Source organism: Bacillus sp. FSL M8-0166 (genome assembly GCF_038008825.1).
GTDB lineage: Bacteria > Bacillota > Bacilli > Bacillales > Bacillaceae > Bacillus > Bacillus safensis.
This window is the reverse complement of the sequence record NZ_JBBOZZ010000001.1, coordinates 3,105,533-3,162,984: the sequence shown is the minus strand read 5'-3', so window position 1 is coordinate 3,162,984 and position 57,452 is coordinate 3,105,533. Positions and strand designations below refer to the sequence as shown.

59 protein-coding genes (2 of these 59 running past the window's edge) are annotated in these 57,452 nt (G+C 42.8%); 15 read left to right on the top strand and 44 right to left on the bottom strand.

The features are described 5' to 3' along the window. The 14 genes from atpB to prfA all read right to left on the bottom strand — a co-directional run. Positions 1 to 666: the 5' portion of a F0F1 ATP synthase subunit A gene (atpB, locus tag NSS92_RS16325; protein ID WP_340869286.1), read on the bottom strand. The gene continues 69 nt to the left of window position 1, outside the view; 666 of the gene's 735 nt are visible here — the first part of the coding sequence; the start codon lies at positions 664 to 666; its stop codon lies beyond the left edge, outside the window. Positions 667 to 673: 7 nt separating this feature from the next. Continuing rightward, positions 674 to 1,057: an ATP synthase subunit I gene (locus NSS92_RS16320; protein ID WP_024423731.1), complete on the bottom strand. Its 384-nt coding sequence runs from the start codon at positions 1,055 to 1,057 to the stop codon at positions 674 to 676. A gap of 497 nt (positions 1,058 to 1,554) precedes the next feature. Continuing rightward, a complete protein-coding gene (upp, locus tag NSS92_RS16315; protein WP_003214553.1) occupies positions 1,555 to 2,184 on the bottom strand; it encodes a uracil phosphoribosyltransferase in 630 nt (209 codons plus the stop codon). A gap of 147 nt (positions 2,185 to 2,331) precedes the next feature. Next, on the bottom strand, positions 2,332 to 3,579 hold the full coding sequence (gene glyA / locus NSS92_RS16310; RefSeq protein WP_034281450.1) for a serine hydroxymethyltransferase: 1,248 nt from the start codon (positions 3,577 to 3,579) through the stop codon (positions 2,332 to 2,334). Between the two features lie 177 nt (positions 3,580 to 3,756). Continuing rightward, positions 3,757 to 4,296 carry a TIGR01440 family protein gene (locus NSS92_RS16305; protein ID WP_267586822.1) on the bottom strand — a complete coding sequence of 180 codons (540 nt, stop codon included), beginning with the start codon at positions 4,294 to 4,296 and terminating at the stop codon, positions 3,757 to 3,759. Positions 4,297 to 4,308: 12 nt separating this feature from the next. Then, positions 4,309 to 4,758, bottom strand: a complete 450-nt coding sequence (gene rpiB / locus NSS92_RS16300; protein ID WP_003214714.1) for a ribose 5-phosphate isomerase B — start codon at positions 4,756 to 4,758, stop codon at positions 4,309 to 4,311. Between the two features lie 133 nt (positions 4,759 to 4,891). After that, positions 4,892 to 5,350 (bottom strand): low molecular weight protein arginine phosphatase, encoded by a 459-nt coding sequence (locus NSS92_RS16295; RefSeq protein ID WP_340869282.1) that lies wholly within the window; start codon positions 5,348 to 5,350, stop codon positions 4,892 to 4,894. Between the two features lie 63 nt (positions 5,351 to 5,413). After that, the gene (locus tag NSS92_RS16290) at positions 5,414 to 5,968 is read right to left on the bottom strand and encodes a manganese efflux pump MntP (protein ID WP_267586824.1); all 555 of its coding nucleotides are present in this window, start codon (positions 5,966 to 5,968) and stop codon (positions 5,414 to 5,416) included. Positions 5,969 to 6,028: 60 nt separating this feature from the next. Continuing rightward, positions 6,029 to 7,081, bottom strand: a complete 1,053-nt coding sequence (locus NSS92_RS16285; RefSeq protein ID WP_267586825.1) for an L-threonylcarbamoyladenylate synthase — start codon at positions 7,079 to 7,081, stop codon at positions 6,029 to 6,031. 161 nt (positions 7,082 to 7,242) lie between these two features. After that, complete coding sequence (locus tag NSS92_RS16280; RefSeq protein WP_267586826.1) at positions 7,243 to 7,686, bottom strand: GNAT family N-acetyltransferase; 444 nt, start codon at positions 7,684 to 7,686, stop codon at positions 7,243 to 7,245. A gap of 63 nt (positions 7,687 to 7,749) precedes the next feature. Continuing rightward, positions 7,750 to 8,406, bottom strand: coding sequence for a stage II sporulation protein R (gene spoIIR / locus NSS92_RS16275; protein ID WP_267586827.1), 657 nt, complete (start codon positions 8,404 to 8,406; stop codon positions 7,750 to 7,752). A gap of 119 nt (positions 8,407 to 8,525) precedes the next feature. After that, positions 8,526 to 9,005, bottom strand: a complete 480-nt coding sequence (locus NSS92_RS16270) for a hypothetical protein (protein WP_324290873.1) — start codon at positions 9,003 to 9,005, stop codon at positions 8,526 to 8,528. 142 nt (positions 9,006 to 9,147) lie between these two features. Beyond that, positions 9,148 to 10,032: a peptide chain release factor N(5)-glutamine methyltransferase gene (prmC, locus tag NSS92_RS16265; RefSeq protein WP_340869278.1), complete on the bottom strand. Its 885-nt coding sequence runs from the start codon at positions 10,030 to 10,032 to the stop codon at positions 9,148 to 9,150. Then, the gene (gene prfA / locus NSS92_RS16260) at positions 10,022 to 11,089 is read right to left on the bottom strand and encodes a peptide chain release factor 1 (protein WP_034281226.1); all 1,068 of its coding nucleotides are present in this window, start codon (positions 11,087 to 11,089) and stop codon (positions 10,022 to 10,024) included. The genes prmC and prfA overlap by 11 nt, the downstream gene beginning before the upstream one ends. 210 nt (positions 11,090 to 11,299) lie before the next feature. Between prfA and racA the strand changes: the two genes are divergently transcribed. Then, positions 11,300 to 11,848 (top strand): chromosome-anchoring protein RacA, encoded by a 549-nt coding sequence (gene racA / locus NSS92_RS16255; protein WP_340869274.1) that lies wholly within the window; start codon positions 11,300 to 11,302, stop codon positions 11,846 to 11,848. Between the two features lie 232 nt (positions 11,849 to 12,080). Here racA and NSS92_RS16250 read toward each other — a convergent pair whose 3' ends face one another. The 10 genes from NSS92_RS16250 to NSS92_RS16205 form a co-directional block, all read right to left on the bottom strand. Continuing rightward, positions 12,081 to 13,037, bottom strand: coding sequence for an AEC family transporter (locus tag NSS92_RS16250; protein WP_251216071.1), 957 nt, complete (start codon positions 13,035 to 13,037; stop codon positions 12,081 to 12,083). Positions 13,038 to 13,127: 90 nt separating this feature from the next. After that, positions 13,128 to 14,828 (bottom strand): oxaloacetate-decarboxylating malate dehydrogenase, encoded by a 1,701-nt coding sequence (malS, locus tag NSS92_RS16245; RefSeq protein ID WP_144471919.1) that lies wholly within the window; start codon positions 14,826 to 14,828, stop codon positions 13,128 to 13,130. Positions 14,829 to 15,107: 279 nt separating this feature from the next. Beyond that, complete coding sequence (locus NSS92_RS16240) at positions 15,108 to 15,710, bottom strand: thymidine kinase (RefSeq protein ID WP_048237655.1); 603 nt, start codon at positions 15,708 to 15,710, stop codon at positions 15,108 to 15,110. Between the two features lie 87 nt (positions 15,711 to 15,797). After that, positions 15,798 to 15,998, bottom strand: a complete 201-nt coding sequence (gene rpmE, locus NSS92_RS16235) for a 50S ribosomal protein L31 (RefSeq protein ID WP_003215407.1) — start codon at positions 15,996 to 15,998, stop codon at positions 15,798 to 15,800. A 132-nt stretch (positions 15,999 to 16,130) separates the two neighbouring features. Next, positions 16,131 to 17,414, bottom strand: a complete 1,284-nt coding sequence (gene rho, locus NSS92_RS16230; protein ID WP_008354975.1) for a transcription termination factor Rho — start codon at positions 17,412 to 17,414, stop codon at positions 16,131 to 16,133. Positions 17,415 to 17,780: 366 nt separating this feature from the next. Further along, positions 17,781 to 18,746, bottom strand: a complete 966-nt coding sequence (gene glpX / locus NSS92_RS16225) for a class II fructose-bisphosphatase (RefSeq protein WP_048237657.1) — start codon at positions 18,744 to 18,746, stop codon at positions 17,781 to 17,783. Between the two features lie 32 nt (positions 18,747 to 18,778). Continuing rightward, complete coding sequence (locus tag NSS92_RS16220) at positions 18,779 to 20,068, bottom strand: UDP-N-acetylglucosamine 1-carboxyvinyltransferase (protein ID WP_024423746.1); 1,290 nt, start codon at positions 20,066 to 20,068, stop codon at positions 18,779 to 18,781. A 247-nt stretch (positions 20,069 to 20,315) separates the two neighbouring features. After that, the gene (gene fsa, locus NSS92_RS16215; protein ID WP_003215343.1) at positions 20,316 to 20,954 is read right to left on the bottom strand and encodes a fructose-6-phosphate aldolase; all 639 of its coding nucleotides are present in this window, start codon (positions 20,952 to 20,954) and stop codon (positions 20,316 to 20,318) included. 111 nt (positions 20,955 to 21,065) lie between these two features. After that, the gene (locus NSS92_RS16210; RefSeq protein ID WP_024423748.1) at positions 21,066 to 21,923 is read right to left on the bottom strand and encodes a class II fructose-bisphosphate aldolase; all 858 of its coding nucleotides are present in this window, start codon (positions 21,921 to 21,923) and stop codon (positions 21,066 to 21,068) included. A 178-nt stretch (positions 21,924 to 22,101) separates the two neighbouring features. Next, the gene (locus NSS92_RS16205) at positions 22,102 to 22,476 is read right to left on the bottom strand and encodes a response regulator (RefSeq protein WP_003214681.1); all 375 of its coding nucleotides are present in this window, start codon (positions 22,474 to 22,476) and stop codon (positions 22,102 to 22,104) included. A gap of 180 nt (positions 22,477 to 22,656) precedes the next feature. On the opposite strand from NSS92_RS16205, the gene NSS92_RS16200 reads away from it, so the two are divergent. Next, positions 22,657 to 23,187: a DUF2529 domain-containing protein gene (locus NSS92_RS16200; protein WP_340869260.1), complete on the top strand. Its 531-nt coding sequence runs from the start codon at positions 22,657 to 22,659 to the stop codon at positions 23,185 to 23,187. Positions 23,188 to 23,227: 40 nt separating this feature from the next. Here the strand turns inward: NSS92_RS16200 and pyrG are convergent, their stop codons facing one another. From pyrG to NSS92_RS16160, 8 genes are all read right to left on the bottom strand, one after another. Beyond that, positions 23,228 to 24,835, bottom strand: coding sequence for a glutamine hydrolyzing CTP synthase (pyrG, locus tag NSS92_RS16195; RefSeq protein ID WP_048237659.1), 1,608 nt, complete (start codon positions 24,833 to 24,835; stop codon positions 23,228 to 23,230). Between the two features lie 239 nt (positions 24,836 to 25,074). Continuing rightward, positions 25,075 to 25,623, bottom strand: a complete 549-nt coding sequence (gene rpoE, locus NSS92_RS16190) for a DNA-directed RNA polymerase subunit delta (RefSeq protein WP_340869257.1) — start codon at positions 25,621 to 25,623, stop codon at positions 25,075 to 25,077. 248 nt (positions 25,624 to 25,871) lie between these two features. Then, complete coding sequence (locus NSS92_RS16185) at positions 25,872 to 26,069, bottom strand: hypothetical protein (RefSeq protein ID WP_267586833.1); 198 nt, start codon at positions 26,067 to 26,069, stop codon at positions 25,872 to 25,874. Between the two features lie 146 nt (positions 26,070 to 26,215). After that, positions 26,216 to 27,358, bottom strand: a complete 1,143-nt coding sequence (locus NSS92_RS16180; RefSeq protein ID WP_340869254.1) for an acyl-CoA dehydrogenase — start codon at positions 27,356 to 27,358, stop codon at positions 26,216 to 26,218. A 16-nt stretch (positions 27,359 to 27,374) separates the two neighbouring features. Beyond that, on the bottom strand, positions 27,375 to 28,487 hold the full coding sequence (locus NSS92_RS16175; RefSeq protein ID WP_340869252.1) for an acyl-CoA dehydrogenase family protein: 1,113 nt from the start codon (positions 28,485 to 28,487) through the stop codon (positions 27,375 to 27,377). A gap of 11 nt (positions 28,488 to 28,498) precedes the next feature. Continuing rightward, on the bottom strand, positions 28,499 to 29,362 hold the full coding sequence (locus NSS92_RS16170; RefSeq protein ID WP_340869250.1) for a 3-hydroxybutyryl-CoA dehydrogenase: 864 nt from the start codon (positions 29,360 to 29,362) through the stop codon (positions 28,499 to 28,501). Positions 29,363 to 29,379: 17 nt separating this feature from the next. Next, positions 29,380 to 30,555 (bottom strand): acetyl-CoA C-acetyltransferase, encoded by a 1,176-nt coding sequence (locus NSS92_RS16165; RefSeq protein WP_340869248.1) that lies wholly within the window; start codon positions 30,553 to 30,555, stop codon positions 29,380 to 29,382. 103 nt (positions 30,556 to 30,658) lie between these two features. Next, positions 30,659 to 32,770: a heterodisulfide reductase-related iron-sulfur binding cluster gene (locus tag NSS92_RS16160; RefSeq protein ID WP_340869246.1), complete on the bottom strand. Its 2,112-nt coding sequence runs from the start codon at positions 32,768 to 32,770 to the stop codon at positions 30,659 to 30,661. A 142-nt stretch (positions 32,771 to 32,912) separates the two neighbouring features. Between NSS92_RS16160 and cls (NSS92_RS16155) the strand changes: the two genes are divergently transcribed. The 3 genes from cls (NSS92_RS16155) to NSS92_RS16145 all read left to right on the top strand — a co-directional run bounded on the left by cls (NSS92_RS16155) (position 32,913) and on the right by NSS92_RS16145 (position 35,412). Next, positions 32,913 to 34,109: a cardiolipin synthase gene (gene cls, locus NSS92_RS16155; RefSeq protein ID WP_267586839.1), complete on the top strand. Its 1,197-nt coding sequence runs from the start codon at positions 32,913 to 32,915 to the stop codon at positions 34,107 to 34,109. A gap of 12 nt (positions 34,110 to 34,121) precedes the next feature. Continuing rightward, a complete protein-coding gene (gene uvsE / locus NSS92_RS16150; protein ID WP_340869243.1) occupies positions 34,122 to 35,084 on the top strand; it encodes a UV DNA damage repair endonuclease UvsE in 963 nt (320 codons plus the stop codon). A 73-nt stretch (positions 35,085 to 35,157) separates the two neighbouring features. Then, a complete protein-coding gene (locus NSS92_RS16145; RefSeq protein ID WP_073207741.1) occupies positions 35,158 to 35,412 on the top strand; it encodes a general stress protein in 255 nt (84 codons plus the stop codon). A 29-nt stretch (positions 35,413 to 35,441) separates the two neighbouring features. Here the strand turns inward: NSS92_RS16145 and NSS92_RS16140 are convergent, their stop codons facing one another. The 3 genes from NSS92_RS16140 to cls (NSS92_RS16130) form a co-directional block, all read right to left on the bottom strand. After that, positions 35,442 to 36,440 carry a S66 family peptidase gene (locus NSS92_RS16140; protein ID WP_340869237.1) on the bottom strand — a complete coding sequence of 333 codons (999 nt, stop codon included), beginning with the start codon at positions 36,438 to 36,440 and terminating at the stop codon, positions 35,442 to 35,444. Positions 36,441 to 36,709: 269 nt separating this feature from the next. Further along, a complete protein-coding gene (locus tag NSS92_RS16135; protein WP_340869235.1) occupies positions 36,710 to 38,425 on the bottom strand; it encodes an ABC transporter ATP-binding protein in 1,716 nt (571 codons plus the stop codon). A gap of 105 nt (positions 38,426 to 38,530) precedes the next feature. Then, positions 38,531 to 40,048, bottom strand: coding sequence for a cardiolipin synthase (gene cls / locus NSS92_RS16130; protein WP_445661645.1), 1,518 nt, complete (start codon positions 40,046 to 40,048; stop codon positions 38,531 to 38,533). Between the two features lie 137 nt (positions 40,049 to 40,185). Here cls (NSS92_RS16130) and NSS92_RS16125 point away from each other — a divergent pair, with 137 nt between their 5' ends. After that, complete coding sequence (locus NSS92_RS16125; protein WP_340869231.1) at positions 40,186 to 41,157, top strand: S66 family peptidase; 972 nt, start codon at positions 40,186 to 40,188, stop codon at positions 41,155 to 41,157. 285 nt (positions 41,158 to 41,442) lie between these two features. On the opposite strand, the gene argS is transcribed toward NSS92_RS16125, so the two are convergent. From argS to speE, 5 genes are all read right to left on the bottom strand, one after another. Continuing rightward, the gene (gene argS, locus NSS92_RS16120) at positions 41,443 to 43,116 is read right to left on the bottom strand and encodes an arginine--tRNA ligase (RefSeq protein WP_267586846.1); all 1,674 of its coding nucleotides are present in this window, start codon (positions 43,114 to 43,116) and stop codon (positions 41,443 to 41,445) included. Further along, positions 43,113 to 43,535 carry a DUF1934 domain-containing protein gene (locus tag NSS92_RS16115; RefSeq protein WP_003215400.1) on the bottom strand — a complete coding sequence of 141 codons (423 nt, stop codon included), beginning with the start codon at positions 43,533 to 43,535 and terminating at the stop codon, positions 43,113 to 43,115. The genes argS and NSS92_RS16115 overlap by 4 nt, the downstream gene beginning before the upstream one ends. Before the next feature lie 124 nt (positions 43,536 to 43,659). Continuing rightward, positions 43,660 to 44,007: a hypothetical protein gene (locus NSS92_RS16110; protein WP_267586848.1), complete on the bottom strand. Its 348-nt coding sequence runs from the start codon at positions 44,005 to 44,007 to the stop codon at positions 43,660 to 43,662. Positions 44,008 to 44,085: 78 nt separating this feature from the next. After that, positions 44,086 to 44,958 carry an agmatinase gene (gene speB, locus NSS92_RS16105; protein ID WP_267586849.1) on the bottom strand — a complete coding sequence of 291 codons (873 nt, stop codon included), beginning with the start codon at positions 44,956 to 44,958 and terminating at the stop codon, positions 44,086 to 44,088. A gap of 69 nt (positions 44,959 to 45,027) precedes the next feature. Next, on the bottom strand, positions 45,028 to 45,858 hold the full coding sequence (gene speE / locus NSS92_RS16100; protein ID WP_025093862.1) for a spermidine synthase: 831 nt from the start codon (positions 45,856 to 45,858) through the stop codon (positions 45,028 to 45,030). 226 nt (positions 45,859 to 46,084) lie between these two features. Here speE and NSS92_RS16095 point away from each other — a divergent pair, with 226 nt between their 5' ends. Next, a complete protein-coding gene (locus tag NSS92_RS16095) occupies positions 46,085 to 48,154 on the top strand; it encodes a transglycosylase domain-containing protein (RefSeq protein WP_340869226.1) in 2,070 nt (689 codons plus the stop codon). A 124-nt stretch (positions 48,155 to 48,278) separates the two neighbouring features. On the opposite strand, the gene NSS92_RS16090 is transcribed toward NSS92_RS16095, so the two are convergent. Further along, the gene (locus NSS92_RS16090) at positions 48,279 to 48,797 is read right to left on the bottom strand and encodes a YwhD family protein (protein WP_039182196.1); all 519 of its coding nucleotides are present in this window, start codon (positions 48,795 to 48,797) and stop codon (positions 48,279 to 48,281) included. A gap of 12 nt (positions 48,798 to 48,809) precedes the next feature. Beyond that, a complete protein-coding gene (locus tag NSS92_RS16085; protein WP_340870057.1) occupies positions 48,810 to 49,466 on the bottom strand; it encodes a site-2 protease family protein in 657 nt (218 codons plus the stop codon). Positions 49,467 to 49,579: 113 nt separating this feature from the next. On the opposite strand from NSS92_RS16085, the gene NSS92_RS16080 reads away from it, so the two are divergent. Then, positions 49,580 to 49,765 (top strand): 2-hydroxymuconate tautomerase, encoded by a 186-nt coding sequence (locus tag NSS92_RS16080; protein ID WP_340869222.1) that lies wholly within the window; start codon positions 49,580 to 49,582, stop codon positions 49,763 to 49,765. Positions 49,766 to 49,817: 52 nt separating this feature from the next. On the opposite strand, the gene NSS92_RS16075 is transcribed toward NSS92_RS16080, so the two are convergent. Then, positions 49,818 to 50,630, bottom strand: a complete 813-nt coding sequence (locus NSS92_RS16075) for a zinc-dependent metalloprotease (protein WP_267586852.1) — start codon at positions 50,628 to 50,630, stop codon at positions 49,818 to 49,820. 373 nt (positions 50,631 to 51,003) lie between these two features. Here NSS92_RS16075 and NSS92_RS16070 point away from each other — a divergent pair, with 373 nt between their 5' ends. Next, complete coding sequence (locus NSS92_RS16070) at positions 51,004 to 52,332, top strand: LLM class flavin-dependent oxidoreductase (protein WP_267586853.1); 1,329 nt, start codon at positions 51,004 to 51,006, stop codon at positions 52,330 to 52,332. 39 nt (positions 52,333 to 52,371) lie between these two features. Here the strand turns inward: NSS92_RS16070 and NSS92_RS16065 are convergent, their stop codons facing one another. Next, on the bottom strand, positions 52,372 to 53,265 hold the full coding sequence (locus NSS92_RS16065; RefSeq protein ID WP_340869219.1) for a LysR family transcriptional regulator: 894 nt from the start codon (positions 53,263 to 53,265) through the stop codon (positions 52,372 to 52,374). A gap of 149 nt (positions 53,266 to 53,414) precedes the next feature. Here NSS92_RS16065 and ssuE point away from each other — a divergent pair, with 149 nt between their 5' ends. The 6 genes in view from ssuE to NSS92_RS16035 are tightly spaced (at most 26 nt apart) and all read left to right on the top strand, a layout consistent with a single transcriptional unit that may run on beyond the window. Beyond that, entirely contained in the window at positions 53,415 to 53,966 is a 552-nt protein-coding gene (gene ssuE / locus NSS92_RS16060) for an NADPH-dependent FMN reductase (RefSeq protein ID WP_340869217.1), read from the top strand. Next, a complete protein-coding gene (locus NSS92_RS16055) occupies positions 53,950 to 54,975 on the top strand; it encodes an LLM class flavin-dependent oxidoreductase (RefSeq protein ID WP_340869215.1) in 1,026 nt (341 codons plus the stop codon). The genes ssuE and NSS92_RS16055 overlap by 17 nt, the downstream gene beginning before the upstream one ends. After that, on the top strand, positions 54,975 to 55,229 hold the full coding sequence (locus NSS92_RS16050; protein WP_267586856.1) for a glutaredoxin family protein: 255 nt from the start codon (positions 54,975 to 54,977) through the stop codon (positions 55,227 to 55,229). Before NSS92_RS16055 ends, NSS92_RS16050 begins: the two co-directional genes overlap by 1 nt. 26 nt (positions 55,230 to 55,255) lie before the next feature. After that, complete coding sequence (locus NSS92_RS16045; protein WP_087977786.1) at positions 55,256 to 55,819, top strand: GNAT family N-acetyltransferase; 564 nt, start codon at positions 55,256 to 55,258, stop codon at positions 55,817 to 55,819. A 13-nt stretch (positions 55,820 to 55,832) separates the two neighbouring features. Then, positions 55,833 to 56,594: an amino acid ABC transporter permease gene (locus tag NSS92_RS16040; RefSeq protein WP_267586858.1), complete on the top strand. Its 762-nt coding sequence runs from the start codon at positions 55,833 to 55,835 to the stop codon at positions 56,592 to 56,594. Positions 56,595 to 56,611: 17 nt separating this feature from the next. Beyond that, positions 56,612 to 57,452: the 5' portion of a transporter substrate-binding domain-containing protein gene (locus tag NSS92_RS16035; protein WP_267586859.1), read on the top strand. It continues 2 nt past the right edge of the window; the window shows 841 of its 843 coding nt (coding positions 1-841); its start codon is at positions 56,612 to 56,614; only part of the stop codon is in view: it crosses the right edge, with 1 base visible at position 57,452.

Below are 57,452 nucleotides of genomic sequence, written 5' to 3'. Positions count from 1 at the left end.
TGTTCCGACAAACAAACTGAATGCCTGCCATACAATCATCGGCACGATGGCACCTAATGTACCAACGATACCTAGTGCAATGTTTTGCGTGTAGAAATTGGTCGCAAGTCCTGCAAGTAAACCAAGAAGAATCTCTCCAGCGAAAATATTTCCGTAAAGACGCAAACCAAGTGTTAGCGTGTTTGCAAATTCTTCAATAAGTTTCAATGGTACTAAAAGCGGAATTGGTCTAAAGTAGTCTTTCGTATATTCCTTGACTCCTTTTGCCTTGACGCCATAGTAGTGTGTGAGACCCATGACCATAATTGCTAGTGTCATTGTGATTGCAGGATCAGCAGTTGGTGATTTCCACCATAAGTTGTGATCGACTGTAATCGAGAATGGCAGTCCAAGCATGTTTGAAACAAATATGTACATGAGTAATGTAACGCCAAGCGCTAGAAATGGGGCTCCTGTTTTCATGTCCATCGAACTACCTATGATATTTCGAACAAAATCAACAATCCATTCCATGAAGTTCTGCGCCTTTGTCGGACGAATAGCCAGAACACGAGTAGTCAGCACCGCTATGAGAAGAACGATGATACTAGCAATCGTAATCATGAGAACGTTGGATAAGTTGAACGTTAACCCTAAAAATTCTGTAGTTTTTGAACTGTGACCCAAAGAGTATTCACCTCTCTTCCATAGTAGAACGTTTAAGTTGAATGAAGGAATCTATCATAATGACAGGATATATTGTCATTAATCCTATAACAACACCTGCCAGATGAACTTCATTAGGGTAACGCCAAGCAATCGCTACTGCGAGAATCGCGTTGGCCCACCTGGCTGTACTTCCCATTGAACGAATGGATTTTCCTTTTTTCACCGCTCGATCAAAAGCGTGCATTCTCCGTATAAGTAGGAATAAATTAAAGAAAGCAAAAATTGTGCCGATAATGAACCCAAGAAACAGTGGTTTAAAACCAGGCATGGCATAGCCAAACACAAAAATTGCCAATAGATAGAACATGTATTTACTCTGTCTGCGGAAAATCGCGTTTGGATCGTTCATTCATCTGACTCCCGATGAAAAGTATTGTAAAAAAGGTGATAAATGGTGATGAAAACTGCGTAGAAGACGCTTTTGATAAGCCGTCCTGTTCGAAAAAAATCAATCACCCATCGGTCTAATTACACAATCAGACTTGAAATCTTTAGATCTATGGGGTGCTGCTTCATTCGCTGATACAAACCCTGATTATTAAAGGGTTCACAATGAGGATTAGTAGAGTGCTATAGGCTATGAAAACCTTACCATAATACCCTCGTTTAGCATACAATAGCGTCTATGTTGTGTCAATCCGTTGAAAGTTAAAAAACTTTTCTATAGTGATAGAGCACACAAAATGTTCACAATTTCATCAAACTTTAGGAGAGATGTGACATTCATTGAAAAAAACAGCCAATGTTCAGTATACATTGATTTTTCTAAGAACGGTATCAACCGTTTGTCATATATTTCAAAAATCCCACATGCACGTTTGCATGTGGGATTTTATTAAGACTTTCTTATTTCGTTCCATACATACGGTCACCAGCATCACCAAGACCTGGGATGATGTAACCTTTTTCGTTTAGTTTCTCATCTAATGCTGCAATGTAGATATCAACATCTGGATGATGCTTTTGCATTTCCTCTACACCTTCAGGGGCAGCAATTAGACACATGAAGCGAATGTTTTTCGCACCGCGTTTTTTCAAGCTGTTTAACGCTTCGACTGCTGAGCCGCCAGTTGCAAGCATTGGGTCTACTACGATAAATTCACGCTCTTCCACATCAGATGGAAGCTTCACATAATATTCAACAGGCTTTAATGTTTTCGGATCGCGGTATAAACCGACATGTCCCACTTTAGCAGCTGGAATGAGTTTCAATATCCCGTCTACCATTCCAAGACCTGCTCTTAAAATTGGCACAACACCGAGTTTCTTCCCTGAGATCACGTTTGATTTCGCTACTTGTACAGGTGTTTCTACATCTACCTCTTCAAGCGGTAAATCTCTTGTGATTTCAAATGCCATTAATGTTGCGACTTCATCCACTAGCTCTCTAAATTCTTTTGTTCCTGTATGAACGTCACGAATATATGTAAGTTTGTGCTGAATAAGCGGGTGATCAAATACATAAACCTTTGCCATTGCTTGCTACAACTCCTTTTCTGTCATCTTCCGGTGAACTTTGCACACTTCCTACAATTCTACATAAAAAGACATCATCTTTCAATATGATTCGCAAATCCTACAAAAAAAACCCACATGCCAAAAATAGGCAAATGGGTCTGTTTTTTAATAATCTAATTCGTTATATAGAGGGAAACGGGCCGTAAGATCAGATACACGCTTTTTCGCCTCTTCTAATTTCGCTTCATCTTCATGATGTTTTAGCGCAAGCGCAATAATGGAACCGACTTCTTTCATGGCTTCTTGATCGAAACCGCGGCTTGTTACTGCTGCTGTACCTACACGTACACCACTTGTGACAAATGGTTTCTCTGGATCATAAGGAATTGCATTTTTGTTCACTGTAATACCAATTTCATCAAGAACGTTTTCTGCAATTTTTCCTGTGATGCCAAGAGAACGCAAGTCGATAAGAACAAGATGGTTATCTGTTCCCCCAGATACAAGCTGAATATCTTCAGATAAAAGAGTTTCAGCTAGTTGTTTTGCATTATCAATGACGTTTTGTGCATATGTTTTGAAATCTCCGTTCAATACTTCACCGAAAGAAACAGCTTTTGCAGAGATGACATGCATCAGTGGTCCACCTTGAATACCAGGGAAGATTGATTTGTCGATCTTTTTACCAAACTCTTCACGGCATAGGATCATTCCGCCGCGAGGTCCGCGTAATGTTTTGTGAGTTGTCGTTGTCACAAAATCTGCGTAAGGAACTGGATTTGGATGAAGACCTGCTGCAACAAGACCAGCAATGTGAGCCATGTCGACCATAAAGTAAGCACCGACTTCATCAGCAATCTCACGGAACTTTTTGAAATCAATTTGTCGCGGGTATGCACTTGCACCCGCAACGATAAGTTTCGGCTTATGTTCACGTGCTTTTTCAAGTACATCTTGATAGTCGATATGCTGAGTTTCTTTATCTACACCATATTCTACAAAGTTGTACTGTACACCACTAAAGTTTACAGGGCTTCCGTGTGTTAAATGCCCGCCATGTGATAAGTTCATGCCCAGTACTGTATCGCCATGCTCAAGAATTGTAAAGTATACGGCCATGTTTGCTTGAGCACCTGAGTGAGGCTGTACGTTCACATACTCAGCGCCAAAAATTTCTTTTGCGCGGTCACGTGCGATATCTTCCACAACGTCTACATGTTCACAGCCGCCATAGTAGCGTTTACCAGGATAGCCTTCAGCGTATTTGTTAGTTAATACAGAGCCCTGTGCTTCCATGACTGCTTCGCTTACGAAGTTTTCTGATGCAATTAATTCGATTTTGTCCTGCTGGCGTTTCCGCTCTAGTTGAATTGCTTTGAATACTTGTGCGTCTTGCTCAGGTAAATGTTTCATCAGCGAAATCCTCTCCAATCTATTTCCATTCGATGTTTTCACCATCTCATTGTACACGGTTTTTGAGTAAAATGTAAAAGTTTTTTTTGGAAAATCGACTTCTTTTTTATGAAAACCCGAATATTCAAGTGGTAAAGCGTCTTCATCATTCAACATTATATTAGAAATATATCTAAGCTATGATCTTGTATAAACGGCTCGTTCTCCGCCAATCAGCTTCGGACGTGTTTTCGCAAAAGTCACATGTGCATGTCCTAATTGATGACGACTGAGGCGGACAGGTACAGCGACTCTCTTTAAGTGCATCCCAATTAACGTGTCGCCTATATCAATTCCAGCATGCGCCTCAATGGATTCGACTAATACAGGATGTTCCATTTGCTGATACGCATAAGCCGCCATCGAACCACCCGCCTTACGGACAGGTACAGCAGCTACAATCTCCAGGTTAAAACGGAAAGCCACTTCTTCTTCAACAACAAGGGCACGATTCAGATGCTCACAGCATTGAAAGGCGAGCTCAATGCCGGTCTCTCGTCTTAGCTGATCCAATTCTTGATAGATGGACGCAGCAATTTGCTCACTTCCTGCAGTACCAATATGCTCACCAGCCACTTCTGACGTACTGCAGCCAATGACTAAGATTTGCCCGGCACGCAATTCAACTGTTTGATGAAACTCTTTTAACATTTCAAGCCAATCTTGACCAATGTTCATGTTAAGCGCTCCTTATAGGTGCTTTTCTTCGTAATCAGCAATTTTGCCAATCCGCACAGCATGGCGTCCTGCTGTAAACTCTGTCGTCAGCCAAATGTGCGCAATCTCACGTGCTAATCCCGGTCCAATCACTCGCTCTCCCATCGCAAGAACGTTCGTATCGTTATGTTCTCTCGTTGCTTTTGCACTAAATGTATCATGTGCCAATGCACAGCGAATTCCTTTTACTTTATTTGCCGAGATACTCATGCCGATGCCTGTCCCGCAAATTAAAATGCCGCGGTCGACTTCTCCGTTTGCCACCATATTGGCTACAGGGAAAGCATAATCTGGATAGTCTACAGAACCTGATCCACATTCACAACCCATATCAATGTATTCAATCTTCAATTCATCCATCAGTTGTTTGATTTCTTCACGAATATTCGTTCCGCCGTGATCGGATGCAATGGCTACTTTCATCAGGCAATTCCTCCTAAGGGTGAGTTGATCTGTTATGTCTTACATTCATTCTTTATTTACAGTTATATTTTAACCTCTGCCTAGTGATTTGCAAACAATAGCAGAAAAACCGTTGAGGCAACGGTTTTTCAGGTTATCTATTATGATGATCTTTTTTCAACTTCTCAGCGAGCTGATACAGCAAGGCTTCTAGTTCATCACGTGTTTCCTGATAAACAGAAAGACTTCCTCCAAACGGATCGAATACATCGCCTTCTGTTCCTGTCGCAAATTCCTTTAAAGTGAAGACCTTGCCTTTTGCATGCGCATATTGCTCTGCAATCAACTGTTTATGCTGCATCGTCATCGTGAAGACGTAATGAGCTTCGCGTAGAAGATCCTCTGTCAATTTTGATGATGAGTGATTCAGTGGAATGCTTTTCTCAAATAATGCTTCGATCGCTTGAGGAGAAGCCTTCCCTTCATCGGAGGCAAAAATGCCCGCTGATTTCACAGTGACCTCTAAACCTTTTTCATCTGCAATTGAAGCAAAAAGGGCTTGAGCCATTGGACTTCTGCATGTATTTCCCGTACAAACAAATAAGATTTTCATCTTTCGCCCTCCTTTTCTTCTATTATATAGCATTTCACTCTACATGTTATGTAAGGAGATTGGCTAAAGCGGAAATAATAATTTGATACCAAAGGCTAGTAAAATGATTCCGCCAAGCGCGCCGCTATATGAACCAACCCATGACCGAACCTGTTTACCGAGTAATAATCCGAGCCATGTGAGGAGCATACTAAAAAAACCAAACAATAATATAGTCATCCACACCCGGGAACCGTAAATCCCGAGGCTTAAACCAACGGAGAAGCTGTCTAAGCTTACACTTGTGGCAAAAAGAACGAGACCAGCCCCAACAGGTGCGATAAAGGGCTTATCCTCTTTGCGGATAGAAGCAACGATCATTTGGAGTCCCAGCACCAAAAGCAGCGCCCCGCCGATATAGGTGGCAAGAAAACCGAGCCATCCAGATAAGAGCTGACCTGTCAGCATGCCAAAAAGCGGCATAAACATATGAAATATCCCAATGACAAGTCCAATATAAATGATCTGGCGGAACCTCAGCTGAATCATCCCCATACCAAGTCCAACCGAAAAAGCATCCATCCCAAGTGCAAAAGCCATGATGCTGAGTGTCAGCAATTCGCCAGCTAGTTCGTTCATGTAAATCCCCCTTGGACACACATTCTCCTTTAACCTATGTTTGTCCAAGAAAGGTTAGAACTATTGGAACGAAGGGAGTATACGCCCTCCTGCGGCTTTTTGCAGACGGTTCATAATGGCAGAACCGACTCCTTGCTCTGAAAAGGCTTCTGAAATAATCAAGTCTACATCTGTTTCATCAAATTGTCTCAGTACACGATAAAGGTTTGCAGCAACCGTTTCAGGTTTTTCTCTCCATCCACAGCTGTACACAACATCTGCCGCAAACAGCGATTTCTTTTCCTCTGTTGTCAGCACTCCGACTTTTATACCTTCAGCTCTGTATTTCTGAATGTGACGCTGCATGTCTTCATCACTTCCATGAAAGATATACATCTGGGCTTCAGGTGCATAATGTGTGTATTTCATTCCCGGCGATACAGGCGCCTCGTCCTTTTTTGTCAGCCCTGGGTCCACACTCACCGTTCCGACTACCTCTTCTAATGCTTCTTTTGTAATCCCGCCTGGTCTTAAAATCACCGGGGTCTCACCGACACAGGATACAACTGTTGACTCAACACCAATTCCAGTTGAACCGCCATCCACAATCCCAGCGATTCTCCCTTGGAGATCACTCGCTACATGGTCAGCTTGTGTTGGTGAAGGTTTCCCTGAACGGTTGGCACTTGGTGCAGCAATTGGAAGACCAGCTGCTCGGATGAGCTCAAGCGCAATGGGATGGTCAGGCATTCTCACACCTACTGTGGATAAACCTGCTGTGACCTGCTTTGATAAAGCGCCCGGCTTACACGGAAGAACGATGGTTAAGGCGCCCGGCCAAAAGGCATCCATCAGCGCCTTCGCTTTTTCGCTTTCTATTTGTGCAAATTCATGAAGCTGCTGAACCTCCGCAATGTGAACAATCAACGGATTATCACTCGGACGCCCTTTCGCTTCATAAATTTTCATCACGGCTTCTGTCTCTTTCGCATTTGCCCCGAGTCCGTAAACGGTCTCTGTCGGGAAAGCAACCACTTCATTTTGCTGCAGCAGATCGGCCGCCTGTTTAATTTGTGGATAGTATGTGGATAAATCCTTTTCTAAATCCACAGACCACCTTTTTGTATTTAACATCATACAAACTCCTTTTAAAAAAGATAAAACTGTTGATATATCTCAATTATCCTTTTGAAAGTATAAAAGATGATGATCAATAAAACAAGCGTTGTCCACAATTTGTGGATAACGCTTGTTTTGTAGTGGATAAGTATGTGTATAAGTCCATCATTTTGTGATTAACTGCCTTTTTTTTGCAGGACCACAGCCTGTTCTTTCCCCAATGTTTCTTTTGCATGTGCAGAGCTCCATATGCTTTCTGGAATTTCCTCTAAAGGCGCGAAGCCCATTAATGCCAAAAAATCATGGGAGGAGGAATGGTTTGCGACGACATAAAAAGTATCCACACCCATTTTTTCTCCGAGCGTTTGAACACTTTGGAACAAAGAGACAATGTGTCCCTGACCGAGCTTATCTGATATGACAAGAGACCGCAGCAATCCCTCTTGTTCATTGAGCTGTTCAAGACCTAAGCAGCCTGCCAGCTGACCGTCCGCATCTTCCATCACAACAAATGTCGTACGATCCGTAAGCGTTACTCCGCCTTTCGCTTGTCCCTTTTCAAGAAAAGCATTGATCGCCGGGATATCTTCTTCTGTGGCTATTCTTAATTGATAATACATGCTTTCACCTCTTTTTGATCTCTTACTTCAACTCTATGAGGCAAAAACCGATTTATACCTTTTTTAAGAGAAAAGACTAGAGACCCATTCGAACAAAAAGAACTTCACTTCACCTGTCTCTTCTTCCTCTTCTTTCACCACTTCATTGACAGACTCTTTCGTTTGCTGCGCTGTCACTTGTTTATCATCATCCCCTTCTGGTGAGGCGATGGCTTCTCCGTTTGAAAAATCGATAAAGCAGAGCGGCGGAAATAACACACACCACCAGTTGGCTCCATCCCCTTCTCCAAGCGTAATTAAAATGGCTTCATATTTCCCAGCAGGGTAAACGAAATTTCCATAAAGCTTTGTTGGAAATGAAGCTTTTTGAAAACTAACCGATACGGATTGATCAATGTGCTGTTCCTTCAATTTCGCTTTGGCGATACGATTGATTTCTGGCAGCTTTGATCGAATGACACGTCTTGCTTCTTCAATGGATGTGAGGTCTTTGACCCACTCCGTCATATTAGCATTGACCTCGTCACGAATACTTCTTTTCACATCCTGATCCGCTGAACGATCACTATTTGCTAAAATGCGTAATCGAATCGCTTCATCTGGTATGACAACAGGCTGATTTGCAGAAGCAGCCGCTGTCTCCTCCTTGCCAAGGTTTGCAAAAGCACCGCATAATAATAGAAACATATAAAGACAAATCATCATTTTACTTTTAAACATTGTGTGTTCCCCCCACTTTTTCTCTTCGCTACAAACATTGTGTCCAGGAAACTCATCTCATAAACAGTCAACATGATTTTTTTAATAGATTATGAGTCAAAACAAAAAAGCCGTTCTCATTAAGAACGACTTTTGAGTGAGGATTGGTAGTCAGAAGGGTACAGTCTCCCATCCCAATCTCGGCTGATTTTTAAACCAGATTCTGTTTTGATGACAGTCATGGTCCCTTTTTTCTCTATTTCTTTTTTGACCTTTTCTTTTTGATCAATAAATTGGATCACCATTTCATAGTTAAATTCAATTCTGTCATCGCTTTCATCTGAAGGCGTAAACATAATTTTCTTCAGCTTAATTTGACAATCTTGATCCTTCGCCGCTTCTAATATGCTCGGGAACATGCTGTCTTGTGTATATTCTTGATATTCATGTTCGGTTAAATAAACCTTCAGCTTCTCTTTCATGTCAGATAGGTCATCCGTTCGATTCACTGTGTATTGTGCTTTTTTATAGCTTTCTCCAAATGCTGCTGCCTCTTTTTTAAAGCTCGGTTTACCACAAGCACTCACAATCAATAGTACACTGACGATGACCAACACCATCGCATACCTTTTGTTCACACCATTCGCTCCTTCAAAACAAATTTATGTAAAAAATCATGATCAGAATGTTCATTCTTCTATATTATACGTTTCTCTTTTACCATAAGTTTCATCTTTACATAATAAAATAGTCCGGCTTTATTCAGCCGGACTTTCCGTTTTGAATGTGCGCGCAAACAGCTCGATCTTTTCCATTAATATCTTTGACGATGCAAACATTCGCTTTAGGAAATGCCTGCACGAGAAGCGCTGTGACATCTTGACCTTGCGTATGTCCAATTTCAAAGACAACAACTGCCTGCTCACTCAGCACGCTGTGAAGATCACGAATGAGACGCTTATAAAACCACAAGCCATCACGTCCGTCAGTCAGCGCATTGACCGGCTCATGTTTCGTCACAACCTCAGACAGACTGTCCATTTCTTCCGCCGCAATATAGGGTGGATTGGAAATAAACACATCCACTTTGATGCCTTGAGCTATAACCGGGTCAAGTAAATCTCCATGTAAAAAATGAACGTCTGCACCGAGCGCTTTTTGATTCCGTTTTGCTACCGCAAGTGCTTCATGCGAAATATCAGTCGCTGTGACAGATAGTGATTTTTTTTCAAGAGCCAGCGTAATCGCAATTGCTCCGCTTCCTGTGCCAACGTCAACTGCTTTGAGCGGCTGATCGGGCGGGAAGACGTCACCTGCCAAATTGAGCGCCGCCAAAACAACTTCTTCCGTTTCAGGACGAGGAATAAGAACATGCTTGTTCACCTCGAAAGGACGTCCGTAAAAAAATTCAACACCCGTTAAATGCTGAACAGGGACACCTGTCTTATGCTGCGAAACAAACTTGCTGAACAGTTGATCTTGCTCCTCAGGCAGCGAATCATGAAAACGTGCAAGAAGCTCACTTCTGCTACAGCCCAGCACATGCATCAAAAGAAGCTCTGCTGCATTTTGGTCTCTACCGGCTTCCGTTAACAAAGAAGAAGCCCATTTAAGGGCTTCAAAAATTGTTCGTTGTTTATTTTGCATTTTGAAGCTTTCTTGCTTGGTCTTCCATAATTAATGCATCAATGACCTCGTCAAGTTTTCCTTCTAAAATTTGATCAAGCTTTTGAATCGTCAACCCGATACGGTGATCTGTTACACGGTTTTGCGGGAAGTTGTACGTACGGATACGCTCTGAACGATCCCCTGTTCCAACCGCAGATTTACGCGTTTGATCATATTCAGCCTGTGCTTCACGCTGGAATTTATCATAAATTCTCGCACGCAGTACTTTCATGGCTTTTTCTTTGTTTTTGATTTGCGACTTCTCATCCTGACAGGATACAACCACACCTGTTGGAAGGTGAGTTAATCGAACTGCAGACATGGTCGTATTGACACTTTGTCCGCCAGGTCCGCTAGATGTGAAAGTATCTACACGGATGTCTTTTTCATGGATATCAATTTCAACTTCTTCAGCCTCAGGCAATACAGCAACTGTCGCTGTTGATGTATGAATCCGTCCGCCTGATTCCGTTTCCGGAACACGCTGCACGCGGTGTGCGCCGTTTTCAAACTTTAGTTTGGAGTATGCGCCTTTCCCGCTGATCATAAAGATAATCTCTTTATAACCGCCTGTGCCTGTGACACTCGCTTCCATTACTTCCGTTTTCCAGCCTTGCATTTCAGCATAACGGCTGTACATGCGGTAAAGGTTTCCGGCAAAAAGAGCAGCCTCTTCTCCACCCGCTGCACCACGAACCTCCACAATAACGTTTTTGTTGTCATTCGGATCTTTCGGGATCAGCAAGATTTTCAGCTCGTCTTCTAAACGTTCCGTTTCCTCTGTGAGCTCTGAAATTTCTTCTTTGACCATGTCGCGCATCTCGGCATCCAGCTTCTCTTCCAGCATTGCTTTCGCATCATTCAGCTGGTCGTATGCCGCACGATATTGTCTATATACCTCAACAGTTTCTTGAATATCGGATTGCTCCTTTGAATATTCACGAAGCTTCGTAGGGTCGTTCACCACTTCAGGGTCACTTAAATATTCATTTAGCTTTTCATAGCGTTCTTCAATTGATTTTAAACGGTCTAACATGGTCTTCACCTCTGTTTTGTGCGTAACAGTCTAATTATAGTATAGCGGGGTATGACAGTCAAAAAAATTTCCAAAACAATTGATTTCCTGCAATTTTTCGCTAGAAAACACGATCTTTGGCGATTGGTTACTTGTTTTGTCTAACGTGAAGGAACAGGTCCTCCTTAAAGAGAATGGTACTTGTAATTGAAAAAAGGGAGGGCATTTGGTTTGAATACAAATGAGGTTGCAAAAGAAATTGGTGTTTCTTCAAAAACGATTCAGCGTTGGGTCAAACAGCTCAACATCCCTGTCGCCCGGAATGAACTTGGACACTATGAATTTCATGAAGATATCATGCAGCTGCTCAAAGAGGTCAAACACCAAATGAGTGAAGGTGTGATCCTCCAAGACATTCAACTGCCAATCCATAAAGAAACCGTTCGTCAATCAGCACCTGCTGCCGAAACCGATGTCTCCATACAGCGGATTGAAGCATTAGAAAAGCAAGTGAAAGAGCTTATTCAGCAGCAATTACACATCACTGATGTAGAAGACCGCCTGCAAGAGCTTGAACGGAAACTAGCTAAAAAGGCAGATGAAGGTGTATCGTATCAGCTGCTCCAGCACCGCAGGGAAATTGAAGATTTATCCACTAAATTTGACCGACTCGCCGCATCCTTAAAACAACCGTCACAAGTAGAAGAAAAAAAGGAAATCGCACACCCTGACATCAAAAAAAAGCGTGTACTCTTCCCTCTGTTTCATTCATTTCGCTAAGAAAGGCTGCCTTATGAGGCAGCCTTAGATTGTTGACAAAGTGCTAAAATGTTCTTTATTTTAGCACTTTGTCTTCTTTTCAGCGTGATAGAAAACCTTTGCAGTCTAGGAAGGACGAGTACCGGAGCGGAGCGAATTTGACATTCGTGAGCACCGGAGCGCAGACCTGACAACGAATGCGAGGGTTTGTCTACACGCTGAGGCTGCCTAATGAGGCAGCCTTTTTACTATATTATACGGTAAGTGCAATAATAATCGGTAATGTGATGAGTGACATGATGGCACTGATGACAAATGCGGATGCAGTTTCCGCCTCTTGTTTTTCAAATCGTGTTGCGATCATCGCTGCAACAGCTGAACCTGGGAAGGCTACAAGTAATACAGCTTTTGTAATTTCATCCGCCGAAAGACCCATAAGAACAGCGATAAAATACATAAGTATTGGTTGTACAGCTACTTTTAGCAATGCAATACTGAAGGCTGGCAAGCTTAATTTAATTTTGCGGATACCAACAGTAACACCAACTGCGAATAGCGCAACCCCTGATGTAACACTGCCAATTTCCTCTAACATTTCATGTCCGAGTGCAGGAAGTTTAAACCCTAAAAGAACAAGAATGATACTGGCTAACGGTGCAAGTGCAAGCGGCTCTGATAAACCGTGCAAAATTGCTTTTGTCGTCATTTTTAGGAAGCTTTCGCCGTCTTTTGTTTTTCCTTTTGTTTTTTCACCGACAGTTGACACAATAATTGCAATTGGATCAAGCATTGCATTTACAACTATTCCGGTAATCGCAATCGGAATTGCAACCTCTTGAGCTCCAAATAAACTGCCCAAGACCGGAATCCCCATAAATGCAAAGGTCGGTTGTGCTGAGTTTAACGAGAAAACAGAAGAATCTGTTAAATCATATTTAAAAGCAAATTTCGTAACTAAAAGGATAATGATATAAAAACCAACGATTCCGAAAATCAATGCAACGAAAAATGGAATTTGACTATAGAATTTATCTTTTGGTGTTGACAGAATACTGGCGATAAAGTGCGCTGGTAAAGCATACTTTGTTACAAGTGTACTTACACCTTTTGCAGATTTAGCGTCATAGCTGCCGAAGTGTCCTGCGAACCAACCCAGCGCGATAACGAAAAAAATCGGTGCTAGGAGGATCAAAATATTTAAAAAGTCCATCTTACTCTTCCTCCTTAAATCCTTTACATGTTTCTTATTTATTGCGGCATTGCTTAGATTACCCGAAGCAATGCCGCGTTACACATTTTATTATGCTCTTACAATTTTTTTATATTCAGGAATCCACATTGCGTCTTTCACAGCTTGTTCGATGTTGTCAGGCGTTCTTCTAGCTACACCATCTTTAATTGCTGCTTTCGCAACTTCAACAGCCACATGGATTGACACTTCTTGCAATTTATCAATACTTGGCAGTAGACCAGCACCTGGTTTCTCATGATCAACCATTTCAGCAATTGCATTCGCAGAAGCAACGAACATGCCTTTTGTGATGATTTTTGATTCTGTTACGATTGAACCAAGACCAAGTCCAGGGAAAACAAACGCATTGTTTGATTGTCCGATTTCATGTTCAATTCCGTTATACTCAACGTTTTCGAACGGGCTTCCTGTTGCAACAAGTGCACGGCCGTCAGTCCATTTGAATAAATCCTCTGGCACTGCTTCAGCAAGCGGTGTTGGGTTAGACATTGGCATGATCACTGGTCGCTCTGTATGAGCTGCCATTTCTTTAATGATTTCTTCAGTGAATGCGCCGCCTTGACCTGATGTACCAATTAAGATTGTTGGCTTCGCTTGGCGTACAGTTTCAGCAAATGAGATTTGTCCTTTTTCATCGCGTGCCCAGCCTTCTACTTCATCAGATGTACGAAGGTATGGTTTTTGGAAATCAAGTACTTCATCTTCAAATTGATCTGTTAGCAATCCTCTGTAGTCTAATGTCCAGAATGCATTGTTTGCTTCTTCTTCTGTTAGACCTTCAAGAACCATTGTGTCACGCATTTGATCTGCGATTCCGATACCAGCTGATCCAGCTCCGAAGATGACAACACGGTGATCTTTCAATTGAGTACCAGTTTTCTTGACAGCTGCAAGAACACCCGCTAAAGTAATGGCACCAGTACCTTGAATATCATCATTGAACGTTAAGATGTTATCGTTGTATTTTTTCATGATGTTACGCGCATTTTTGTTTCCAAGGTCTTCCCAGTGAAGCAATGCTTTCGGGAAGAATTTAAGTGCTGCTTTCACGTAAGCATCAATGAATTCTTCGTATTTCTCACCTTGTACACGTTTGTGGTGGTTCCCGATGTATAATGGATCATTCAATAATTTTTCATTGTTTGTTCCAACATCTAATACAACTGGAATCACGCGGCTAGGATCAATACCTGCTGCAGCCGTGTAAACAGCTAATTTACCGATTGCGATGTTGATACCACCAACACCCCAGTCACCAATTCCAAGAATACTCTCAGAGTCAGTTGCAACGATGAGATCAATATCTCCAGCAGTTGCGTGCAAGTTTTCAAATGCTTTCTCTATGCCGTCAATGTCGTCGATTGAAAGATAGACACCATGAGGTCTTCTGTATTCATGGCTGTATTCTTGAATCGCTTCACCAACAGTTGGTGTGTACACAACCGGAAGCATTTCACGAAGCTTTTCTGTTAGAAGCTTGTAGAACAATACTTCGTTACGGTTTTGTAAATCACTTAAGTATACGTTTTGACGAAGACGATCCGGCTGTGCTAGAAATTGCTTGTACGCTCTTTCCGCTTGCTGTTCTAAAGTCAGAACCGTTGGAGGAAGTAACCCTTCTAGTCCAAGCTCTTGTCTTTCTTCTTCAGAGAAAGCAACGCCTTTGTTCAACGTTGGAATCGATAATACATCTTTACCTGTCAAAGTGGTTTCGAGGTACCCTTCTTTTGTTTTCTTCACGTTGTTCATCAAAAACTACCCTCTTTCTAAAATATAAATAAAGTGAACTATTAATCCAAAGAATGATTAAGGAGAAAAATCCTTAATCAAAAAAATTATGACAAGAAATCGAACTTTTCGTTTAAATGCTTTACACTACAGTTAGTCATTTTATGCCTGCTTATGACAAAACGCAAGCGTTGAAAATTAGATAATTTAATCGTAGTGTTATTTAATTTATTTAAGTACAAATGATGGGTGTCCAGCCAAAATCTCGAAAAACGAAACACAGCGGCATTTGCTATTTTTTTAATTGTCAAGTGTTGTACCAACATCAAGTTTTGGTACTTCATGGTGATGTCTGCATCGTGCTTCGTATGATTCCTGCGCACCTACTAAAATAATAGGATCATCATAGGATGCGGGTTTACCGTCGATCAAGCGTTGTGTTCTACTCGCTGGGGAGCCGCATACCGAACAAACTGCTTGAAGTTTTGTTACAAGCTCTGCACATGCCATTAAATGCGGAACAACACCAAATGGCTCTCCTCTGAAGTCTTGATCCAGGCCTGCAACAATGACTCGGTAGCCTTGGTCAGCCAATTGAGTGACAATGTCAATGATTGTCTCATCAAAAAATTGCACCTCATCAATGCCAATGACATCGGTTCTTTCTGATATGTGCGTTATTATGTCTTTTGGTGAGGCTACTGCAATCCCATCTAATGATGAACCGTTATGTGACACAACTGAGCTTGTACTATATCGGTTATCAATCGCTGGTTTGAATATTTTTACTTCTTGTTTGGCAAAGGTGGCCCTTTTGGCTCTCCGAATCAATTCTTCCGACTTTCCAGAAAACATACTGCCGCAGATGACTTCAAGCCAACCGCTTTGTTTCATCACATACATAAGGTCTTCTCCCCCGTTTTAAAGTTCCATCAATCCACGTAAAAAAACAGGCAAGAACGGATTCCTGCCTGTTTATTGTATCTATTATTACTTAAGACCGTATTTTTTGTTAAAGCGGTCAACACGTCCATCAGCAGAAGCGAATTTTTGACGGCCTGTATAGAAAGGATGGCACTCAGAGCAAATCTCGATGCGTACCTCTTCTTTTACTGATCCAGTTTCAAACTCATTTCCACAAGCGCATTTGACTGTAGCTTTTTTGTAGTTAGGATGAATTCCTGTTTTCATCTACTGTCATCTCCTTCCGCCCTGAATCCAATTCGGAAACAGAGTTAATATCTCAGAAATAAATTCTGAAACGCACATGATAAAATTATAACAGTGTGAGTCTATGATTGCAAATGTATTTTTTCAGGGAAGCTATCTTCTTGATGCAGACATATTGGCTTGTTTCCATTCTTGCGTTAAAATATCGAAAAATTCCTGGTTTGTCTTTGTTTTTCTCATTTTGCGCATGAACTTCTCAGCGAAGTCAGGTGTATCTGACATCGATTTTCTCATCGCCCATAGACGATCAAGATGCTCTTTTGGCACAAGCAGTTCTTCTTTTCTCGTACCAGAACGGCGAATGTCAATCGCAGGGAAGATTCTTCTTTCGGCCAAAGAACGATCCAAATGAAGCTCCATGTTCCCAGTTCCTTTAAACTCCTCATAAATCACGTCATCCATACGTGATCCTGTATCAACAAGTGCAGTGGCTAAAATCGTCAAGCTTCCGCCTTCTTCAATGTTACGCGCAGCACCAAAGAAGCGTTTTGGACGATGGAAAGCCGCAGGATCAATACCGCCTGAAAGCGTTCGGCCGCTTGGCGGAATCACAAGGTTGTATGCACGAGCAAGCCTTGTGATGCTGTCCATTAAGATGATGACATCTTTTTTATGTTCAACAAGACGCATCGCACGCTCTAATACAAGCTCTGCTACTTTAATGTGGTTTTCCGGTACTTCGTCAAAGGTTGAACTAACAACATCCCCTGCAACAGAACGTTCGATATCTGTTACTTCTTCTGGTCGTTCGTCAATCAATAGGACAATCAGCTCTGCCTCTGGATGATTTTCAGAAATGCTGTTGGCAATTTCTTTAAGCAAAATGGTTTTCCCAGCCTTAGGCGGTGCAACGATTAAACCACGCTGTCCAAATCCAACTGGCGCCATCATGTCCATAATTCTAGTAGACAGGTGATTAGGCTGTGTTTCAAGAATCATTTGGCGGTCAGGAAATAGCGGTGTGAGTGCAGGAAAGTGAACACGTTCCTTTGCTGATTCTGGGTCGTCCCCATTTACCGCTTCTACATGAAGGAGGCCATAGTAGCGTTCATTTTCTTTTGGAGGTCGTACCTTTCCAGACACTTTATCTCCATTTCGTAAATCAAAGCGTCTGATTTGTGAAGCTGAAATATAAATGTCTTCAGAACTTGGGGAGTAGTTAATCGGTCTTAAGAAACCAAATCCCTCAGACTGAATAATTTCAAGAACCCCTTCCATAAATAAGAGATCCTCTTGCTCAGCGTTCGCCTTTAAGATGGCAAAAATTAATTCCTTTTTTGTTAGTTTGCTGTAATAAGAGATTTTGTATCGCTTTGCTAACTCATACAGCTCTTTTAATTTCATATTTTCCAAAGATGAAATCGAAACATCTTTCAATATGGACACCACACTTTTCTAGTCAATGTATTTCTTTACAAATGCATGACCATTGTATTTGATTAGCTTTTAATTCCGTTGTTGTTGGAATGACCTCGCTCTCATGGTAACGCTCCCACTCGTTTTATCGTGAAAGATAGGAACAATGTGAAATAGAGCTTTGTCAACATAGAGAAGGATAATGAGTATATCGTCATGATGCGGCAGTATTTAAACTTTGTTGAAGCTTAAAAGAAGTAAATTCGCAGAAAATTTCGCAGCACTCTTTAGTTTTACCTCATTTGCAGAGAATATTCAACTTTAAAAAGAAAATGATATACATTTGACACCTATATGAAAAGCGGGTAATGAATACCCGCTTTCAGATTACGGACGAATGACAAGATTCGGTTTTTTCTTTAAGCTGTGTCTGCCGTCTACGAAACGAACCGTACCTGATTTCGCACGCATGACAACACTATGTGTTGTTCCAACAGAGCCTTTGAATTGAACACCTTTAAGTAATTCGCCGTCCGTTACACCTGTCGCTGCAAAAATGGCGTCATCTCCTTTTACGAGATCTTCCATTCTGAGGACTTTACCAACATCCAGCCCCATTTTCTCACAGCGTCTTAGTTCTTCTTCACTTTGAGGAAGAAGCTTACCATGAATTTCACCGCCAAGTGCCTTTAATGCAACAGCAGAAAGGACACCCTCAGGCGCTCCGCCTGAACCAAATAGAATATCAACACCTGTGTGATCAAATGCTGTATTAATGGCTCCTGCAACGTCCCCATCATCGATCAGTTTAATTCTTGCTCCTGCTTCTCTCAGTTCAGCAATAATTTTCTCATGTCGACCTCTGTTTAAAATCGTTGCAACCACATCTTCAATATCTTTGTTTTTCGCTTTTGCAACAGCGCGAAGATTATCAATGACAGGCGCTTCAATGTCGATGCAGCCTACCGCTTCTGGACCTACTGCGATCTTATCCATGTACATATCAGGTGCATTCAGCAAGTTGCCATGATCTGCAACTGCAATGACAGCTAAGGCATTCCAGCCGCCGCTTGCCACAATGTTTGTTCCTTCTAATGGATCAACAGCGACATCCACGCGAGGTCCATATCCGTTCCCAAGCTTTTCCCCAATATAAAGCATTGGTGCTTCGTCCATTTCTCCTTCGCCAATGACCACTGTTCCCTTCATTGGAATGGTGTCAAATACATCACGCATTGCACTTGTTGCAGCATCATCTGCTTCGTCTTTTAATCCTCTGCCCATCCAACGGGCAGATTTTAATGCGGCTGCTTCTGTCACCCGTACTAGTTCCATCGATAAACTTCTTTCCATTTTTGTCCAAATCTCCTCTCACAGTCAAAGCCTTATGAATTTTGAAGTTCTTCTATTTCTTGGTCATTCAGCTTTTCACGCCAGATGGTTGCACCCAAGCCTTCAAGCTTCTTCTCAAGCAGACTATATCCTCTGTCTATATGTTCAAGCCCTGTGATTTCGGTCACACCGTCTGCCATTAACCCTGCGACAACAAGACAAGCACCTGCACGCAGATCACTTGCTTTGACCTTTGCTCCTTGAAGCTGCGTTTGTCCGGTAATAATAGCAGATCTTCCTTCGACCTTCATGTTTGCACCCATTCGACGCAATTCGTCAATGTGCTTAAAGCGGGCTGAGTAGATCGTATCTGTGACCACACTCGTGCCTTTCGCTTTTGTTAACAGCGCCGTCATCGGCTGCTGAAGGTCAGTCGGAAAGCCCGGATACACAAGGGTTTTGATATCTACAGGCTTGAGTCCTTCGTTTCTGCCAACGATCAGCATCTGATCGTTGCTCGTTTCAATGGTGAACCCCATTTCTCTAAGTTTCGCCGTAATTGATTCTAAATGAGTTGGGATCACATTATCAAGTACAACTTCATCTCCCATCGCTGCACCAGCTATTAAAAATGTTCCTGCTTCGATGCGGTCAGGGATGATTGAATGCTTACAGCCATGAAGAGATTCTACACCTTCGATTCGAATGACATCGGTACCCGCACCTTTGATTTTGGCTCCCATGCTTGCAAGCAGTGTCGCTACATCAATAATTTCGGGTTCCTTTGCAGCATTTTCAATCACGGTTTTTCCTTCAGCCAGTACGGCTGCCAGCATGATGTTGATCGTCGCACCTACACTGACAACATCAAGATAAATCCGGGCTCCGACTAATTTTTCAGCGCGCAAATAAATCGCACCCTGCTCATTTGTCACCTCGGCTCCAAGTGCTTCAAAACCTTTGATATGCTGATCAATCGGCCGAGGTCCTAAGTGGCATCCTCCTGGCAGTCCGATGACAGCCTGCTTGAATCTGCCCAGCATGGCTCCCATTAAATAATAGGATGCACGCAGTTTCTTCACTTTTCCATTAGGAAGCGGCATACTGATCATGGAAACAGGATTGACGACCATTTCACCTTTTTCAAAAGTGACCTTTCCGCCAATTTCTTCTAACAGATCCCGCAATGTGTCGATATCTGATATATGCGGAAGGCCTTCAATGGTTACTGGAGAATCAGCGAGAATCGTGGCAGGAATCAGTGCCACAGCACTATTTTTCGCACCACTAATATGTACGGTCCCGCGCAAGGGGTCACCGCCGGCAATGTTTAACTTTTCCATATTTGTCTCCCTTCTTAAAGAAGATCACTGTTGGAGTTATACTGTTTGTGGATGTCGCGCTTTAAAAGGTCTTGTCCAAAATTTAGCCAATATCAAGAGAAAGAATACAGGTTAAACGAAATTTGTCGGAAGAAAAATAATCGAAGCTTTGCGAGGCTGTGATGTTCTCTTCTTTGCACAAAACATTTCTTAGCGTTTATAAGGAAAACTGCGGCAAACGAGAGACAATCCCGCCTGCCACAATCACTTATTTATTCCAGTCTGCTAAAAATTGCTCAATGCCTGCATCCGTTAATGGGTGTTTCGTCAGCTGCTTGATGACTTTCAGCGGCATTGTGCCGATATGAGCACCTCTAAGCGCAGCTTCTGTCACATGCTGCGGGTGACGAATGGATGCAGCAATGATTTGTGTATCTAATCCATGAACATCAAAAATAGTTTTCACTTCGCTGATGAGATCAAGACCATTTTGGCCAATGTCATCTAAGCGGCCGAGGAATGGAGAGACATACGTCGCACCAGCTCTAGCTGCAAGAAGTGCCTGGTTTGCACTAAAAATCAATGTGACGTTTGTTTTAATTCCAAGGTCTGTTAATGCTTTGACAGCTTTAAGACCATCTGTAGTCATTGGAATTTTGACCGTGATATTTGGTGCGATGGCAGCAAGCTCTTTTCCTTCTTCAATCATTTCCTCTGCTTTTAGGGAAATCACTTCTGCACTGACAGAACCTGATACCACGTCAGTGATTTCGCGAAGGCGGTCGTGGAATGATACGTCCTTTTCTTTCGCTACTAAACTAGGGTTTGTTGTGACGCCTGCTAAAATGCCAAGCTCGTGCGCCTCTTTGATGTCTGCAATATTTGCTGTATCTACGAAAAATAACATAACTGTGCCACTCTCCTATCAATAAATTGTCTGAAATGTAAATTTGATTGCGCTTTCTCAAGATATGGAGAAAACCGCCTGTGACTCAGGCGGCTTTCGGTTCTCATCAAATTATGCTTGGTTAGAAGAACCAAATTCGCGCATTTTGCCGATAACAGTCGCTTTAATTGCGTCACGAGCTGGTCCAAGATATTTACGTGGATCATACTCTTCTGTTTTTGCAGCAAGTGTTTCGCGTACTGCTTTCGCAGAAGCAATTTGGTTTTCAGTGTTTACATTGATTTTTGCTGTACCAAGTGAAATTGCACGCTTGATGTCAGCAGTTGGGATACCTGTTCCGCCGTGAAGAACAAGTGGAAGACCAGTTGTTTTACCAATTTCTTCCATTTCAGCGAAACCAAGGTTTGGTTCACCTTTGTATGGACCATGTACTGAACCTAATGCAGGTGCAAGGCAGTCAATACCAGTGCGTTCTACAAGCTCTTGGCACTCTTTTGGATCAGCATAAATAACGCCCTCAGCGATGACGTCATCTTCTTGCCCACCAACAGTTCCAAGTTCAGCTTCTACAGACACACCATGGAAATGTGCAAGTTCAACGACTTTCGCAGTTGTTTCCACATTCTCATCGAATGGGTGGTGAGAAGCATCGATCATGACAGAAGTAAATCCTGCATGAATGGCTTTTGCACAAGATTCAAAGCTTGAACCGTGATCTAAATGAATCGCAACAGGAACTGTTACATTATATTCTTCGATTAACGCTTTAACCATTGCGACAACTGTTTTGAAGCCGCCCATGTAGCGTCCTGCTCCTTCAGATACTCCTAAGATAACAGGAGATTTCTCTTCTTCAGCAGCTTGTAAAATCGCTTGCGTGAATTCTAAGTTATTTAAGTTAAACTGTCCAACAGCGTAACCTTTTTCCTTTGCGTCTTTCAACATTTCTGTCATTGAAACTAAAGGCATGATGAAAAATCCTCCCTATGTAGCTAATTTGCTTGCTAAAAAAAGCTCTCCACCCTAGCATGACCAGAATTTCTCGCCATATGTAAACTTTCAAAGTCAGATCGCTTTCTTCTTCTTTTCTAGAATACCAATTATTCGACAAATCGGCAACAGAATGACTCGATTCAATCATTTCCATCTAGCCATTTGTTTCAAGCGGCAGGTATTCTTTGACAGCATCTCGGATTTCATCAATATCAAAAGGCTTAGCGAAGTGCGTCAATGCACCGAGTTCTTTGGATTCTTGGATCATATCTAATTCACCATAAGCTGTCATAATGATGACACGGATGTCTTCATCAATTAATTTCATCCGTTTTAAAATTTCGATACCATCCATTCCGGGAATTTTCATATCAAGCAGGACAAGGTTCGGTCTATGGTTTTTCACAATATCTAATGCCTGAAGTCCATTGGCAGCTTGAAAGGTTTGATAGCCTTCTTTATGAAACACTTCATTCAATAATATTCTAATACCGTACTGATCATCGACAATTAAAATTTTCTCATTCATCTGTTACACCCCATTGCTTTCATTTTTCGCCATAAAAAGAGCTGTTGTTAAATAATTCTGTTTGATTTTCACATTTCCTTTAATTATAATAGTTTACTTTACGACATTTTCTGAGCATTTTTCCTAATATTCTCTTTATATTCTATTATAAAATGATCTGACCGAAGGAGGAAATGAGTCTTGTTAAAAATTTTTACGACCCAGTTATCAGGTATTTTTTCACGTATTGGAGAAAAGCAGGCTGAAGCGATTGAGGACGGTGCACGCCTTCTTGCACAGGCCGTTGTCAGTGGACATGCCGTTTATTTTCACGGGAAGAATGAACTGGCTGCTGTCGCCTTAGAGGCATCTGAAAGCAAGGAGCCGTTTCCCGGTGCAAAGGTACTACCGCTCGATCAAAAGGAACGCAGCTTACTTCATCCAAGTGACAGGGTCCTGCTATTTTATTCAGACCCAGAAGATCTGGAAATTCAATCTCTTGTAAAAGAACTGCACGAACAAGGTACCCCCATTGTTGGTGTAGGGCCGGCACAAAAGGAGCCGTCTACGATTGAAGAACATTGTGATGTCCACATTGATTTTCAGCTCAAGAAACCGCTTGTGCCCGCTGAAGATGGGACAAGGTTTGGTTATCCTGCTTTAATGACTTGCTTATACGTCTACCACGCTCTATCGTTTACTGTGAAAGAAATCGTGGAGGAATACGAATAAAAAAACTGCCGAGAAGTGATATTCTCGGCAGTTTTTTGTTTTATTTTGATTCAGATGCTTGAAGTGAAGCACCAACGAAATCTCTAAATAATGGCTGTGGTCTTGTCGGTCTTGAAACGAATTCTGGGTGGAACTGAGAAGCAAGGAACCAAGGGTGATCCTTCAGCTCGATAATTTCAACAAGACGTCCATCTGGGCTTGTACCAGAGAAGACGAAGCCTGCTGCTTCCATTTGCTGTCTGAATTCGTTATTAAACTCGTAGCGATGACGGTGGCGTTCGTAGACCACTTCGTCATTGTATGCAGCAAATGCTTTTGAGTCTTCATTTAATTTACAAGGGTATAGACCGAGACGAAGTGTTCCGCCTAGATCATCTACATCCTTCTGTTCTGGAAGAAGGTCAATGATTGGGAATGCTGTTTCAGGATCAATTTCCGCTGAATGAGCTCCCTCAAGGCCTAATACGTTTCTCGCGTATTCGATAGATGCCACTTGCATTCCTAAGCAGATTCCGAAGAATGGCACTTTGTTTTCACGGGCATATTGTGTGGCAATGATTTTCCCTTCTACTCCGCGGTCTCCGAAGCCTCCAGGAACAATAATGCCGTCAACATCTTGTACGAAATCAGCGATATTCTCTGCCGTCACTTCTTCTGCATTGATCCATTTAATTTGAACATCTGCATCAAACGCATAACCAGCATGACGAAGTGATTCAACAACAGAAATATAAGCATCTTGCAGCTCAACATATTTCCCTACAAGACCAATTGTGACTTGTTTCGAAAGGTTTTGCACTTTATCAACAAGCGCTGTCCACTCCGTCATGTCCGCATCTTGGCAGTCAAGTTTCATATGTTCACATACTAGCTTGTCCAGTCCTTGTTTTTGTAAATCTAGCGGAATGGAGTAAAGCGTGTCTGCATCCTGACATTCGATCACAGCTTTTGTATCAATATCACAAAATAGCGCAATTTTGTCCTTCATATCTTGTGCCAATGGCATTTCAGTTCTGACCACAATAACGTTTGGCTGAATACCAAGACTGCGAAGTTCTTTCACACTATGCTGTGTTGGTTTTGTTTTCAATTCACCCGCTGCACGGATGTAAGGAACGAGGGTACAATGAATGTACATCACGTTTTCACGTCCGATGTCACTCTTCATTTGACGAATGGCTTCAAGGAATGGAAGGGATTCGATATCTCCTACTGTTCCGCCGATTTCTGTAATGACCACATCTGCACCCGTTTCTTTTCCGGCACGGTACACACGGTCTTTGATTTCATTTGTGATGTGGGGAATGACCTGTACTGTTCCACCTAAGTAGTCACCGCGGCGCTCTTTCTTCAGAACAGTAGAGTAGATTTTACCAGTTGTGACGTTGCTGTACTTATTTAAGTTAATATCAATGAAACGCTCGTAGTGACCTAAGTCAAGGTCTGTTTCAGCACCATCATCTGTGACAAAAACCTCACCGTGCTGGTATGGACTCATTGTCCCTGGGTCTACGTTGATGTATGGATCGAATTTTTGAATGGTGACATCCATCCCTCTATTTTTCAGAAGGCGGCCTAACGATGCAGCCGTGATTCCTTTTCCAAGTGAGGAAACAACTCCTCCTGTTACAAAAATATACTTTGTCATTTCGTATGCTCCTCTCTTTTTTACCCTTGCATGTCTAGACATGCACAGCTTCATCCTTTTTAGAGTGTATCCCTAAATCTCTTGAAAAATAAGAAAGCTCCCTTTCAAATAAATGAAAGGGAGCGTAAATGAACGTATCTTTACGTACTCTTTTTTAGAGAGCCCAAAATACATACTACATAGTTCGCTCTCGAAAGTCAAGACGGTTTTGTCCTGTTTTGAGGACCGGTTTGAGAGGGTTATTTTTCTTCCTCATCATCGTCTAAATCGTCTTCATCAATCTCCGTTAAGCCGTCATCATCTTCATCATCTTCATCATCATCTTCGTCGAAGTCTTCAAGATCTTCATCAATTTCTTCATCATCGTCTAGGTCGAGATCATCGTCGTCTTCAACAAGATCAAGGTCTTCTTCAAGCTCGTCGATTTCTTCTTCCTCTTCGATTTCATCGAAGTCTTCTTCAACGACAGCTGCTTTTGATTTTTTCTTTTTCGCTTTTGTTTTCACAGCTGGCTGAACTTCTTCTTCGATTTGATCAACTGGATACCAGCTGCGAAGTCCCCATCTCTGATCACCTAACGAAATAAAGCGGCCATCTATATTTAAGTCTGTATAAAATTGAGCAAGTCGATCATCAAGATCGGATTTTTGTATTCCTTGCAAACGGACCATTTCATCTATTAACTCGGAAAACGTAATTGGTGTTTTGCTGTCTCTGAAAATTTCATATGCAAGTTCAACTAAAGACATTTGTTTGAGCTGTTCCTGTGAGTATTCTTTCAAACTCAAGGTCAGACACTCCCTTTCTATTACATGTATGTATCCATTTATCAGTGAAATAATAAGTATTTATACCTTATTCTTACGACAAACCATACCTCTCATTATAAACAAATTAGAGGAGTTTATGCCACCTTTATTGATGTTAATTTTTGATTTTTCTCACGGGGCGCACCTATAACTTCATCATCTGCGTTAAATTGGACTTGTTCTTGTGTGCGGCATGCTTTTTGTCGTTCAGTTTTTTCTCGTCTGTTTTAAAATGGGATGTTCTGAGTTAATGAGACAACGACAGGAATCGTGAATAACATTCCCGCAGACATAAGTACGATTAGTTTTCTGCGGCTGTTTTCTTTTTCTTCCTGCTTTTTTGGAGATTTCGAAAGCTCCGCGGACACCATAATCCAGATGATCATCGTGGTGATTGCTAAAATGGCCATAAATGTTGAGTTCATCATCATAACCTCCATATTGATATTTTCCCTAATTTTAACATAACACTATGGTCATATGGATGAACATTGACAATGCGCTCATATTTGAAAACTGCATGAAGAACCAAAACAGACCACCTCACGTTCAGGCGGTCTTTGCTTGTTTTCTACATATCTAGCAGTTTCCGTGAGATAACCAGGCGCTGAATTTCCTGAGTTCCTTCATAAATTTGAGTGATTTTCGCATCACGCATGTATCGTTCGACTGGGTAATCCTTTGTGTAGCCGTACCCGCCGAAGATTTGAACCGCTTCTGTCGTCACCTTCATCGCTGTATCACCAGCAAAGAGCTTGGACATGGCTGATTCCTTTCCATACGGGAGGCCTTTCGTTTCGAGCCATGCCGCTTGGTAAGTAAGCAGCCTTGATGCTTCAATCGCTGTTGCCATATCAGCCAGCTTAAAGGCGATCCCTTGCTGCTGAATGATTGGTTTGCCAAATTGTTTACGCTCCTTAGCATACTGAACCGCCGCATCAAGAGCGCCTTGAGCAATCCCTACCGCCTGTGCAGCAATGCCGTTTCTTCCGCCATCGAGTGTCATCATGGCTATTTTGAACCCTTCTCCTTCTTGACCAAGCCGGTTCCTTTCATGAATTCGGCAATCTTCAAATCGAATTTCCGTTGTTGGCGATGAACGTATGCCCAGTTTGCTTTCCTTTTTGCCAACGGAAAAACCAGGTGTCTCTTTTTCTACAATGAAAGCAGTTGTATTTCGAGACGAAGCTTCTTGGTCTGTTACGGCAAACACAATATAATAATCTGCAATGCCTCCATTTGTAATAAAGATTTTCGCCCCGTTCAGGACGTATTCACTGCCTGCCTTGACGGCCGTTGTTTTCATTCCGCCAGCATCTGAACCAGAACCGCTCTCGGTGAGCGCATATGCTCCTATCTTCCGCCCTTCTGCAAGCGGCTTTAAATAAGTCTCTTTTTGTTCATCTGTTCCGAATGTATAGATTGGCCATGAAGCAAGAGATGTATGAGCGGACAGGGTGACACCTGTAGAGGCGCACACTCTTGAAAGCTCCTCAACTGCTATGACGTAGGCTAAATAGTCACTGCCGATTCCGCCCGCTTCTTCCGGCCAAGGGATACCCGTTAAACCGAGCTCCGCCATTTTGCGAAAAATAGATGGGTCATATGTCTCTGTTTCGTCTCGCTCTGCTGCTGTTGGCTCCACTTCATTTTTCGCAAAGTCTCTCACCATTTTTTGAATCATTTCATGTTCATCACTTAATTGGAACTGCATCATGAGCCACCTCGTTTCATATTAGCTGTTTACAGATGACCAGCCTTTGAATTTCACTTGTTCCTTCATAGATTTCACAAATTTTCGCATCACGAAAGTAACGTTCTGCTTGATAACGATTCGTATAACCATCCATGCCCAGCAAATGGATCGCTTCTGTACCGATTTCCACCGCTGTTTTTGACGCAAATAGCTTTGCCATTGATGCTTCCTTTGTGACCGGACGATTTGCCTCTTTGAAAGAAGCCGCTTGATAGACGAGCAGTTTGGCCGCCTCAAGCTTCGCCGCCAAATCGCCCAGTCGAATGGTCGTTTCAAGACCTGCTGGATGCTGCTTTAAATAGGTCACTGCCTCGGTTAAAGAGGCTTCTGCAATGCCAAGGCTTTGAGCCGCAATTCCGATTCTCCCTGCATTTAAGCTAGACATGGCAATTTGAAAGCCTTCTCCTTCTGCACCGAGCAGCTGATGCTTTGGAATCCGCACGTCATCAAAATGAAGCGTGACTGTTTTTGAACCGTGAAGCCCCATCTTCTTCTCATCTTTTCCAATCGTAAATCCCGGCGTATCTTTCTCGACAATGAACGCCGATATATTTTTTCTCGCAGAAGCCGGATCGGTCACCGCAAAGACAAGATATAGCTCTGCTTCTCCGCCGCTTGTGATAAAGATTTTTGTCCCATTTAATACATAATCGCCGCCCATCCGCTCTGCTCTTAACTGGATACTGGAGGCATCTGATCCAGCCTTTGGTTCAGTCAGACAAAAGGCTCCCAGCTTCTCTCCTGATGCAAGCAGCGGGACATAAGATTCTTTTTGTTCCTTCGTTCCAAAAGTCAAAATAGGCATCGTCACAACAGATGTATGAACGGACACAATGACACCGATGGTCGCACTCACTTTCGATAATTCATGGATTGCGATGATATACGTTGTAAAATCTGCTCCTAAGCCTTGATACGAAGCTGGTATTGGAATCCCAAGATAGCCTTGCCGCCCCATTTCACTTAAAAGGGTTTTTGGAAACCGGCCTTGTTCCATGGCTTCTACTTCAGGGAATATACGCTGGCGTGCAAATTCTGCTGTCTGTTCTCTCCAGAGACGCTGTTGATCCGTAAGCAAAACATCCATCTTGACTCCCCCTATGAGTGGTCGTGGTATGTGTAAAAACCTCTCTTTGTCTTTTTGCCCAGCCAGCCTGCATTCACGTATTTTTTCAAAAGAGGACAAGGTCGGTATTTGCTGTCTCCAAGTCCCTCGTGAAGGGTATTCATAATAAATAAACATGTATCCAGTCCGATGAAATCAGCTAGACGAAGCGGCCCCATTGGGTGATTCATCCCAAGTGTCATGACACCATCAATGCTTTCTGCATCTGCTACGCCTTCATATAGGGTGTAAATGGCTTCATTGATCATTGGCATCAATATACGATTTGATACAAACCCTGGGAAATCTTCCACTTCAATTGGGGTTTTGTTTAATGTCTTCGCTGTTTCATAAACAACTTGATATGTGTCATCACTCGTTTGCAGCGCTCGAATGACTTCAACCAGTTGCATGACAGGAACCGGATTCATAAAATGCATACCAATCACTTTCTCCGGTCTGCTCGTCACAGCTGCTAATTCTGTGATCGACAAGGAAGACGTGTTTGTCGCAAATATTGCCTCCGCCTCTGCAAATTGATCAAGTGTTTCAAATATTTGTTTTTTCACACTCATTTGTTCTGATGCGGCTTCTATGACTAAATGAGCCTGCTGCATGTCTTTTAAATCTGTGGAAACGGCAAGCCGCTGCGTAATATCTCGGACTGCCTGATGTGCCAGCTTTCCTTTTTCTGCCCGCTTCGTCAGTTGTTTGGTCATGGAGGAAATCGCTCGATGAATCTGCTTTTCTGATACATCATGGAGCAGGACTGTATAGCCTGACTGAGCAAACACTTGGGCAATGCCTGATCCCATTTGACCAGCCCCAACGACCATAACGGTCTCTTCTATACTCATCAATAAACGCCTCCCTTTTAATCTACCTTTATCATGATGGCATCTCCTTGACCGCCTCCACTGCAAATCGCTGCAATGCCAATGCCTCCGCCTCTTTGTCTTAATGCATGAATCAATGTCAATATCACGCGTGTTCCGCTTGCCCCAATCGGATGACCGAGTGCGACAGCCCCTCCGTTGATATTCATTTTCCGCCTGTCGATCCCGGTTATTTTTTCACATGCCAGAGCCACAGCTGAAAAGGCCTCATTGATTTCAAACAAATCGATATCCTCTAGGCGCTTTCCTGTTTTCTTTAAAAGCTTCTCGATGGCAAAGGCTGGTGTTTTCGGGAAATCCTTCGCCTCTACAGCAACCTGAGCATGACCGAGAACGACTGCCATTGGCTTTACGCCATGCTGCACAGCATACGTGTCTTTCATTAAAAGAAGCGCACTTGCACCATCATTGACACCTGGTGCATTTCCAGCGGTGATGGTACCCTTCTGATCAAAAACAGGCATGAGCTTTGACAGCCGTTCATATGACGTATCACGCCGCGGAGATTCATCTTCTGTGATCAGCCGTTCTCCCGTTTTTGTTTTGACGGTGACGGGGGTGATTTCATGTTGAAAAAAGCCGTTTTTTTGCGCTTCGATGGCCCGTTCATGACTTCTTAGTGCCCACAGATCTTGCTCTTCGCGCGTGATGCCGAGCTCCTTTGCAGCCACACTTCCATACTCACCCATATGAACGCCTGTAAACGAACAGGTTAACCCATCTAAAATCATCGCATCTTGTACTGCACCATCTCCCATTTTGTAGCCCCATCGCGCTTTTTTTAGCAGATAAGGAGCTTGAGACATGGATTCCATACCGCCCGCCGCGATGACCTCAGCATCTCCGGCTCGAATGATTTGATCTGCTGCGGTCACACTGCGCATTCCTGATGCACAGACTTTATTAATGGTTTGTGTTGGAACAGACCAAGGAAGATCAGCATATCTTGCTGCTTGCCTTGAAGGAATCTGCCCTTGCCCTCCTTGTAAAACACTTCCCATAATGACCTCATCTATTTCATGAGAACCCGAAACTCTTTCCAGTGCAGCCTTGATCGCTATACCGCCTAGTTCTGCGGCCGTCAAACCACTGAGAGCGCCGCCTAGTTTTCCAAAAGGTGTTCTTGCTCCAGATACAATGACCGTCGTACTCATGTATGCCCCTCCCTGTTTGTTACCGCTTACATATCATTTAGGCAGCTGATGAAACAGCGCCATGTATAAGCCGATGAACATCCAATTCATCGGCCTGTCATGTTTATGACACCTGCTTTCCAGGCTCACCAAACACTGATTTTTCAAGAAGTTCTGCGACATCAAACGTGCCTACCTGCTCCTCTACTTCCTTCGCCTTCGTCCCATCTCCCAGCATCGTTAAGCAATAAGGACACCCTGAGCTGATGATGGACGGCTGGACCTGTAACGCCTGCTCCGTTCGTGCAGTGTTAATCCGGGTACCCGTCTCTTCTTCCATCCACATTAAGCCCCCGCCTGCACCGCAGCACATACCAGTTTCACGGTTGCGCTCCATCTCTTTCAGCGTCACACCAGGAATGGCTTTTAAAATGTCTCTTGGCGGGTCGTACACTTCGTTATATCTGCCTAGGTAGCAAGAGTCGTGGAAAGTAATCACCTCGTTCACTTCATGTACAGGCGTTATTTTCCCTTCTTTCACTAACTCTGCCAATAATTCTGTATGATGGTACACTTCTGCCTCAAGTCCGAAGTCTGGATATTCATTTTTAAATAAGTTGTAGGCGTGTGGATCAATCGTGACGATCTTTGTGACGCCGTTTTTCTGGAATTCTTCAATGTTTTTTGCAGCAAGCTCTTGGAATAAAAATTCGTTTCCGAGTCTTCTTGGCGTATCGCCTGAGTTTTTCTCTTTATTGCCTAGGATGGCAAAGGATACTCCCGCTTCATTGAGGAGCTTTGCAAAAGCAAGTGCAATCTTTTGGCTTCGATTGTCATATGCCCCCATTGACCCAACCCAGAATAAATAATCAAAGCTTTGGTCTGCTTTTTTCAGCTCTTTCACTGTCGGCACATGCACATCTTCTCTCAGTTCACGCCAATTTTCTCTTTCTTTCCGGTTCAATCCCCACGGGTTCCCTTGGCGCTCAATGCTTGTCATGGCACGCTGTGCATCCGCGTCCATTTTTCCTTCGGTCAGCACAAGATATCTGCGCATATCAATAATCTTATCAACGTGTTCATTCATGACAGGGCATTGGTCTTCACAATTTCGGCACGTCGTACATGCCCAGATTTCTTCTTCTGTAATGACCTCTCCAATAAGAGAAGGATGATATATAGAACTGGCAGCCGACTCTTCGGCACCTGCTCCTCTCGCCTGCAGTGCCAGCTGGTTTCCTGTTGTCTGCTTGAAGGCAAGCTGAGGGACCCAAGGTGTCTTTGATGTAATAGCGGCCCCTTTATTGGTTAAATGATCTCTTAACCTTAAAATCAAATCCATCGGAGACAGCATCTTCCCTGTCCCTGTTGCCGGGCACATATTCGTGCAGCGCCCGCATTCCACACAGGCGTAAAGATCGATGAGCTGAGACTGACGGAAGTCTTCAATTTTTCCCACACCGAAGGTCTCTTGTGTCTCATCTTCAAAATCGATTTTTTGCAGCTTGCCCGGCGGGTCTAATCTGCTGACAAATACGTTCACAGGCCCTGCAATCAGATGGGCGTGCTTTGACTGTGGAACATATACTAAGAATGTCAGCAAAATAAGAAGATGCACCCACCATGCGGCATAAAAAACAATCGCAGCCGCAAGAGGTGAAATTCCGCCCAGCAAGAAAGCAATACCAGAAGCGATTGGCTCAGTCGGTGATAGAGAGTGTCCATGCCAGATGATGTTCATGCCGTTCCCTAGTAAGACTGTCAGCATTAAGCCGCCAATAAATAAAAGCACTAGACCCGATTTGAAGCCTCGTTTTAAACGGACAAGCTTCTCCACGTATCTTCTATGGAACGCCCATACAACGGCCACTAAAATGAGAAGTGTGACAATCTCTTGGAAAAACGTAAAGACGCCGTACAGTGGACCTAAAGGAAGCCCGCTGTCTGGAATAAGCCCCTTCAGAATAAAATCAAGAGCTCCAAACTGTACAAGGATAAATCCGTAGAAAAACAGCACATGAATGATGCCGCTCTTCTTGTCCTTTAACAGCTTCTTTTGCCCAAATACGTTGACCCAAACTCGTTCTAAGCGTTTCTTCATGTCTTGTTGAAACTCTTCTTTTTTACCAAGACGAATATAAGCGGCTCGTGTACGAATGAGATAAACAAACAAATACACAGCGTAAGCGGTCACCGCCGCAAATGCGATCAAGTTGATGATTAAAAGGCTATTCATCTTGCTCCCCCTTTCATTCCCCAAACCCTCTTTGTTCCGTTTCCATGTTGTACCTCTATCATAAATAATGAATGAGTATTCAGTCAATATTTTTTACACGTTTGGGTACACTATTGAAATATGCAAAAAAGGAGGAAGTTTCATGATCGCATTGATCATCCTACTCGTACTCATTGCCATCGTTTTGCTCGTACTGTTAGACCTTTATATGGGAAAAAAATATTTTTCTACTCACGCATTTGAACGGTCTTTTGACCAAACAAGCGGCGATGCCGCCTTTTATCATGATGGCGAACCATTTTTCGATCAGCTGCTTACCGATATACAGCAAGCCTCTTCTTCTATTCATATGATGTTCTTTATTGTAAAGAACGACAAGATTGGTCAAAGGGTCTTACAAGCATTGAAAGCCAAAGCGGAGCAAGGAGTTTCCGTCTTTTTGCTGACCGACCGATTGGGCTCCTATCCGTTTGATCAAAAGGCGATTGACATGCTAGAAAGAAGCGGCATTCAATTTTACTTTTTAAATAAGCCTCGTTTTCCTTTTTTGATTTATCGTTTAAACATGAGAAATCACCGTAAAATCACGGTGATTGATGGGAAGATTGGCTATATTGGCGGATTTAATATAGGCGATGAATATGTTGGGAAGAAAGGCCGGTTTGGCATTTGGAAGGATTATCATTTGCGGATGACTGGACAGGTTGTCGCAGATCTCCAGCATGTGTTTCTGAATGATTTGTACCGGTCGTCTGGCATTCATCAGCTGCAATATGAGGTTTTCCCTGCATTGGAACCGGGAACATTACAATGCACAACACGCGCGACTGCTGGTTTTTCTTTAGAAGCTTTATTTCTCCAAGATATTCAGCAGGCGAGGAAACAGATCATCATCTGTACGCCTTATTTTATTCCATCAGCCCCTCTTCTGAAGGCGCTGCTTGATGCACGAAAGCGGGGCGTCACAGTTGAAATCATGATTCCAATGAAGGCGGATCATCCACTTGTCAAAGAGGCTGGCTTTCATTATTTGAAGGACCTCATTGCCTCTGGATGCCTTGTTTATCGTTTTTATAAAGGATTTTATCATTCGAAAGCCATTTTGATTGATCGCAGCCGCTGTATGATCAGTACCGCGAATTTTGATAAACGCAGCTTGTTTTTAAACGAAGAAGTAGATGTGGCCATTGATGATCCCGCCTTTACTGCACACGTAGAGGAAAAGATTCGGGAACATATGGAAGTATCTGAGATCCTGACAGAAGAAACAATGTCAAAGCGCCCGCTTTTCACACGGCCGCTTGAGTGGGTTGCCGCCATGTTCTCGTATTTTTTATAAAGGAGATGACCTATGCGTTATCGATTTGGTTATGTATCTAATGCCGTCACCTTGTGGGAAGCTTCTCCTGCCAAGTCGCTGACCTTTGCTAGATACAGCAAGCTCTCTAAGGAAGAAAGAAAAGAGGCTTTATTGCGAACAACGAAGGCCAATCTCGTGAATACATTAAGAACGCTTTATTTCGCCATTGCTCATGATATCCCGCTTTACCGTTTTTCAAGCTCGATCGTCCCGCTCGCGACCCATCCCGAGGTGCGCTGGGACTTCGTGACACCTTTTCACAAAGAATTTCTTGAGATAGGCAAGCTGGTGAAACGGCACGGCTTACGGGTGAGCTTTCACCCCAATCAATTCACCTTGTTTACCAGCCCAAAACCTTCGATTACAGAAAATGCCGTCATCGATATGACGTACCATTATCAGATGCTTGAGGCGATGAAGCTCGAGAAGGAAGGCTACATGAACATTCATGTAGGCGGGGCGTACGGCGATAAAGAATCGGCTCTTCAACGCTTTGATGAAAATATCAAACAGCTTCCACCTCATATTAAGGCGAGAATGACACTTGAGAACGATGACAAAACATATACGTCGCTCGAAACGCTTGGTGTATGTGAAAAGCATGACATTCCGTTTGTTTTTGATTACCATCATCACGTGGCAAATAAAGATGACGACGCCGTACTCGATGACATTCTGCCAAGAATGTTCGACACTTGGACAAACACTGGCATTCCGCCCAAAATCCATTTGTCTTCACCTAAATCAGAAAAAGCGATACGCAGTCATGCAGATGGAGTAGATATGAACTTTGTCTTACCGCTTTTTCAAGCATTAAAACCGTATGGTCGTGATGTAGATTTTATGATTGAAGCAAAATTAAAGGATCAGGCTCTGCTCCGTCTAGTCGAAGAACTGTCTGCGATAAGGGGCAATCGGCGAACGGGCGGGGGAACCATTGAGTGGAAAACATAGAGAAAGGTTTACCTTTGTGCAAATGGGGGTAACAAAGCTATTGTGAGAAAGTAATTAACAGGAGGATATGAAGATGTCTCAAATCTATTCAATCCGAATCGCTGCGAAAGCGTTGAATTTACATAAGCTTATTTCTCTTTATGAAAAATGCCAGCAGGCTCAGCATCGTTTATATGTGTATTCTAAAAAAACAATGTGCAGCATTAAGAACATCGTAGAGCTTGAAACCTTCAGGCTCACTCATTTAGAATCTGACTACTTAATTGTCGTAGAGGGGAAAAAAGCGCAAGATCTCCTTCAGCCGTTTGAAAAAGAGACGGTTTCATAAAGAAGAGCAGCCATAGGCTGCTCTTTTTCTTATATCCACTCTTTAGTTAACCAAACTTGTTTAGAAGCAGCATCCATTTTCACTTGTGCCCCGATTGGCATCGTAAGCATTGGGTGCGTATGGGCACAGTCAAAATCAGCGATGAGCGGTCTTTTTGTCTCTCCGAGCACCTCAAGTAAAATCTCGTAAGGTTCTTTGTCCGTTCCTTCATCATCAAACAGCTCATGTTTTCCTAAAAGAATCCCTGATACCCGTTCAAACACTCCATTTACTTTCAATAAAGAGAAGTTCTTTTCTACAACTGACGCGGTTTTCATACAATCTTCAATGAGAAGGATGTCTCCGTTTTTCACGGCTGGCATGAACTCACTTCCCCATATGCCGTACATCGCATTCAAGTTCCCGCCGATCAATCTGCCTTCTGCCTGTCCCTCTATGACGCACAGCCAATCATTCGGACGCTGTTTTTTGTCACGCGTCTTTTCTTCCCAATTGATTCGTTCATCTGTCCAAAAAGGCGGTATTTCAATCTGATAAGGAATGGTTTGATGGGACATCAGGATGTCCTCAAATGACTGATATGTATAATTAACAAACGGTTCAAACTCGCCAAAAGAAGGAACAAGCGCCGGCCCGTAGAAAACAGGCAGTCCCGTTTTTTCGTAAGCCGCTAGAAGAATTGCTGTCGCATCTGAATAACCGATCATGATTTTCGGATGTTGTTTCAGCAGCTCAAAATCAAGATAAGGCAGTAAACTATTTGAATTCGTTCCGCCAATCATTGACATGATGCACGCCAAGTCCTTTCTAGCCATCAGCTCATTCAGCTCATCTGCTCGTTCTTGAATTGTGCCTGAACGGTAGTGATCCTCTTTCCCTGTTAATGATCCTGGAACCACAATGAATCCTTTTTGCTCAAGCCACTTCTTCGCCCGCTGATACCTAAGAGGCGAGGTGGCTGATGCAGGACTAGAAGGTGAAAATATACCGATTTTATCGCCCTTTTGTAATCGCCGAAGCCCCTTCATTCCATCAGATCCTTCCTACACGTATTTTTTCTATCCTAACAAAAAAAGCCCTTTATCAAAAGGGCTCAGATTGTTGACAAAGGGCTAAAATGATTTTTATTTTAGCCCTTTGTCTTCTTTTCAGCGTGATAGAAAACCTTTGAAGTCTAGGAAGGACGAGCACTGGCTCGGAGCGAATTGAACATTCGTGAGCACCAGCGCGCAGGACTGACAAAGAATGCGAGAGTTTGTCTACACGCTGAGCCCTTTATCAAAAGGGCTTTCTCTCTTTAATGACCAAACTGCGCTTCATGCAGTCTGCTGTACACGCCGCCCATTTGGATGAGGTCTTGGTGGCGGCCTTGTTCTTGGATGCCTTCCTCTGTCACGACGATGATACGGTCGGCGTGTTTAATTGTTGCCAGGCGGTGGGCAATGACGAGTGTTGTCCTGCCGACAGCCAGTTCGCTCAGTGCATCTTGTATGGCTTTTTCTGTTTCTGTATCAAGCGCTGATGTGGCTTCATCTAAAATAAGAATCGAAGGATTTTTTAGGAACATCCTCGCAATCGACAGGCGCTGCTTTTGACCGCCTGACAATTTGACGCCGCGCTCGCCTATGACTGTATTTAATCCTTCTGGGAAACGCTGAACGAGTTCCTCTAAATGCGCACGCCGTACAGCCTCCCAAATCTCCGCATCGCTGGCTTCTAGGTTGCCGTACGCAATGTTTTCACGAATGGTGCCTGAGAATAAAAAGACATCCTGCTGCACAATGCCGATCTGCTGTCTTAAAGAAGACAGGGTCATCGATTTTGTACTCACTCCATCAATCGTAATGTCCCCTTTATCCACATCATAAAAACGTGGCAGCAGGCTGCAAATCGTCGATTTCCCGGCTCCTGAAGGCCCGACAAACGCAACAGTTTCTCCTTGTTTGATCTTCAAATCGATGTCCTTTAACACATGGCTGTGCTCATCGTAGCCGAATGTCACGTTTCGATATTCAATTTCACCTTTCAGTCCGAATACATCACGAGCTCCCTCTGTATCCTTCACATCTGGCTCTGTTTCAAGTAAGTCGACATAGCTTTTAAAGCCCGCAATTCCTTTCGGATACATTTCAATCACTGTGTTAATCTTATCAATCGGTCTGAATAAGACGTTTGTAATCAGAACAAACGCGATAAATCCACCTGCCGTTAATTGACCCTGCAGAACAAACCATGTCCCTGCCAGAAGGACAAACAGTGTCACAAGACGTGTGAGAATGTAACTGATTGAGCCATTGACCGACATGATTTTATATGAAAGAAGCTTCGCTTTCCGAAAGCGGTTGTTGTTTTCAGCAAAACGCTTTTTCTCGAAATGTTCGTTGGCAAAGGCTTGAACAAGACGAATGCCGCCAATATTGTTTTCAACCCTTGCGTGAAAGTCTCCAATGTCATTGTTCAGCTGTGTAATCGCCTGCGTCATTTTCTTATTAAAATGAAGGGCAAGCCAGATGATGACAGGCATGATCAAGAAGGTTAAAATAGCAAGCTGCCAGTTAATCATCAGCATGACAGCAAAGGCACCGAGAATCGTCATAATCGCAATAAACAAATCCTCAGGTCCGTGATGAGCCACCTCACCAATGTACATGAGGTCATTTGTCATCCGAGACATAAGCTTACCCGTTTTGTTGTTGTCAAAGAACTTAAATGAGAGACGCTGAAAATGATCAAACAGCTTCTTCCTCATATCTGTTTCAATATTGATGCCAAGCATGTGCCCCCAGTACGACACAATAAACTGCATAACCGAGCTGAGTGCATAAATGATAAACAGAACAAGTGCGGTCCAGGCAATGACCGTCCAGTTCCCTGTTGGTAATAATGTATCAATGAAGTAGTTCACGATCAGCGGGAAACCTAGTTCCATCAGTCCAACTGCAACAGCGCAAAAGAAATCTAAAAAGAACAGACCGCGATAGGGCCTGTAATAGGTGAAAAAGCGTTTTAGCATATGTAAAAGAACCTCATTTCCTCTATAATTGATAATCATTTTCAATTATAGAGGAATCCTCTTCAAAATACTAGATCAGGAAATGATTTCTTTGACTGGAAATCCTCATAATACGCCAGAAAACAACCGGGCAAATGATTCTTTCAACCGCTCTTTTAAGCCTCTTTTATAAAAATGAACAGGACCCATTTGCTCACATTCCTTCATATCTTCCTCATAGTGGGCCATTAATTGCTCAATTGGCTTTTTGGCGGCTGTAAAGACATTGACCTCAAAATTGAGCTGAAAGCTTCTCATATCGACATTCGCGGTGCCGACAGAGGCGAGTTCTCCATCTGCGATCATCACCTTTTGATGCATAAACCCTTTTTGGTAGTGATACACCTTGATGCCCTCTTTTAGAAGCTCAGAAAAATAGGATCGTGTGGCATATTGCGTGAGAAAACCGTCATTGATCTCCGGTACCATCACCCGCACATCCACCCCTCTTGTGGCAGCGATTTTGAGCGCAGTGCGAATCGATTCGTTTGGTACAAAGTAAGGTGTGGCAATCCAGACAAATTGTGTCGCATTAGAAATGAGGGCATCATATAAATCACTCATACTTTCTTTCATATCAGGTCCAGTTGGTACAACCTGAATGACATCCTCGCCTGTCACAGAATGCGGCGTATGATATCTCGGATCATCAATTAATACTTCATCTGATACATACTCCCAGTCCAGCATAAAAACGGAGTGAAGGGTCTGAACAGCCTCACCCTTTAACATGGCATGCGTATCACGCCAAAAGCCGATCTTTTCATCCCTCCCTACGTACTCCTTGCCGACATTTAACCCCCCGACAAACCCTGTCTCTCCATCAATAATGACGATTTTCCGGTGATTTCGGAAATTGAATTTTTGATTAAAGAATCCATATTTTAAAGGCAGAAAAGGAGCGACCTTGACCCCTGCCTGCTTCAAGCGTCTAATATCTTTTCGGGAGAAGCGGATGCTGCCTGCCGCATCATATATAAAGCGGACCTCTACCCCTTCTTTCACTTTTTCAATCAAAATCTCCATCATCCGGTGGCCGAGGAAATCGGATTTGAACATATAATATTCTATATGAATGAACGATTTTGCCTTTTTTAACTCTTCAAAAATCCGGGGAAACGTCTCCTCCCCATTTTTTAAAATCTCCATATCACTATTTGTGTTCACATGCATGCCTGTTGCTTTTTCTGTGTACTGAAAAAAAGCACGCTGATTATCGGTTAAACGTGATTCATCCGGCTTGCTCTCAAGCTCAGAGATTCTTCTTAATTTTTCACGGTTATACATTCTCTTTGATTTGAATAAATGACCCTTTACATAGAGCTGCCCTGAGAACAGATAGAACATATAGCCAATGATCGGGAAAAAAATCAACACATATATCCATAACAACGTGTGCTGTGATGTACGGTTCTCCAGCATGAGTGAGATGATACTAAATAAAATAATGGCGATATAAATCGCTGCGTACAGCTGAACGCTCCACGCCGGCACAGACCACCAATACACCACATATGCCCCGAATATCATAAAATATAAAAATAAAAATTCCAGTCTTCTCTTTTTCACATTCTCCGCCCTCATTCTGTCTTTTTCTCTTCCATACCCTTTGCACAGCTTGTATGAAACGCACGACCCATTCCTTTTTCCTAGCCTTTACAGACTTGCGCTATTTGATCCGATATAATGGAGAAATATGTGATGGAAAGGAAGATTTGTTTATGCATACACCCTCTCCTTTAAAAAAAGGCGGCCATATTCGTGTCATTGCCCCAAGCCGAAGTGCCAGCATTTTATCAAAAGAAGGAATTTCTCAAGCGAAAAAACGTCTGGAGTCTTTAGGCTTCACTGTCTCTTTTGGACAGCACGTGTTTGAATGTGACCTTCATTCCTCATCGTCTATTGAACACCGCTTGTCTGATCTGCATAAGGCGTTCAAAGATGATGAGGTCGATGGTATTTTGACAGCTATTGGGGGCTTTAACTGTAATGAGCTTTTGCCTTATATTGATTACGACTTGATCCGACAGCATCCTAAAGTCCTTTGCGGCTATAGTGATATCACTTCACTCGCAAGCGCCATCACAGCCAAATGTGAAATGGTGACATACTCAGGCCCCCATTTCTCAAGCTTTCAAATGGAGCAGGGACAGGAGGAGCAGACCGCTATGTTTCAAGCTTGCTTGATGAACGGCGGCGAACCGTTTGATGTGATTCCTTCAACAAAATGGAGTGATGACGCATGGTATCTCGATCAAGCGAACAGGCAGTTTCATCCGACGAAATGGAAAATCTATCAGGAAGGAACAGCTGAAGGCGCCTTGTTTGGCGGAAACCTTTGTACACTGAACTTACTGCAAGGGACATCGTTTATGCCGAATGTAAAGGATGCCATCTTATTTGTGGAGGATGATGAGTTGGTGTTCCCTGAAACGTTCGCCAGAGACCTTACCTCCCTCTTGCAGCATGCACAATCAATCAAAGGGCTGATCATCGGACGCTTTCAGAAAACATCCAAGATGACAGAGGAACATTTAAGATTCATCCTAGATAAGCACCCAATGCTCAAACACATCCCTGTGATTTACGATGTCGATATCGGACATACACAGCCAGTCTTCACCTTCCCGATTGGTGGAAACGTTCAGCTAGCGTGTACAAATGGAGACGTGAAGCTGCGCATTTATTCATAACTAAAGGCAAAAAAGCACCCCGAATATGCGGTGCTTTTTTTCTTTAAAATAATTTTTTTAGAAAAAGTGATCCAACCCTCCATCCCCTTCGTTAAGTAGATGTAAAAAGAAAAGAGAGGAGGCAAAAATATGTTTTCTGATGTACTTAGCCAATTATTCGATTCTATCTCTAACATTATTAATACGCTTGGTTAATTTTCGAAACCTGCTGTCTCTTGAGGATAGCGGGTTTTTTATATGAAAAAGCCCCACTCATCCAATAGAGTGGGGCTTTCTTTCATTTCATTACATCTTCTCCGGAGCCGATACACCAATTAATTTCAATGCATTAGCAAGCGTGATTTGTGTTGCTTTCATGAGTGAAAGACGTGCTGTTGTTTTTGTTTCGTTTTCTACATCAATGACCTTCTCGGCATTGTAGAAGCTGTGAAGGGCTGATGCAAGGTCATAAATATAGTTCGTCACGCGGTGCGGAATACGCTTTTCAGCTGCTTCTGCTACAACTTCTGGGAAGCTGCCAATGATTTTCAGAAGATCGTATTCTTTTTCCGATTGAATGTGAGAGAAATCGGCTTTTTCAAGATTTGGTTCGTAGCCTTTTTCTTCACCTTGACGCAGCATGCTGCAAATTCTCGCATGCGCATATTGTGCATAGTACACAGGGTTTTCGTTAGACGTAGAAATGGCTAAGTCTAGGTCAAAGTCCATATGTGTCGCCGCACTTCTCATTGCAAAGAAATAACGAGTCGCATCTAAGCCGACTTCTTCAATCAGATCACGCATTGTGACGGCTTTTCCTGTACGCTTACTCATCTTCATCTTTTCACCGTTTTTGTAAAGATGCACAAGCTGAATGATTTCTACTTCAAGCTTGTCAGCTGGATATCCAAGTGCTTGAATCGCCGCTTTCATTCGAGGGATATAGCCGTGATGGTCCGCTCCCCAAATGTTAATGAGCTGGTCAAAGCCTCTGTCCAATTTGTCTTTATGATATGCGATGTCTGGAAGCAGGTAAGTGAAGCTGCCGTCTTTTTTAATCAGCACACGGTCCTTGTCATCACCAAAATCAGTTGAACGCAGCCATGTTGCGCCGTCTTCTTCAAAAACATAGCCTTTAGCGCGAAGTGTTTCCAGCGCTGGTTCGATTTTTCCGTTTTCATATAAAGAGGTTTCTGAATACCATACATCAAATGGCACACGGAAATTCTCAAGGTCTACACGTAATTTCTCTAATTCGTATTTCAATCCGTATTCACGGAAGAACATCATACGCTCTTCTTCCGGCTCATGAACAAAACGGTCACCAAATTCATCCGCAAGCTTTTGTCCGATGCCTTTGATGTCTTCTCCTCTGTAGCCGTCTTCAGGCATTTCTTTTTCAAGACCGAGTGCCTCAAAATAACGTACTTCGACAGATAAAGCGAGGTTATTGATTTGATTCCCTGCATCGTTGATATAGTATTCACGGCTCACATCGAACCCTGCTTTATCAAGGATGTTGCAAAGGGAATCTCCTACAGCTGCTCCGCGGGCATGTCCTAGGTGAAGGTCACCTGTTGGGTTGGCTGAGACGAATTCGACTTGCACCTTTTGACCGCCGCCTGTATTCGTTTCGCCATAAGCTTCTTTTGCCTCAAGGACAGCTGGAATGAGCTTTGTTAAATACTGATTGTTCATATAAAAGTTAATGAACCCTGGACCTGCGATATCCAGTTTTTCAATGGAAGCTTTCCCTTTATCAAACGCATTGACGATGTCCTCTGCGATTTGACGAGGTGCTTTTTTTGCAATGCGGGCAAGCTGCATCGCCATGTTGGTCGAGTAATCACCGTGAGTTTTGTCTTTCGGCACTTCTAAAAGGACATCTGGCACCTGGCTTTCATCGGCAAGTCCTGCTTTGACAACTGCCGCAATGATTTCTTCTTTTAACGCATCTTTGACCTGTTCTGCGATATTCATGAACGTAAATCCTCCTTATACGAAATCGATAATGTATGTAAATGCTTTTGATCTTCTCCTGTCAGCATATCGTACGTAATGTGCAGCAGTCCCTTGTCCACATCGAGGTCAATACCATGTGTGTGCACATCTAACTGAAGTGTACCGAATGGCATTGTGTAATGTGTGACGGTCGTTTCTCCAATAAGAAAGCGCTGCTTCATTTGAATAGCCCCTGATCTCATGACAAAAATTTCTTTTTCACTCATTTTCACAACGGTTTTTACTTGACCCATTTCATGTTCTTCATGGTAAGTGAGATACGTTTTGTCATTCTTCTCTTGATACGTTCCAGTCGTGCGGAATTCGATCGTTTCAGCCGGCTCCGTCTCTGGTTTCATCACTGACTTTACATGAATTGAAATTTGGTTTTGTGTCATTTTGCACTTCCTTTGCTAAGACCCGTTTAACTAAAATAGTATACCATAATCATGATCGCCTATCATACCATCATTTCTCTTCTTCACGGCGATTAAACTTCGTTTTTCATCTTCAGCCATGCCTTTAGAAAAAAAGAAAAATGAAACTGACCAATACGACAAGTCCAGCCTTTACGCCTAAGTCTTTTCTTTTCATTAAGTAAAAAAGAGCCTGTATGCCTGAACTTGCCAAAAATGCCTGAAAAAAAGCAAATGGTGCGATTTGATCCTTTTTAAATACCACCTGCATGAATAACGCAATGGCCGTCAGATAGAAAAAGCCTCGATCGTGAAACAGCCCCAGCATTTCTTCCTTTGCTTCCTTTTTCGAAGCAAAAACAGGCGGATTAGCTGCGAGCTCTCGTTTCAGTGTGAGAAAGCCTGCCCCTAACACACATAAAGCGAGGACCACCATCAATATTGACGAAAACATGAGCTGCCTCCTTTATTTTTTGACCAATGTAAAAAAAGAGCTTGTCCACATGAGATGACAAGCTCCTCTATCAACTGATTATTTCACAAACCCAAGCAGCATTTCGCGTAAAAGCTTACTCGCGGTATTCGCTGTTTGGTCAGAGTGATCATATACAGGTGCTACCTCGACAAGGTCTGCCCCGACTACTTGGACGTCAGATCCTGCAATTGCATGAATGGATGCAAGCAGCTCTTTTGATGTAATACCGCCAGCATCTACCGTTCCTGTACCAGGTGCATGAGCTGGGTCAAGTACATCAATGTCGATCGTCACATACACTGGACGCCCTTTTAGCTTTGGCAATACTTGCTTCAATGGCTCCAGTACTTCAAATTTAGAAATGTGCATACCCGCTTCTTTTGCCCATTCAAATTCTTCTTTCATTCCAGAACGGATACCGAATGAAAATACATTTTCAGGTCCAATAAGCCCTGCAGCTTTACGAATCGGTGTTGAATGTGAAAGCGGCTCACCCTCATATTCCTCACGAAGATCCGTATGTGCGTCCATATGGATGATGGCCAAATCAGGGTATTTCTTATACATCGCACGGAAAACCGGCCAAGACACGAGATGCTCGCCGCCCATTCCTAATGGAAACTTCCCTTTTTCTAAAATGCTGTCGACATACTCTTCAATTAAATCTAAGCTCTTTTGTGCATTCCCAAAAGGAAGTGGGATGTCACCCGCATCAAAGAATGGCACCTCATGCAGCTCACGATCTAAATAAGGGCTGTATTCCTCTAAACCGATCGATACTTCACGAATGCGGTTCGGACCGAAACGTGAACCTGGGCGGTAACTAACTGTCCAGTCCATCGGCATGCCGTATAAAATGACCTTTGCATCTTCCCATGTCGGCTGACTTCCAATAAACACTTTTCCTGAATAAGCCTCGTCGAATCTCATGCAAGATTCCTCCTTTTACGCTTCAAAAAATGCGCAAACCGTCATTTGCGCATTTCCATTTCGCTTGATTTATTTGATTAAGTCGCTCACAAATTTCGGCAGAACGAATGCCGCTTTGTGCAATTCTTTTGTGTAATATTTCGTCTCAATATCAAAGAAACGGCTGTCTTCTACAGCAAGTGGATCATATTTTTTAGAACCGATGGTGAATGTCCAAAGACCGCTTGGATACGTTGGAATATTCGCTGTGTAAAGCTTCGTAATTGGGAAAATTTCTTTTACATCACGCTGTACATTTGTAATCAGCTCAGGTGTGAACCAAGGGTTGTCCGTTTGTGCAACGAAAATACCGTCTTCTTTGAGTGCTTTTGCGATTCCTGCGTAAAATCCTTTAGAGAACAGGTTCACGGCTGGTCCAACTGGCTCAGTTGAGTCCACCATGATCACATCATACTCGTTGTCAGCTTCAGCAATGTGCATAAAACCGTCTCCGACTTTGACATCTACACGAGGATCGTCTAGTTTTCCAGCAATAGAAGGAAGGAATTTCTTCGAGTATTCGATGACCTTTCCGTCAATATCAACAAGTGTCGCTTTTTTCACACTTGGGTGTTTGAGGATCTCACGAATGACACCGCCGTCTCCTCCGCCTACGACAAGAACATTTTCCGGGTTTGGATGAGTGAAAAGAGGAACATGTGCCACCATTTCGTGGTATACAAACTCATCTTTCTCAGATGTCATCACCATACCGTCTAAAAACAGCATATTGCCAAACTCTTCTGTTTCCACCATTTCTAAATGCTGAAAGTCTGTTTGTTCTGTGTGAAGGGTTTTGTTCACCTTCAATGTAATACCAAAATTCTTCGTCTGCTTCTCTGTATACCAAAGTTCGCTCATTGTTCATCTTCCTCTCATCCAATAATAAACAAACATCTATTGTTAGCGCCTTTTATCGGCTATGACGATATCGATTGTCCAAGAAAAAAGTATAGTGGATTCATATCAAATTGTAAAGAACCGCATGAGTTCTCTTCATTTTTAAATCTCGCTCCCTGCAATCGCTTGTTTAAAACAGTTTTCTTTGTTCCATACTGATAAAAAACCGTCAAAATGGGGGCTTTGCATGGACACAATCATGAGTAATAAAAAAATCCGCATGACCGTGAAAACGATTCGAGCCTGTTTTTTTATCGGCTTGCTCACTTTTCTATTTGCAGGTACCGTCTTTTTGACGATTCTTTTACTTGCCAAATGGCAAGGTGCCCCTTCTGTTCAAGTTCCCCAATCCACGACCATTTATGCAGCCGATGGCTCAAAGCTTGGAGAATCCAGCTTTGGAGAAAAGAGATATTGGGTGCCGTTAAAGGAGATGTCTCCTCATATCAGACAGGCAGTTGTCGCTGTTGAGGATAAAACCTTTTATGAGCATCATGGCTTTGATGTGAAACGGATGGCAGGTGCTGCGGTGGCCGATATTCGTGCCATGGCTAAGGTACAAGGTGCCAGCACGATCACCCAGCAATATGCACGAAACCTTTATTTAGATCATGATAAAACGTGGAAGCGGAAGTGGAATGAAGCCTTTTACACGATTCGTTTAGAACAAAACTATACAAAAGATGAGATTTTAGAAGGATACTTGAACACCATTTATTATGGTCACGGAGCGTACGGCGTGGAAGCAGCGTCCCGTCTGTATTTCGGGAAAAAAGCGAAAAATTTAACCCTCGCTGAATCTGCCCTGCTTGCCGGTATCCCAAAAGGGCCTTCTCTCTATTCCCCTTATGTGAATGAGGAGAAAGCCAGCGCAAGAAAGAATATGATTTTAAGACAAATGCAAGAGGATGGCATGATTACGAAAAAAGCAGCCGATAATGCTGCGAAAGAAAAACTGTCCTATCGCCCTTTGCAAGAGAAGCAGCTGCAAGCAAAGCAAGCCCCGTATTTTTATGACGATGTGATTCGAGAGTTGAAACAAAGCTTGGGGTTAACAGAGGAACAGATTGAAACCTATGGGCTTCATATCCAAACGACCCTCAATCCAGAATTACAGAAAATCGCAGAAAAGACGTTAAAAAACACGATGAATTCCAAATCAGATATCCAAATCGGCTTTACTGCCATCCATCCCCAAACAGGGCATGTACTCGCCCTCATAGGCGGGAGAGATTATGAGAAAAGTCCATTCAATCGGGTGACACAAGCAAAAAGACAGCCCGGTTCAACCATGAAACCCCTTCTCTATTACATTGCCTTGCAAAACGGGTTTACACCCGCAACCGTCATGCGCAGTGAGGAAACGGTTTTTGAACTGGATGATCAAGGCAGCGGTGCCGCTTATTCACCAAGCAATTATCACGGCTATTACGCCAATGACGGCATTACAATGCTTCAAGCTTTAGCGCTGTCTGATAATATTTACGCTGTGAAAACCCATCTATTTTTAGGAATGGAGCAGCTTGTACGTGCTGGCAAGACATTTGGAATCAAGGAAAAACTAGATCAAGTACCATCTCTTGCCCTAGGCACGTCTCCTGTGAAACCAATTGAAATGACCAATGCTTACGCCATGCTGGTCAATGGCGGAAAACGCGTCAAGCCAACCTTTATTACGAAAGTAACCGACGCAAAAGGCAATGTGCTTTTTGAAGAGAAACAAAAACGAGAACAAATCCTAGATGAAAAAGCAGCATTTGTCACCACCGACATGATGTCAGGAATGTTCAATGATCAATTAAACGGCTATACAAGTGTCACTGGCCGCACCATTATGAAGGACCTTACAAGAACATACGGAGGAAAATCCGGGACAACAGGAGCCGACAGCTGGATGATCGGCTTCTCTCCCCAGCTCGTCACAGGTGTGTGGACAGGCTATGATAAAGGCCGCACCATTGACTCAGTCGAAGAAACAGCCTATGCGAAAAAAATATGGGCTTCCTTTATGGAATCAGCCCTCTCGAAGCAGCCAGCCTCCTCCTTCATGCCGCCTGACGGTGTCAAAGGGGTATATATCAATCCAAAAACCGGAGATCTCGCAGGCCCAGGATGTGAATCAAAGGTATTCACCTATTTTATAGAAGGAACGGAGCCGACAAGTGTCTGCTATGGTGCTGAGGACAAAGCATCTGAGCAGGAACCTGTTCAAGATCAAAAGCCAAAGAAATGGTGGGAAAAGTGGCTGAAACGTTAAAAAAGACATGAAAAACCCCGAGACCTGCTTCTCGGGATTCTCCATGTCCTAGCTTTAACACCAGTTTACTCAAAAAACGGATGGAATTGGTAGACATCCGCCAATCTTCACAAAAATTTCACAATTATTCAGGGACAGCCAATCCTTCTTTTAATTCATCTGTAGATGCGTCCCATAGCGCTTCATTATGCCCCTTCAAGAAATCAGCCAGCACCTTTTTGGATACGTCATCCATATGACTAACGACGATTTTTCGCTTCATCGATTTATCCATTAAATTCACATGCTCTGGAAGTGACTTATACCCGCGGCGGATCGAACGGTCAACGGTCATTTCACAAGCTGTCACACCTGCATAATAAGGACCTTCTTCTCTGCGGTCAATCGTCACCCATACGAGCCAATACGGTTTTCCGTTCGGCACTTCTTCTTTTGTTTTCAAAAATTTAATTCCTTTTTCGACGGCACTTCTTGCATGCATAGCACCAATATCAATGACAGCTTCCTTTTCCTCTACATCAATGATGACTGGCGAGATATTATCAAGACTGAGAGCGCCTGCCCCAAAGCCTCCATGTCCGTCGGTTGCATCTGTTTTTTTAATGATGTTAAAACCAATTGGTTTCTTCTTTTTACCTTCCATTCTTTAAACCTCCTAAAGCAGCGGCTTCAAAATAAGATTAAACCAGTATATGATTTGATCCCGCATTCCGATCAATGGACCAAAAACAAACTGTCCCAGCGGTGTGATCACGAATATGAGAAAAATAATGATCCCATATTGTTCAAATTGCGTCATTTTCGCCCGGATACGGGGACTGACGACGTCCTCAATAATTCGATACCCATCCAGCGGCGGAAGTGGTAATAAGTTAAATAGGAACAAGATGACGTTTAAGTTAATAAAGATTAAAAAGAAATTATCGACTCCCGGCTCAAAGCGCATGATCCACTCCCCGCCAAATTTCTGAAGAAGCACATACACAAGAAAGCCCAAAAACGCCAGCACCAAGTTACTTAATGGCCCAGCAATGGAGACACAAATCCCTGCTAAGCGTGGTTTTTTAAAATGGTAACGATTCACCGGTACAGGTCTCGCCCAGCCAAACCCGGCCACAAAGATCAAAATCGTCCCGAATACATCGAGATGCTTCAGTGGATTGAGCGTCAGTCTCCCTTGATTCTTAGCCGTCGGGTCTCCGAAACGGTACGCAACATATGCATGCGCCAGCTCGTGCATCGTAAATGCGACAACAAGCGTAATGGCGACATATGGAATAAGTTCTAATGGATAAACAAGAAATTGGTTCAAAGGCATGAATCCCTCTTTCTTTCTATACAATGATTTACTTCATTCAGTATACTATAAGAAGTCCCTTAAACTAAAGGGAAGCGTAGTATTAAAGGAAAAAGGAGGTTTTCGCCATGCCGATTGTCACCGTTCAAATGCTTGAAGGAAGAACAGACGAGCAGAAAAGAGCTCTTATGGAGAAAGTCACTGATGCCGTTGTTGAAACAACAGGCGCAGGGGCAGAAAAAGTCTCTGTCATTATTGAAGAAATGAAAAAAGAACACTATGCCGTAGCAGGAAAGCGCATCAGCGACCTGTAAGCATATAAAAAGGACAAACACTTTTCCGGTGTTTGTCCTTTTGTCTTCATTCTTATCTGTACCACGCTTTGTTACGGTTCACCTGATTTTTATGAGCCGCATCGAAGAAATCGACTGTGTAGGAATAATCATAATTCATTAAGCAGACAATGCCGCTTCCTTGAGGGTCGTGCGGTAAGCCAAAGTTATGGCCGTATTCATGCGTAGCCGCTTTTGCTGTATTCGCTGTTCCTTGGTCAAGGTTGACGGCGAATGCACTTCCGCTTGGTGCACTATTGTAGACATAAGCGATTCCGCCAGCATCAAAGTTTGGATTTGCTGTAAATCCAGTGACAAAATCGTATCCTCTGCCATCAAAGCTGCGCGCAAGGTTAGACAAAATTTGCTCTGCATTTGATCCCGAAGACGTCCAAGATCCTACTGCTTGTACGACAAAGTCGACATCATGATCACGGTTAAACGTGACATCTGCTTGCTCGATGATGCTGACAATCCGTGTCTGCCAGTCACTATATTTCGCACGATACTGCGCATCAGCAACCGCATAGACAGTGACCTTCTGACTGCCTGTACTTGCTTTTGTTGAAATTGAATCTCCTGTATTGGCCTTAAAGGTTCTCGAGCCTACCTGCTTACCAGACTCATCTAATACCTTTGTTGTCACATCTCGTTCAATTGGAGGTGCTGTCTTCAAATCTTTAAAATCGTTTGCTTTTGGCAACCCCTCACTAATATGGGTTTCGAACGGCGCATGACCATGATCATGACCATGACCTGCACTCGCTACTGGTGCTGAAGCTGAACTTACCCCCGGTAACAAACTACCTACCAATAAAAATGACAAAAAGACTGAACGCTTTTTCATTCCTATCCCTCCTTTGTTTTTCACAAAGTTATATATTCACTGAAAATTCACCATTTTCCTTCTCTTCAGTCAAAAACAGGGAATTAGATGCACAGGAAGAAAGTCGAATTACGTCATTTTCACTAATTTTTCGGATATTTTGACACACATTTCATCGAAAAATAGCGCTTTTGGTCTGGGTCATTTACTTAGTAAACACCCCAGTTTTTAAGAAATAATGTCATGGACCTAATGACACATCTGAAAGAAACAAAAAATGATATTAGAAAAGATAAAGTCACACTTTACTGATACCAATTATACTTCTCTGCGATTCTGCCTTATGATGAAAAACATAAAACATTGCTACCTCAAAGCAGAAGGGACGATCGGCATGTCTGGAAAAAAGCACATACAATTTGGATTAATGTTACATGGCCCAGGGGGGCACATGAATGCATGGAAGGATGAATCGGTTCCAGCAGATGCAAGTGTTAACATTGATTATTATCAAGCGATGACCAAAAAGGCAGAATCAGCGGGTTTCCGTTTTGTCTTTGTCGCAGATGGCTTATATATTCATGAACATTCGATTCCTCATTTCTTAAACCGATTTGAACCATTAACCATCTTATCTGCGCTTGCCACAGTCACCAAACAGATTGGACTTGTGGGTACTGTATCCACTTCATACAGTGAGCCCTTTACCATTGCCAGACAATTTGCTTCCTTGGACAAATTAAGTAAAGGCCGGGCAGGCTGGAATGTTGTAACTTCCCCATTAGAGGGCTCTGCTGAAAATCACATCATCCGTTCGCATCCTAGCCACTCACTTCGATATGAAATTGCAGAAGAGTACTTACATGTAGTGAACGGGCTTTGGAGCTCATGGGAAGAAGATGCTTTTGTAAGAGATCGATCGACAGGTGTCTTCTTCGACCGAGATAAATTGCACACCTTAAACCATCATGGGAAACACTTTTCTGTCAAAGGTCCTTTAAATATTGAGCGCTCTGAACAAGGGCAGCCCGTGATTTTCCAAGCAGGCGCTTCAGAGGCTGGAAAAGATCTAGCCGCAAAAGAAGCAGACGCTGTATTTACAAATGCCGATTCACTTGAAAAGGCAAAAGCCTATTACCGCGACGTGAAAAATAGAGCCGAAGCGTTTGGTCGAAAACCATCCGATATCAAAATATTCCCTGGCATCCACCCGATTACAGGAAAAACAGTCGAAGAAGCAGAAGAAAAATATGAAGCCATTAAACATCTAGTCTCTATTGAAGAAGCTCTGCATTATCTCGGCCGATTCTTTGACCATTTGGACTTCAGCCAATTCCCGCTTGATGAACCTTTTCCGGATATAGGTGACGCTGGGTCAAACAGCTTCCAATCCACAACAGAGTCCATTAAGAAAATGGCCAAAGATCAAAACCTGACCTTAAGAGAAGTCGCTTTACAAGTGACCACCCCAAAAAGTGCCTTTTTCGGCACTTACGAACAAGTAGCTGACAAATTAATTCAATGGATCGAAGAGGATGCCGCAGATGGATTTATTTTTGGCGCTCCAATTTTAGCTAGTGGTTTATCCGAATGGACGGAGCACGTCATTCCGATATTAGTAGAAAAAGGATATTACGACCCAAATTATCCAGCTCATACCCTTCGCGAAAACTTGGGTCTGCCGATTAAGAAGAATCAGTTTCTGAAACAAACAGTGAAATAAACTTGAAAGAGGGGCTAGCATAAAGGCTAACCCCTCTTTTTATGATGGTTGGTGCTGTTGGTGCAACCGACTTTCAATGAGATCAATAAACTGGAGCACAGCTCTTCCAGGTGTATCATTTGTTTTCCTCAATAGACCAACTGGCGGGGAAACTTGAATGCCCTTTATTTCTAATACCTTCGTACCGGGGAGTGTAAAAGAATGAGCCGTTCGTGTAAACAGAGAGACTCCTAAGCCCGCCTGAACATAGTGTTTATGGGACATACTGCTAGTAATCTCTAATTTCTTATAATTTGTCCCAATGACATCGACGATTTGTTGTTCAATTTGGATACGGATGGGGCAATTGTGAGGTGTGAATAGTATAGTCTCATTTTCTAAATCAGTTACCTCCACTGCATCTTTTTCCGCCAATCGATGGGAAGACGGGACCAGCAGGACGATATCATCTTGAAAAAGCGGCTTATAGCTATTTTCCATCGAAGCTTCTGGTGCGCCGCAAATCGCAAAATCAATCTCATCATGGGAAAGCAAGGAACTCAATGTATTTGCATCTGCTACTTGCACAGAAAATTCTACATTCGGAAATCTTTCCTTGAATTCTGCAAGGAGCGCCGGGAACTCTAAACTGGCAGTAGGCTCAGAAACACCGATACGAATTAATCCCGCAATGCCCACTTCTAAATCTTGGAGCGTTTTCGTCAGTTTCTCATATTCATTGAGTAAAGAATTGGCTCTTTCATAAAAAAGCTGTCCTGATGCTGTTAACTTTAAGGTCTTCCCTCTCTCTAGAAGCTTCTCTCCAATTTCCTCTTCTAAATGCTTGATGTGCAAGGTAATGGTTGGCTGAGAATAATTCAGTGCTTCTGCTGCTTTTAAAAAATTCCCATATTTCACGATGGTGGCAAAGGTGCGGATCGCACGAATCTCCATAAAACCCCTCTTTTCTCTATATTTTAAATAACTGAATCGTGTATTTATGATTACTAATTATACTTTTCAATTGGTTTGCCTTATTATAATTTATATTATCAACTATTCCAAGTTGTTTAGAAGGAATTATTAGAAATGGAGGAGACGATTTGACGAAAGTAACGATTATAGCAGGCGGACATTCCGTCCAATCTCGATTAACCGGTGTTCTGCAGTATGTTCAGCAGCATTTAACGATCAATGGAATCGATGTGCATATCATTCAAGTTCACCAGCTGCCTAGCAGCGCATTAATACGTGCGGACTTTTCAAACGAAGAGGTTGTCAAGGCCATTGAACTTGTGAATGAGAGTGACGGTGTCATTGTGTTAACGCCTGTCTACAAAGCGTCATTTTCCGGTATTTTAAAAACGTTTTTAGATTTACTTCCACAAAAAGCGTTACAAGGAAAACCCGTCCTTCCGTTCGTTTTAGGAGGAACCTATGGTCACCTGCTCGTCATTGAATATGCTCTTAAACCGATTATTCATCAACTTGGTGCAACGGTTGTTCAAGCTGGCGTGTATGTCGTGGATCAACAGGTCACAAAGCAGGAGTCAGGTGATTACTTACTTGATTCAGATGCCACAAACAGGTTAAACCTCGCATTATCTCAATATCAAAGTCTGATAGGAGGAACAGCCAATGTCGTTCACCCTTAGTATTCTTGATCAAAGCCTTGTCGGTGAAAACGAGAACGCAGAGACGGGCATTCAGCATACTGTCAGATTGGCTGAGGCAGCGGATCAGCTTGGCTATCACAGGTTTTGGGTGTCTGAACATCACAATAACCCTCAAGTAGCAGGTTCTTCCCCTGAAGCTCTTGCCGGCTATCTCTTAGCAAAAACAAACAACATACGAATTGGGTCTGGCGGTGTCATGCTTCAGCATTACAGCCCGTTCAAAGTGGCTGAAACATTTCATGTCCTAGCATCATTAGCGCCTGGAAGAGTCGATTTAGGTGTTGGGAAAGCACCGGGAGGACTGAACCTATCGACACAAGCTCTTCAGGAAGATTATCAGGCGTCACGGAAGGATTTTTCTCAAAAATTAGTGGATCTCAAAACCTATCTGACGGAACACACAAATGAATTGAATGCTCAGCCCATCCCTCGTTTTTCACCTGACATGTTCCTATTAGGGGGAAGTATAGAGAGCGCTGAATTTGCAGCAAAACTTGGTATCTCCTTTGTCTTTGCCTTCTTCATTAATGGAGATGAAGCCTTATTAAAAGAAGCAAGAGAGACCTTCCAAACATATCAGAAAGCGGGCACTCGCCAGCAGTTCCTTCTTGCCATCACCGTTTCTGTAGCCGAAGATCACGAACAAGCACTCTCGCACATCAAACAAAAGGAAACAGTAAAGGTCTCCTTTTCCGATGGAAGAAAGCTTAATGTCACATCGTTAGAGGATGCAGAAAAACTGGTGAAAGAAATGGAGAAGGAACACTACAACATTCATGTACAAAAAACCGGCTATACTGCTGGCACAAAAGAAACCGTTCATCACAGGCTGACTGAGCTAGCCGAGTCATACGATATCAATGAATTCATCGTGCTGTCGCCGATCGTAAATATTGATGAAAGGATCACGTCTATCACTTTATTAAAAGAAGCACTTGATCAAGAACAAACAAACCAAAAACCAATCAATCAAGAGGTGAACGTCTAATGTCAAACAATCAAAAAATCATATTATGGAGCAAAAATGGATGCAGTTATTGCAAGGACATTCAATCCTACTTCAACGATCAGCAGATCCCTTTTTCAACGATTGATGTCACAGAACATGATGATTACAGAAACATTTTAGAAGCAAAATACGGTGTCCGCTATGTGCCTGTAGTTGAGATCAGTCATGATCCTCACGTGTATCAAGCATTGCTGAATCCAGATATCGAGACTTTAAGAAAAGCGTTAATCTGACATTACATTTTGAATGGAGGTTTGTCATGAGTCGAGATATTTTTCGCATCGCTACCGAAGAAGATGCGCCGGCTTTTTTAGAATTGCTGTCCAGTGCATTTAAACCGCTTGGGGAAATGGGCATCGATTGGCCATCCACGAACGCCACACTTGAAATGGTCACAGAAAACATTACACAGTCCGCTGCCGTTGTATTAGAACGAGACGGCCGGCTCATATCAACCATCACCATACGTTTTCCTTGGGAGAGCACTGAGCCGGTCTCAGGCTATCCATTTGTTTGGTGGTTTGCGACAGCTCCTGATTTAGCCGGTCAAGGGATTGGAAATAAGCTGCTCGATTATGTAGAAAACACCTTGCTCCGGCAGACATATAAAGCGCCTGCATATACACTGGGCACTTCTGGCCGGAAACACCCTTGGCTTTTAGAGATGTACGAACGAAAAGGATATACAAAATATATTGAACGCGAGGCTGAAAATGGAGATTTAGGTGTTTTGATGTATAAAGTGCTTATCCCTGAACGCTTTGATCCAGCCATTCTAGGGGCACCACCCGCAGAAGAAAAAGTCGAAACGACTTCTACATAGGAGGTGATTCAACGTGGGTGAGTTTTTCAAATGGGAGTATGTGGTCACACTCTTTCCTAAAGTATTATCAGCCCTTCCGACGACCTTGCTGATTGTTTTATTTGCCACTTTGATTGGCAGCTTTCTTGGATTCATCCTTGCTTATTTTCGAATTGAGCGCATTCCTGTTCTGCATCAACTCAGTGCAGTCTATGTCTCATTTATTCGCGGAACGCCTATCCTGGTTCAAATGTTTATTGTCTTTTATGGTCTGCCAGGCGTGCTCGCAGCAATTGGCCTTGATATCTCCATGTGGAACAAATTGATCTTTCTTTATATTACATATGGACTCAATACAGCTGCCTATTTTTCAGAAATATTCCGATCAGCCTTATCGAGTGTCCCAGCATCTCAATATGAAGCAGCTGCTTCCATTGGGCTGACGAAATGGCAGATTTATAGAAGGACACTCATTCCACAAGCAGGGAGAATCGCGCTCCCGAATATTGGCGTGGCCATTGTCAACTTATTACAAAATACCTCCCTCGCCTTTACACTGGGCGTGATGGATATTATAGGAAAGGTCCAAACATTAGGGGCTTTATACTATCGCGTATTAGAAGGATACTTTATTGCTGCCGTTATTTTTATTATGTTAAGTATGCTGCTGGAAAAAGCATTTGATCTATTAGAAAAACAGATCAATACACCGAAAACAAGAAAACAGCGTCAGACGACATTCGTTTCCTTAAAAAGACCCGAAACGGCCTTCACAGTCGAAAAGCGCGCGAAGTAAAACGAGGAGGATTTCACATGAAAAATAACAAACAATTCAAAAAATATTACATCATTGGTCTGCTTACACTTGGCTCATTGCTGCTTGCTGCCTGCGGAAATACGGAACAATCGAATGAAGTCAAAGCAGAAGCAGCGAATAATGATCCAGATGCGAAAGAAATCATCGTTGGCACAGGGAACGCTTACCAGCCTTTCGTTTACTTAGATGAAAACGGTCAATTAACAGGCTATGAGAAGGCTGTATTAGATGAAGTGGATCAGCTGCTTCCACAATATAAGTTTAAATATGAATCCTTCGAATTTAAAAATATTCTGCCCGCTTTAGATGCTGGTAAAGTAGATCTCGCTGCCCATCAATATGAAATCAATGATGAGCGCCAGAAGAAATATCTATTTGGAAAAGTTGGCTACACAGATTATACAAGCTATGTGGTTGTTGATAAGGCATCCGGTCATGATTTTCAAAGCCTTGACGATTTGGCTGGACACAAAGTGCACACCTCTACAGGAAGTAATTTCGCTTATCTTCTGGAGCAATATAACGAAAAGCATGATCGGAAAATTGACATTGTCTACGGAGATGGCGGGAACGAAATTCTCGTCAAAAACCTTCAAAATGGCACAGTCGATGCGGCCTTGCTCACAAAGTATGACGTCAACAAACTAAACAAACAATTCAATGCCAATCTAGTCACCTCTGGAAAGCCTGTAAACGTATCTAAAACGTATTATCTATATCAAAAAAACAATACAAAACTTCAAAAAGACATTGATCAAGCATTACAAAAACTGATCGATAACGGCAAGCTCGCTGAATTGTCTAAGAAAATATTGGGCGGAGACTTTACTACATCAT

Excerpts from the sequence above, each read along its gene's own strand:
- NSS92_RS16320 (WP_024423731.1), bottom strand. The coding sequence starts at position 1,057 with ATGAACGATCCAAACGCGATTTTCCGCAGACAGAGTAAATACATGTTC.
- upp (WP_003214553.1), bottom strand. The coding sequence starts at position 2,184 with ATGGCAAAGGTTTATGTATTTGATCACCCGCTTATTCAGCACAAACTT.
- glyA (WP_034281450.1), bottom strand. The coding sequence starts at position 3,579 with ATGAAACATTTACCTGAGCAAGACGCACAAGTATTCAAAGCAATTCAA.
- NSS92_RS16305 (WP_267586822.1), bottom strand. The coding sequence starts at position 4,296 with ATGAACATTGGTCAAGATTGGCTTGAAATGTTAAAAGAGTTTCATCAA.
- rpiB (WP_003214714.1), bottom strand. The coding sequence starts at position 4,758 with ATGAAAGTAGCCATTGCATCCGATCACGGCGGAACGAATATTCGTGAA.
- NSS92_RS16295 (WP_340869282.1), bottom strand. The coding sequence starts at position 5,350 with ATGAAAATCTTATTTGTTTGTACGGGAAATACATGCAGAAGTCCAATG.
- NSS92_RS16290 (WP_267586824.1), bottom strand. The coding sequence starts at position 5,968 with ATGAACGAACTAGCTGGCGAATTGCTGACACTCAGCATCATGGCTTTT.
- NSS92_RS16285 (WP_267586825.1), bottom strand. The coding sequence starts at position 7,081 with ATGTTAAATACAAAAAGGTGGTCTGTGGATTTAGAAAAGGATTTATCC.
- NSS92_RS16280 (WP_267586826.1), bottom strand. The coding sequence starts at position 7,686 with ATGTATTATCAATTAAGAATAGCCACAGAAGAAGATATCCCGGCGATC.
- spoIIR (WP_267586827.1), bottom strand. The coding sequence starts at position 8,406 with ATGTTTAAAAGTAAAATGATGATTTGTCTTTATATGTTTCTATTATTA.
- NSS92_RS16270 (WP_324290873.1), bottom strand. The coding sequence starts at position 9,005 with ATGGTGTTGGTCATCGTCAGTGTACTATTGATTGTGAGTGCTTGTGGT.
- prmC (WP_340869278.1), bottom strand. The coding sequence starts at position 10,032 with ATGCAAAATAAACAACGAACAATTTTTGAAGCCCTTAAATGGGCTTCT.
- prfA (WP_034281226.1), bottom strand. The coding sequence starts at position 11,089 with ATGTTAGACCGTTTAAAATCAATTGAAGAACGCTATGAAAAGCTAAAT.
- NSS92_RS16250 (WP_251216071.1), bottom strand. The coding sequence starts at position 13,037 with ATGGACTTTTTAAATATTTTGATCCTCCTAGCACCGATTTTTTTCGTT.
- malS (WP_144471919.1), bottom strand. The coding sequence starts at position 14,828 with ATGAACAACGTGAAGAAAACAAAAGAAGGGTACCTCGAAACCACTTTG.
- NSS92_RS16240 (WP_048237655.1), bottom strand. The coding sequence starts at position 15,710 with ATGTATGTGATGAAACAAAGCGGTTGGCTTGAAGTCATCTGCGGCAGT.
- rpmE (WP_003215407.1), bottom strand. The coding sequence starts at position 15,998 with ATGAAAACAGGAATTCATCCTAACTACAAAAAAGCTACAGTCAAATGC.
- glpX (WP_048237657.1), bottom strand. The coding sequence starts at position 18,746 with ATGGAAAGAAGTTTATCGATGGAACTAGTACGGGTGACAGAAGCAGCC.
- NSS92_RS16220 (WP_024423746.1), bottom strand. The coding sequence starts at position 20,068 with ATGGAAAAGTTAAACATTGCCGGCGGTGACCCCTTGCGCGGGACCGTA.
- fsa (WP_003215343.1), bottom strand. The coding sequence starts at position 20,954 with ATGTTATTTTTCGTAGATACAGCAAATATTGCAGACATCAAAGAGGCG.
- NSS92_RS16210 (WP_024423748.1), bottom strand. The coding sequence starts at position 21,923 with ATGCCTTTAGTTTCAATGACAGAAATGTTGAAAGACGCAAAGGAAAAA.
- NSS92_RS16205 (WP_003214681.1), bottom strand. The coding sequence starts at position 22,476 with ATGAATGAGAAAATTTTAATTGTCGATGATCAGTACGGTATTAGAATA.
- pyrG (WP_048237659.1), bottom strand. The coding sequence starts at position 24,835 with ATGACAAAGTATATTTTTGTAACAGGAGGAGTTGTTTCCTCACTTGGA.
- NSS92_RS16185 (WP_267586833.1), bottom strand. The coding sequence starts at position 26,069 with ATGAACTCAACATTTATGGCCATTTTAGCAATCACCACGATGATCATC.
- NSS92_RS16180 (WP_340869254.1), bottom strand. The coding sequence starts at position 27,358 with ATGCAGTTCCAATTAAGTGATGAACATGAAATGATTCAAAAAATGGTG.
- NSS92_RS16175 (WP_340869252.1), bottom strand. The coding sequence starts at position 28,487 with ATGGATGTTTTGCTTACGGATCAACAGCGTCTCTGGAGAGAACAGACA.
- NSS92_RS16170 (WP_340869250.1), bottom strand. The coding sequence starts at position 29,362 with ATGAGTATAGAAGAGACCGTTATGGTCGTTGGGGCTGGTCAAATGGGA.
- NSS92_RS16165 (WP_340869248.1), bottom strand. The coding sequence starts at position 30,555 with ATGAGTACGACGGTCATTGTATCTGGAGCAAGAACACCTTTTGGAAAA.
- NSS92_RS16160 (WP_340869246.1), bottom strand. The coding sequence starts at position 32,770 with ATGAATAGCCTTTTAATCATCAACTTGATCGCATTTGCGGCGGTGACC.
- cls (WP_267586839.1), top strand. The coding sequence starts at position 32,913 with ATGATCGCATTGATCATCCTACTCGTACTCATTGCCATCGTTTTGCTC.
- uvsE (WP_340869243.1), top strand. The coding sequence starts at position 34,122 with ATGCGTTATCGATTTGGTTATGTATCTAATGCCGTCACCTTGTGGGAA.
- NSS92_RS16145 (WP_073207741.1), top strand. The coding sequence starts at position 35,158 with ATGTCTCAAATCTATTCAATCCGAATCGCTGCGAAAGCGTTGAATTTA.
- NSS92_RS16140 (WP_340869237.1), bottom strand. The coding sequence starts at position 36,440 with ATGAAGGGGCTTCGGCGATTACAAAAGGGCGATAAAATCGGTATATTT.
- NSS92_RS16135 (WP_340869235.1), bottom strand. The coding sequence starts at position 38,425 with ATGCTAAAACGCTTTTTCACCTATTACAGGCCCTATCGCGGTCTGTTC.
- cls (WP_445661645.1), bottom strand. The coding sequence starts at position 40,048 with ATGAGGGCGGAGAATGTGAAAAAGAGAAGACTGGAATTTTTATTTTTA.
- NSS92_RS16125 (WP_340869231.1), top strand. The coding sequence starts at position 40,186 with ATGCATACACCCTCTCCTTTAAAAAAAGGCGGCCATATTCGTGTCATT.
- argS (WP_267586846.1), bottom strand. The coding sequence starts at position 43,116 with ATGAATATCGCAGAACAGGTCAAAGATGCGTTAAAAGAAGAAATCATT.
- NSS92_RS16115 (WP_003215400.1), bottom strand. The coding sequence starts at position 43,535 with ATGACACAAAACCAAATTTCAATTCATGTAAAGTCAGTGATGAAACCA.
- NSS92_RS16110 (WP_267586848.1), bottom strand. The coding sequence starts at position 44,007 with ATGTTTTCGTCAATATTGATGGTGGTCCTCGCTTTATGTGTGTTAGGG.
- speB (WP_267586849.1), bottom strand. The coding sequence starts at position 44,958 with ATGAGATTCGACGAGGCTTATTCAGGAAAAGTGTTTATTGGAAGTCAG.
- speE (WP_025093862.1), bottom strand. The coding sequence starts at position 45,858 with ATGAGCGAACTTTGGTATACAGAGAAGCAGACGAAGAATTTTGGTATT.
- NSS92_RS16095 (WP_340869226.1), top strand. The coding sequence starts at position 46,085 with ATGGACACAATCATGAGTAATAAAAAAATCCGCATGACCGTGAAAACG.
- NSS92_RS16090 (WP_039182196.1), bottom strand. The coding sequence starts at position 48,797 with ATGGAAGGTAAAAAGAAGAAACCAATTGGTTTTAACATCATTAAAAAA.
- NSS92_RS16080 (WP_340869222.1), top strand. The coding sequence starts at position 49,580 with ATGCCGATTGTCACCGTTCAAATGCTTGAAGGAAGAACAGACGAGCAG.
- NSS92_RS16075 (WP_267586852.1), bottom strand. The coding sequence starts at position 50,630 with ATGAAAAAGCGTTCAGTCTTTTTGTCATTTTTATTGGTAGGTAGTTTG.
- NSS92_RS16070 (WP_267586853.1), top strand. The coding sequence starts at position 51,004 with ATGTCTGGAAAAAAGCACATACAATTTGGATTAATGTTACATGGCCCA.
- NSS92_RS16065 (WP_340869219.1), bottom strand. The coding sequence starts at position 53,265 with ATGGAGATTCGTGCGATCCGCACCTTTGCCACCATCGTGAAATATGGG.
- NSS92_RS16055 (WP_340869215.1), top strand. The coding sequence starts at position 53,950 with ATGTCGTTCACCCTTAGTATTCTTGATCAAAGCCTTGTCGGTGAAAAC.
- NSS92_RS16050 (WP_267586856.1), top strand. The coding sequence starts at position 54,975 with ATGTCAAACAATCAAAAAATCATATTATGGAGCAAAAATGGATGCAGT.
- NSS92_RS16045 (WP_087977786.1), top strand. The coding sequence starts at position 55,256 with ATGAGTCGAGATATTTTTCGCATCGCTACCGAAGAAGATGCGCCGGCT.